Origin of the sequence: Polynucleobacter sp. AP-Reno-20A-A9, from assembly GCF_018882085.1 — a bacterium.
Lineage (GTDB): Bacteria > Pseudomonadota > Gammaproteobacteria > Burkholderiales > Burkholderiaceae > Polynucleobacter.
Genome location: NZ_JACVPB010000005.1, coordinates 1 through 57671 on the forward strand (window position 1 = coordinate 1; position 57671 = coordinate 57671).

Annotated in this window: 58 protein-coding genes (1 of these 58 running past the window's edge); 34 read left to right on the forward strand and 24 right to left on the reverse strand. The window is 46.9% G+C overall.

Translation table 11 applies throughout. The annotated features are described in order from the left end of the window. The coding region (locus tag ICN39_RS05745) for an IS3 family transposase (protein WP_216233278.1) at window positions 1-96 on the forward strand (96 nt) is incomplete at its 5' end. A gap of 107 nt (window positions 97-203) precedes the next feature. Here ICN39_RS05745 and ICN39_RS05750 read toward each other — a convergent pair. Genes ICN39_RS05750 through ICN39_RS05770 form a run of 5 tightly spaced genes read right to left on the reverse strand, consistent with a single transcriptional unit; the run spans window position 204 to window position 7210 of the window. Beyond that, the gene (locus tag ICN39_RS05750; protein ID WP_216233112.1) at window positions 204-995 is read right to left on the reverse strand and encodes a hypothetical protein; all 792 of its coding nucleotides are present in this window, start codon (window positions 993-995) and stop codon (window positions 204-206) included. A gap of 50 nt (window positions 996-1045) precedes the next feature. Then, window positions 1046-3172, reverse strand: coding sequence for a M3 family metallopeptidase (locus tag ICN39_RS05755; protein ID WP_216233113.1), 2127 nt, complete (start codon window positions 3170-3172; stop codon window positions 1046-1048). Window positions 3173-3224: 52 nt separating this feature from the next. Next, window positions 3225-4079 (reverse strand): bifunctional methylenetetrahydrofolate dehydrogenase/methenyltetrahydrofolate cyclohydrolase FolD, encoded by an 855-nt coding sequence (folD, locus tag ICN39_RS05760; protein ID WP_216233114.1) that lies wholly within the window; start codon window positions 4077-4079, stop codon window positions 3225-3227. A gap of 15 nt (window positions 4080-4094) precedes the next feature. Further along, window positions 4095-4742 carry a response regulator transcription factor gene (locus tag ICN39_RS05765; RefSeq protein ID WP_072582210.1) on the reverse strand — a complete coding sequence of 216 codons (648 nt, stop codon included), beginning with the start codon at window positions 4740-4742 and terminating at the stop codon, window positions 4095-4097. 35 nt (window positions 4743-4777) lie between these two features. Further along, on the reverse strand, window positions 4778-7210 hold the full coding sequence (locus ICN39_RS05770; protein ID WP_255532323.1) for a PAS domain-containing sensor histidine kinase: 2433 nt from the start codon (window positions 7208-7210) through the stop codon (window positions 4778-4780). 295 nt (window positions 7211-7505) lie between these two features. Between ICN39_RS05770 and aceE the strand changes: the two genes are divergently transcribed. From aceE to lpdA, 3 genes are read left to right on the forward strand one after another with little or no spacing between them, the layout of a single operon-like run. Beyond that, window positions 7506-10202 (forward strand): pyruvate dehydrogenase (acetyl-transferring), homodimeric type, encoded by a 2697-nt coding sequence (gene aceE / locus ICN39_RS05775; RefSeq protein WP_216233116.1) that lies wholly within the window; start codon window positions 7506-7508, stop codon window positions 10200-10202. Between the two features lie 15 nt (window positions 10203-10217). Then, window positions 10218-11516 carry a dihydrolipoyllysine-residue acetyltransferase gene (gene aceF / locus ICN39_RS05780; protein WP_216233117.1) on the forward strand — a complete coding sequence of 433 codons (1299 nt, stop codon included), beginning with the start codon at window positions 10218-10220 and terminating at the stop codon, window positions 11514-11516. Between the two features lie 9 nt (window positions 11517-11525). Further along, the gene (gene lpdA, locus ICN39_RS05785; RefSeq protein WP_216233118.1) at window positions 11526-13307 is read left to right on the forward strand and encodes a dihydrolipoyl dehydrogenase; all 1782 of its coding nucleotides are present in this window, start codon (window positions 11526-11528) and stop codon (window positions 13305-13307) included. Window positions 13308-13378: 71 nt separating this feature from the next. Here the strand turns inward: lpdA and ICN39_RS05790 are convergent, their stop codons facing one another. Together ICN39_RS05790 and ICN39_RS05795 are read right to left on the reverse strand one after the other, a co-directional pair. Further along, window positions 13379-13630, reverse strand: coding sequence for a hypothetical protein (locus tag ICN39_RS05790; RefSeq protein ID WP_216233119.1), 252 nt, complete (start codon window positions 13628-13630; stop codon window positions 13379-13381). 247 nt (window positions 13631-13877) lie between these two features. After that, window positions 13878-14432 carry a phasin family protein gene (locus ICN39_RS05795; RefSeq protein WP_216233120.1) on the reverse strand — a complete coding sequence of 185 codons (555 nt, stop codon included), beginning with the start codon at window positions 14430-14432 and terminating at the stop codon, window positions 13878-13880. Window positions 14433-14632: 200 nt separating this feature from the next. On the opposite strand from ICN39_RS05795, the gene ICN39_RS05800 reads away from it, so the two are divergent. Both ICN39_RS05800 and ICN39_RS05805 read left to right on the forward strand, forming a co-directional pair. Beyond that, window positions 14633-15520 (forward strand): DMT family transporter, encoded by an 888-nt coding sequence (locus ICN39_RS05800; RefSeq protein ID WP_216233121.1) that lies wholly within the window; start codon window positions 14633-14635, stop codon window positions 15518-15520. Between the two features lie 109 nt (window positions 15521-15629). Next, on the forward strand, window positions 15630-16634 hold the full coding sequence (locus ICN39_RS05805) for a serine hydrolase (RefSeq protein ID WP_216233122.1): 1005 nt from the start codon (window positions 15630-15632) through the stop codon (window positions 16632-16634). Window positions 16635-16642: 8 nt separating this feature from the next. Here ICN39_RS05805 and ICN39_RS05810 read toward each other — a convergent pair whose 3' ends face one another. The 13 genes from ICN39_RS05810 to ICN39_RS05870 all read right to left on the reverse strand — a co-directional run bounded on the left by ICN39_RS05810 (window position 16643) and on the right by ICN39_RS05870 (window position 28433). After that, complete coding sequence (locus ICN39_RS05810; RefSeq protein ID WP_216233123.1) at window positions 16643-17467, reverse strand: IclR family transcriptional regulator; 825 nt, start codon at window positions 17465-17467, stop codon at window positions 16643-16645. A gap of 101 nt (window positions 17468-17568) precedes the next feature. Then, window positions 17569-18603: a quinone-dependent dihydroorotate dehydrogenase gene (locus tag ICN39_RS05815; RefSeq protein WP_216233124.1), complete on the reverse strand. Its 1035-nt coding sequence runs from the start codon at window positions 18601-18603 to the stop codon at window positions 17569-17571. 9 nt (window positions 18604-18612) lie between these two features. Then, on the reverse strand, window positions 18613-19359 hold the full coding sequence (locus ICN39_RS05820; protein WP_216233125.1) for an arginyltransferase: 747 nt from the start codon (window positions 19357-19359) through the stop codon (window positions 18613-18615). Next, window positions 19356-20093 (reverse strand): leucyl/phenylalanyl-tRNA--protein transferase, encoded by a 738-nt coding sequence (gene aat, locus ICN39_RS05825; RefSeq protein ID WP_216233126.1) that lies wholly within the window; start codon window positions 20091-20093, stop codon window positions 19356-19358. Before aat ends, ICN39_RS05820 begins: the two co-directional genes overlap by 4 nt. Window positions 20094-20099: 6 nt before the next feature. After that, window positions 20100-20660 carry an NUDIX hydrolase gene (locus ICN39_RS05830; RefSeq protein WP_216233127.1) on the reverse strand — a complete coding sequence of 187 codons (561 nt, stop codon included), beginning with the start codon at window positions 20658-20660 and terminating at the stop codon, window positions 20100-20102. Window positions 20661-20669: 9 nt separating this feature from the next. Next, on the reverse strand, window positions 20670-22496 hold the full coding sequence (locus ICN39_RS05835) for a bifunctional anthranilate synthase component I family protein/class IV aminotransferase (RefSeq protein ID WP_216233128.1): 1827 nt from the start codon (window positions 22494-22496) through the stop codon (window positions 20670-20672). A 24-nt stretch (window positions 22497-22520) separates the two neighbouring features. Beyond that, window positions 22521-23096, reverse strand: a complete 576-nt coding sequence (locus ICN39_RS05840) for a peptidylprolyl isomerase (protein ID WP_216233129.1) — start codon at window positions 23094-23096, stop codon at window positions 22521-22523. A gap of 78 nt (window positions 23097-23174) precedes the next feature. After that, on the reverse strand, window positions 23175-23801 hold the full coding sequence (locus tag ICN39_RS05845; RefSeq protein ID WP_216233130.1) for a 2-hydroxychromene-2-carboxylate isomerase: 627 nt from the start codon (window positions 23799-23801) through the stop codon (window positions 23175-23177). Between the two features lie 6 nt (window positions 23802-23807). After that, window positions 23808-25121 (reverse strand): replication-associated recombination protein A, encoded by a 1314-nt coding sequence (locus ICN39_RS05850; RefSeq protein WP_216233131.1) that lies wholly within the window; start codon window positions 25119-25121, stop codon window positions 23808-23810. A 3-nt stretch (window positions 25122-25124) separates the two neighbouring features. Beyond that, a complete protein-coding gene (locus ICN39_RS05855) occupies window positions 25125-25604 on the reverse strand; it encodes a DUF3429 domain-containing protein (protein ID WP_216861005.1) in 480 nt (159 codons plus the stop codon). Between the two features lie 35 nt (window positions 25605-25639). Beyond that, entirely contained in the window at window positions 25640-26494 is an 855-nt protein-coding gene (locus ICN39_RS05860) for a 3-hydroxybutyryl-CoA dehydrogenase (RefSeq protein WP_216233132.1), read from the reverse strand. A 1-nt stretch (window position 26495) separates the two neighbouring features. Continuing rightward, a complete protein-coding gene (locus ICN39_RS05865; RefSeq protein WP_216233280.1) occupies window positions 26496-27203 on the reverse strand; it encodes a glutathione binding-like protein in 708 nt (235 codons plus the stop codon). 33 nt (window positions 27204-27236) lie between these two features. Next, entirely contained in the window at window positions 27237-28433 is a 1197-nt protein-coding gene (locus ICN39_RS05870; RefSeq protein WP_216233133.1) for a pyridoxal phosphate-dependent aminotransferase, read from the reverse strand. Window positions 28434-28517: 84 nt separating this feature from the next. On the opposite strand from ICN39_RS05870, the gene yaaA reads away from it, so the two are divergent. Next, window positions 28518-29294, forward strand: coding sequence for a peroxide stress protein YaaA (gene yaaA / locus ICN39_RS05875; RefSeq protein ID WP_216233134.1), 777 nt, complete (start codon window positions 28518-28520; stop codon window positions 29292-29294). Continuing rightward, complete coding sequence (locus ICN39_RS05880; RefSeq protein WP_216233135.1) at window positions 29294-30505, forward strand: DUF2863 family protein; 1212 nt, start codon at window positions 29294-29296, stop codon at window positions 30503-30505. Before yaaA ends, ICN39_RS05880 begins: the two co-directional genes overlap by 1 nt. A gap of 69 nt (window positions 30506-30574) precedes the next feature. Here the strand turns inward: ICN39_RS05880 and ICN39_RS05885 are convergent, their stop codons facing one another. Then, window positions 30575-30949, reverse strand: coding sequence for a hypothetical protein (locus tag ICN39_RS05885; protein WP_216233136.1), 375 nt, complete (start codon window positions 30947-30949; stop codon window positions 30575-30577). Between the two features lie 10 nt (window positions 30950-30959). Then, complete coding sequence (locus ICN39_RS05890) at window positions 30960-31949, reverse strand: malate dehydrogenase (protein ID WP_215321898.1); 990 nt, start codon at window positions 31947-31949, stop codon at window positions 30960-30962. Window positions 31950-32116: 167 nt separating this feature from the next. Between ICN39_RS05890 and ICN39_RS05895 the strand changes: the two genes are divergently transcribed. The 24 genes from ICN39_RS05895 (at window position 32117) to ICN39_RS06010 (ending at window position 54622) form a co-directional block, all read left to right on the forward strand. Beyond that, on the forward strand, window positions 32117-32845 hold the full coding sequence (locus ICN39_RS05895) for a GntR family transcriptional regulator (protein ID WP_370623697.1): 729 nt from the start codon (window positions 32117-32119) through the stop codon (window positions 32843-32845). Window positions 32846-32989: 144 nt separating this feature from the next. After that, window positions 32990-33409 carry a succinate dehydrogenase, cytochrome b556 subunit gene (gene sdhC, locus ICN39_RS05900; RefSeq protein ID WP_216233138.1) on the forward strand — a complete coding sequence of 140 codons (420 nt, stop codon included), beginning with the start codon at window positions 32990-32992 and terminating at the stop codon, window positions 33407-33409. Window positions 33410-33433: 24 nt separating this feature from the next. Continuing rightward, window positions 33434-33799, forward strand: coding sequence for a succinate dehydrogenase, hydrophobic membrane anchor protein (sdhD, locus tag ICN39_RS05905; protein ID WP_072582237.1), 366 nt, complete (start codon window positions 33434-33436; stop codon window positions 33797-33799). A 4-nt stretch (window positions 33800-33803) separates the two neighbouring features. Further along, the gene (sdhA, locus tag ICN39_RS05910) at window positions 33804-35582 is read left to right on the forward strand and encodes a succinate dehydrogenase flavoprotein subunit (protein WP_216233139.1); all 1779 of its coding nucleotides are present in this window, start codon (window positions 33804-33806) and stop codon (window positions 35580-35582) included. Between the two features lie 17 nt (window positions 35583-35599). Further along, complete coding sequence (locus ICN39_RS05915; RefSeq protein ID WP_215401263.1) at window positions 35600-36304, forward strand: succinate dehydrogenase iron-sulfur subunit; 705 nt, start codon at window positions 35600-35602, stop codon at window positions 36302-36304. Beyond that, a complete protein-coding gene (locus tag ICN39_RS05920) occupies window positions 36301-36570 on the forward strand; it encodes a succinate dehydrogenase assembly factor 2 (RefSeq protein ID WP_216233140.1) in 270 nt (89 codons plus the stop codon). The genes ICN39_RS05915 and ICN39_RS05920 overlap by 4 nt, the downstream gene beginning before the upstream one ends. Window positions 36571-36652: 82 nt before the next feature. Then, a complete protein-coding gene (gene gltA / locus ICN39_RS05925; RefSeq protein ID WP_216233141.1) occupies window positions 36653-37966 on the forward strand; it encodes a citrate synthase in 1314 nt (437 codons plus the stop codon). Between the two features lie 17 nt (window positions 37967-37983). Further along, window positions 37984-39393, forward strand: a complete 1410-nt coding sequence (leuC, locus tag ICN39_RS05930) for a 3-isopropylmalate dehydratase large subunit (RefSeq protein ID WP_216233142.1) — start codon at window positions 37984-37986, stop codon at window positions 39391-39393. Between the two features lie 12 nt (window positions 39394-39405). Beyond that, window positions 39406-39609: a hypothetical protein gene (locus tag ICN39_RS05935; protein WP_216233143.1), complete on the forward strand. Its 204-nt coding sequence runs from the start codon at window positions 39406-39408 to the stop codon at window positions 39607-39609. Window positions 39610-39641: 32 nt separating this feature from the next. Beyond that, window positions 39642-40289 carry a 3-isopropylmalate dehydratase small subunit gene (gene leuD, locus ICN39_RS05940; protein ID WP_216233144.1) on the forward strand — a complete coding sequence of 216 codons (648 nt, stop codon included), beginning with the start codon at window positions 39642-39644 and terminating at the stop codon, window positions 40287-40289. Between the two features lie 23 nt (window positions 40290-40312). Continuing rightward, the gene (gene leuB, locus ICN39_RS05945; RefSeq protein ID WP_216233145.1) at window positions 40313-41383 is read left to right on the forward strand and encodes a 3-isopropylmalate dehydrogenase; all 1071 of its coding nucleotides are present in this window, start codon (window positions 40313-40315) and stop codon (window positions 41381-41383) included. Window positions 41384-41429: 46 nt separating this feature from the next. Further along, entirely contained in the window at window positions 41430-42587 is a 1158-nt protein-coding gene (gene asd, locus ICN39_RS05950) for an aspartate-semialdehyde dehydrogenase (RefSeq protein ID WP_216233146.1), read from the forward strand. Window positions 42588-42597: 10 nt separating this feature from the next. Continuing rightward, a complete protein-coding gene (locus ICN39_RS05955; protein WP_216233147.1) occupies window positions 42598-43980 on the forward strand; it encodes a FimV/HubP family polar landmark protein in 1383 nt (460 codons plus the stop codon). Further along, complete coding sequence (truA, locus tag ICN39_RS05960) at window positions 43980-44822, forward strand: tRNA pseudouridine(38-40) synthase TruA (RefSeq protein ID WP_216233281.1); 843 nt, start codon at window positions 43980-43982, stop codon at window positions 44820-44822. Before ICN39_RS05955 ends, truA begins: the two co-directional genes overlap by 1 nt. Before the next feature lie 26 nt (window positions 44823-44848). Further along, a complete protein-coding gene (locus ICN39_RS05965) occupies window positions 44849-45526 on the forward strand; it encodes a phosphoribosylanthranilate isomerase (RefSeq protein WP_216233148.1) in 678 nt (225 codons plus the stop codon). Window positions 45527-45556: 30 nt separating this feature from the next. Next, entirely contained in the window at window positions 45557-46750 is a 1194-nt protein-coding gene (gene trpB / locus ICN39_RS05970; RefSeq protein WP_216233149.1) for a tryptophan synthase subunit beta, read from the forward strand. 9 nt (window positions 46751-46759) lie between these two features. Next, the gene (trpA, locus tag ICN39_RS05975) at window positions 46760-47557 is read left to right on the forward strand and encodes a tryptophan synthase subunit alpha (RefSeq protein ID WP_216233150.1); all 798 of its coding nucleotides are present in this window, start codon (window positions 46760-46762) and stop codon (window positions 47555-47557) included. A gap of 6 nt (window positions 47558-47563) precedes the next feature. Beyond that, window positions 47564-48451, forward strand: a complete 888-nt coding sequence (gene accD / locus ICN39_RS05980) for an acetyl-CoA carboxylase, carboxyltransferase subunit beta (protein ID WP_216233151.1) — start codon at window positions 47564-47566, stop codon at window positions 48449-48451. Window positions 48452-48455: 4 nt separating this feature from the next. Further along, window positions 48456-49781 carry a bifunctional tetrahydrofolate synthase/dihydrofolate synthase gene (gene folC / locus ICN39_RS05985; protein WP_216233152.1) on the forward strand — a complete coding sequence of 442 codons (1326 nt, stop codon included), beginning with the start codon at window positions 48456-48458 and terminating at the stop codon, window positions 49779-49781. A gap of 3 nt (window positions 49782-49784) precedes the next feature. Then, window positions 49785-50594, forward strand: coding sequence for an SPOR domain-containing protein (locus ICN39_RS05990; RefSeq protein ID WP_216233153.1), 810 nt, complete (start codon window positions 49785-49787; stop codon window positions 50592-50594). Beyond that, a complete protein-coding gene (locus ICN39_RS05995) occupies window positions 50594-51160 on the forward strand; it encodes a CvpA family protein (RefSeq protein WP_216233154.1) in 567 nt (188 codons plus the stop codon). The genes ICN39_RS05990 and ICN39_RS05995 overlap by 1 nt, the downstream gene beginning before the upstream one ends. Window positions 51161-51164: 4 nt before the next feature. Then, on the forward strand, window positions 51165-52703 hold the full coding sequence (purF, locus tag ICN39_RS06000; protein ID WP_216233155.1) for an amidophosphoribosyltransferase: 1539 nt from the start codon (window positions 51165-51167) through the stop codon (window positions 52701-52703). A 60-nt stretch (window positions 52704-52763) separates the two neighbouring features. After that, window positions 52764-53972 carry an O-succinylhomoserine sulfhydrylase gene (locus ICN39_RS06005; protein ID WP_216233156.1) on the forward strand — a complete coding sequence of 403 codons (1209 nt, stop codon included), beginning with the start codon at window positions 52764-52766 and terminating at the stop codon, window positions 53970-53972. 32 nt (window positions 53973-54004) lie between these two features. Next, window positions 54005-54622 carry a bifunctional 2-polyprenyl-6-hydroxyphenol methylase/3-demethylubiquinol 3-O-methyltransferase UbiG gene (locus ICN39_RS06010; RefSeq protein ID WP_216233157.1) on the forward strand — a complete coding sequence of 206 codons (618 nt, stop codon included), beginning with the start codon at window positions 54005-54007 and terminating at the stop codon, window positions 54620-54622. An 8-nt stretch (window positions 54623-54630) separates the two neighbouring features. Here ICN39_RS06010 and ICN39_RS06015 read toward each other — a convergent pair whose 3' ends face one another. Further along, window positions 54631-55737 carry an ABC transporter ATP-binding protein gene (locus tag ICN39_RS06015; RefSeq protein WP_216233158.1) on the reverse strand — a complete coding sequence of 369 codons (1107 nt, stop codon included), beginning with the start codon at window positions 55735-55737 and terminating at the stop codon, window positions 54631-54633. Continuing rightward, the gene (gene modB / locus ICN39_RS06020; protein ID WP_216233159.1) at window positions 55737-56390 is read right to left on the reverse strand and encodes a molybdate ABC transporter permease subunit; all 654 of its coding nucleotides are present in this window, start codon (window positions 56388-56390) and stop codon (window positions 55737-55739) included. Before modB ends, ICN39_RS06015 begins: the two co-directional genes overlap by 1 nt. A 107-nt stretch (window positions 56391-56497) precedes the next feature. Here modB and ICN39_RS06025 point away from each other — a divergent pair, with 107 nt between their 5' ends. After that, window positions 56498-56833, forward strand: a complete 336-nt coding sequence (locus tag ICN39_RS06025; protein ID WP_216233160.1) for a helix-turn-helix transcriptional regulator — start codon at window positions 56498-56500, stop codon at window positions 56831-56833. 33 nt (window positions 56834-56866) lie between these two features. Next, window positions 56867-57671 carry the 5' portion of a sulfite dehydrogenase gene (gene soxC, locus ICN39_RS06030; RefSeq protein ID WP_216233161.1) on the forward strand. It continues 596 nt past the right edge of the window, so only the first 805 of its 1401 coding nucleotides appear in the window; the start codon lies at window positions 56867-56869; its stop codon lies beyond the right edge, outside the window.

Genomic DNA, 57671 nt, shown 5'->3' on the forward strand with positions numbered 1-57671 from the left:
GAATATATCCACTACTACAACCATGATCGAATTAAGCAAAAACTAAAGGGACTGAGCCCGGTAAATTACCGAACTCAATCCCTCGTGCTAACCTAACTAAACTGTCCAACTTTTGGGGGTCAGTTCAATTGAGTGGCTTTTAACTTATCTCTCAAATCTAATTGATGCTACTGTTATAAAAGTGGAGCCTAGAGGTAGATTGCTTAATTCGTCTTCAGGTTGTCTAGCATCTGCAATGATTCTTGGAGTTTACGGGGCTCTACTGGGTTCCAGCCACGGTAGGGCGATACGGCGATAAATAAAAATATCACTGCAGTGACAATACACAATGAAGCTATAGATAAAGATACTTTCATTGCTTTAATGCTTTCCAGATGGACTATACCTACTGATAACAGTAGTAGGAATGAGAAAACTGGAATCGATGGCCATTTTTTAAGGCTATCGTTATCGTATGCCAGTGATTGTCTAACTTGCCGGTCATGGCGGATGGTTCCAATGGCTGACAGGAGCTGACTTTCTATACCGCTACTTTGATTGGGCTGATAGGCGATGTCACTGATGATTTTATTTAAAGCTAAAAATTCTGGCGTTGAAATTCCACGCTTACTGGCATCTCTACTTTCCATGGCAGGCCATTCTTTTTCGATGACTGCGGCCAGATAGTTTTTCATTCCTGAGATTATTTTTACCTGATCTTTCGCAGGAAGTACTGTCGCTGTGCTTACTATGGTTTCGACTGCATTTGATTCGGTTATGACATTTGAGATGGCTGATTGATGATGTTCAAATGAGTAGCTCGCTAGGGTGGAGATTGCAAGGCCGAAAATAAAGGAGGTAATGGAAAGAAAGGAAGGCACTACTGCATCTGAATCATGGAGCCATCGCGAAATAGGCGAATCATTCAGTGTCCAGTAAATTGCATAAGCAACGCCAGCTGTTATCAGCGTTGTTGCGACAATTAAAATTAGTAATTCAGTAGTGAAGAGGCTCATTGAATGCTTATAAATTGGTTATTTAAAGATTGACACTATGAAACTCGTTGTTAAGCGAGTCCACCGTGTCTTAGCAGGGCATCGATACTAGGCTCTCTACCTCTAAAGGCTTTAAAGGATTCAGCAGCAGGGCGACTACCGCCAACCTCTAAAATCTCTTCTCGGTAACGAGTGCCAGTCTTTTCATCAAGGACGCTGCCAGTGAGCTTTGCCGCTTCTTCAAAGGCAGAGTAGACATCAGCTGATAACACTTCTGCCCACTTGTAGCTGTAATAGCCTGCTGCATAGCCGCCAGCAAAGATGTGGCTAAAGGTGTTGATCCAACGAGAGATGGCTGGTTGTGGAATGACGTTAAATTGATCGGCAATCGCTCTGGATAGGTCTAATACTGCGTGACCTTGAGCATTCTTCGCATCAAAGCTCGCATGTAAGCGCCAGTCGGTGAGAGACATGACGATCTGACGCAGCGTCATATAACCATTCTGGAAATTCTTGGCGGCGAGGATCTTCTCGAATAATTCTCGTGGAAGAGACTTACCAGTCTCGGCATGCGCTGTCATTTTTTCCAATACCTCCCATTCCCAGCAGAAGTTTTCCATAAACTGGCTTGGTAACTCTACCGCATCCCACTCAACCCCATTGATGCCTGAAACGCCTAAAGCGCTAACTTGAGTTAGTAGGTGGTGCAAACCATGGCCGCTCTCATGGAAGAGGGTGATGACATCATCGTGAGTAATGGTAGGTTGACGTAAAACTCCCTCTACCTTGACTGGCGGTGCAAAGTTGCAAACTAAGTACGCAACGGGTACTTGAATTTCACCATTAGGCAAGACCCTTCGGCCGCGTGCGTCGTCCATCCAGGCGCCGCCTCGCTTGCCAGGGCGAGCATAGGGGTCTAGGTAAAAATAAGCCACGATATTGCTCTTGGCGTTCTTAACCGAGAAGGATTGCACGTCAGTATGCCAAGTGGGTAAATCTGCCGATTCAATCTTCACGCCAAACAAAGTCTGAATGACTTGGAAGAGCCCATCTAATACTTTAGGCAGAGGGAAGTATTGCTTGAGCTCATTCTCTGAAAAGGAATAGCGTTCTTGCTTCAATCTTTCGGAGGCAAAAGCAACATCCCACGGCTCCAATCCATCAACAATAGATAGCTCTGTCTTGGCAAAATCAGATAGCTCTTGCCAATCCTTTAATGCAAATGGTTTTGCTTTCTGTGCAAAGTTGGTCAGGAATGAGTCAACCTCATCAACACTGCTAGCCATCTTCGGAGCCAAACTTAGGGCGGCATAGTTTTTGAAACCCAGCATACGCGCTTCTTCGTCGCGCTGTCGTAATTGGTCAAGCATATTCTGAGCGTTGTCCCAATCCAATTTACCCTTGGCGTATTGAGGCGCAAGCTCTGAAGCTCGCGTGACATAGGCCTCGTACATCAAGCGACGCAGCGCCCGATTTTCTGAATACTGCATAACGGGGTAATAAGAGGGGAAGTGTAGAGTAAAGGCCCAACCCTGGAGGTTCTTCTGCTGGGCAGTATCTGCAGCAGCTTCAATAGCGTCCTCAGGCAAACCTACCAAATCAACTTTATCAGTGATGAGATGAATAAAACCATCAGTAGCATCTAGAACATGATCTGAAAAGGCTTTACCTAAGCTTGCTTGCTCATCTTGAATTTGAGCAAAGCGCGGCTTGTCTGCATCACTCAACTCAGCTCCACCCAGACGAAAGTCTCGTAAAGAGTTTTCAATCACTTTCTTCTGCGCAGTACTCAGTTTTGTAAAGTCAGGAGCTTTGCTGAGTTCTTTAAACTTTTTGTAGAGCTCTAAATTTTGCCCAAGACTCGAAAAGAAGGCAGTGACCTTAGGTAGCATCTCGCCATAGGCGGCGCGCAACTTCGGGGTATCAGCAACGCTATTAAGATGAGAGATCACCCCCCATGACCTACCAAAAAACTCAGTAGCATCTTCTAGGGGCTCAGCCAAGGCGTCCCAAGTCGATGGAGTGCTTGGATTGACTGCTATATCTACTGCATCTTGTGCATGCTTGAGCAAATACTCAATCGCAGGTGCAATATGCTCAGGCTTCACTTCTGAGTAAGCTGCAATGCCACGACCAAAAGTCACTAAAGGGTTATTTTGTAATTCTGCTGGGAGAGGGCTGGAGAGGGATGTAGTCATCCCTCTAGCTTAATGGACTGAGGGCAATTTTGCCAAAAGTCCCAGTAATTCCTTAGTGCTTGGCGGCTTTTTCAGCTGCTTCTAAGGTATTCATTAAGAGCATGGTGATGGTCATCGGGCCTACACCACCTGGAACCGGGGTAATCCAGCCGGCAACATACTTGGCAGTATCAAAATCCACGTCGCCGCAGAGCTTGCCATCAGGTAGGCGATTAATACCTACGTCGATGACAACGGCGCCATTTTTCACCATATCACCAGTAATCATTTTAGGTTTGCCAGTGGCAACCACCAAAATATCGGCATCTTTTGTGTGATGAGCAAGGTCACGCGTTTTGCTATTACAGATGGTGACGGTTGCACCGGCTTGTAATAAAAGCATAGCCATTGGCTTGCCCACAATATTAGAGGCGCCCACAATAACAGCGCGAGCACCGCGGATAGGGTACTCAATGCTTTCAAGAATCTTCATGCAGCCATAAGGCGTGCAAGGTTTGAATTCTGGTTGACCAACCATCAAGGCACCAGCATTTGCCACGTGAAAGCCATCGACATCCTTTTCTGGGGCAATCGCTTCTAACACTCTCTCAGAAGCGATATGTTCTGGCAATGGTAATTGCACCAAGATGCCATGAATCACCGGATCTGCATTCAGTGTGGCAATACGAGCGAGTAATTCTTCTTCGCCAAGTTCTACAGAATAGCGCTCTAAAACAGAATGAAAGCCAACATCTTCACAGGCTTTTACTTTATTGCGCACATATACCGCGCTGGCGGGGTTGTCACCAACCACAATAACCGCCAAACCTGGTCTAGTGCCTTTGGCAGTAACAATGGCGCCGCGTGCAGCAATTTCAGTGCGTAGTTTTTTGGAAAGGGCGTTTCCGTCTAATAATTGAGCTGGCATAGAAAATCCCAGTGATTAATTAGGTTGTGGGTCAGATAAGGCCAGGCGGAGCAGGTCTGCTACCGTATTGACGTTGAGCTTCTCCATGATGTTGGCGCGGTGTGCTTCAACAGTCTTAATTGAGATGCCGAGGTCATCAGCAATTTGTTTATTCAAGCGGCCTGCAACAATGCGCTCAAGAACTTGACGCTCACGACCAGTTAACTTGCTGAGTAAGCTCTGGGTAATTTTGCGTTGACTGGCTTGTGAATAATCGATGCGCGCTTTAGCAAGCATGCGATCCACTAAACCACACAGATCATTTTCTTTAAAAGGCTTTTCAATGAAATCCACTGCACCACGCTTCATGGTGGAGACAGCCATCGATACATCGCCGTGACCAGTAATAAAAGCAACTGGCATGGGCAGGTTTTCGCTAGTTAAGCGCTCCTGCAATTCAAGGCCTGACATGCCAGGCATGCGCACATCTAGAATGGCGCAAGAAATGGTGGATTTATCGGTGCTTTGCAATGACTGTAAGAAACGTTCTGCGCTTGCATGGCAACGTACAACATAGCCATTACTTTCTAATAGCCAAGTAAGCGAATCTCTTACTGCTTCGTCATCATCAACTACATAGACAACTTCAGCTTGGTTTGGTTTTGCAGTAGCGCTTAAGTTCATATCAGTTCTCGCGAGGTAAATCTTTAAATTCGAAGTTAAACAGCACCCTTGGTTCCAGGGGATTCCAACGGTAGAAGTATTGTAAAGGTGCAGCCAGCCAGCTTGGTTTGTTCTGAGTCTTGAACATTGGTAGCCCAAAGTCTGCCATGGTGAGATTCAATAATGGAGCGGCAAATATTGAGCCCCATACCCATTCCATCAGACTTTGTGCTGAAAAACGGCTCAAATATGCGTTCCAGAACGTTTTCCGAGATACCGCCCCCAGCATCGGTGACCTGGATTCTGAGCATGGCGGGGAAGATGCTGGTGTCTAAATCAGCGCTAATCCGAACCGGCGGCGCTGACCAACGGGAGGAAAGGGGGTAAGCCTCACGGACGCTATCCAGTGCATTTTTCAATAGATTGACAACAACCTGCAGGATCAGCACTGGATCCAGGTCTACTACAGGCAGATTTTCGGCAATTTCCGACGCAATGACTAAGCGATGGCGGTGGGCTTCAATTTCAACCAAACCAACAGCATCATTAATAATTTCGACAATGTTCGCAGCTTTACGTTGAGGCTCACTGCGTTTTACAAAACCCCGAATGCGCTGAATGATAGTGCCGGCACGATGGGCTTGGTCAGAGGCTTTTTCTAGAGCCGGCAAAATTTCTTTGGTCAGGGCAGGGTCTAGATGCCCATCTAAACGCTTAGCAACACCCATGCAGTAGTTGGATATGGCTGAAAGAGGTTGATTTAGTTCGTGAGCTAAAGAGGATGCCATTTCACCCATTGTGGTGAGACGACTGGTGAACTGCATACGTTCTTGTTGCTGTAGAGCTAAATCATCCGCTTCTTTACGAGCGGTAATGTCGGTGGCAATCAATAGCTGCGCAAGATGCCCATCTACCCAAGGGATGTAACGACGTCTAACTTCAAACCATTGATTATTGACATCGCCTAGCTGAACTTCTTCTGACTCGGACTCTTGATACAAAAATGGCGTTGGAATTCCTGGGGGGGAATCCTCAAGATCCTCTGCGATAGCTCGCATTGTCATGTTGGTTGTATCGCTGCCCGCTAATTGGAAGTGACCTTTAGAGTTGTCTCCAAAGCGCTCCCTATAAAAACGATTAGCAAATAGCAGGGCGTTAGTCTCCAGCGAGACCACTGACACAGCGGCGTCTAGACTTTCTAGAACGGTGGTAAAGCGATCTTGAGAGGCAGCTAATTCTTCACGAATCTTCTTAGGTTCAGAAATATCAATTAAGGAGGTAACCCAACCAGTCTGCTTCCCTTTTTCATTTATAAGAGGAGCAATAAAGGTACGCGTCTGTATTAAGGTGCCATCTTTTTTTAAGACCACCCCTTCGATGCCGACCCTCATCACATCGCTGATCTCGGATTTCATTGCCCGATTCATTTTCTCAATAAGCTCATCCCTTCGGCCATCAGGCCAAAATGGAAAGGGTGGAGTGAGACCTATTAACTCTTCGGATGTCCAGCCCGTCATTTCGCAAAAAGCTCTATTTACATAAGTAATGCGCTTTTGCATATCGTGCGCACGAATACCCACGGGGGCAGAGTCTTCCATGGCATTGCGAAAGCTCGTTTCTTTGCGCAGACTTGCTTCAGCCTCTTGGCGAACTTGCATTTGCTTTAGTACGGACCACAGACTCCAAACTACGAATGCGCTTAATCCCAGCACGACACCAATCAACATCCTAAACGTGAGATTGGTTGGTGGAGGATAGGTATCAATGCGTAAATTAATGTTTGGACTTAAGACCCCAATGTCTAAGCTCGTCTGATTGCTAAACGCCCTCTTAGGGGTATCTCTATCTGAAGAGATGCCTAACACTCTTTCATTGTCGGTGAGCAAGGTAAAGCGGTAGTGGGATTTCAGTTCGCTGGGTAGGATATCCAATATCCCTTGAGTGGTATAGAGGGCTGCCAAGAAGCCAACCACTTCTCCGCCAACAATATTGGGCACCACTTGCCATAAAACGATTTTTCTATCCGTCGCGATTGGTGCGTCACCCGGTAGATTTAAGGAAACAAACTGACTGAAGGCTGCTCGACTGGTTACTCGACTCAACTCAATAGTTGATGCAAGACTGGAATTAACCAATTGATCATTTTGAGTTTTGCTAATCCAATCTGATTTGTTGCTTTCAGCCGGTGCGGACCATTGCCGCTGATTTTCATTGTTAAGCCAAATGATTTTGACGATCTCATGATTATTTAAAACAAGATCCTCTGATTGCTCGCGCGCAATTTGCCTTAGCTTAGCTTGATCTTCACTTGCAGCCACTTCTCGATTAATGGTTGTTAGTGCATCGAGGTTGCTGGCAAAACGCGATTGAATGCGCTGTTTGGCAAAAGAAAGCTCTCTAAATAAAGCCGCTTCCTGTTGGTTTTTCTCTTGTAAATGCAGCGTTCCCAAAATAATGCCCATGACTGCTGTAAACAGAACAATGGCCAAAAGAGGGGTGTAAACAATCCTGAATCCGCGTATTTTGCGGAGCCACCTGAAGGGGCTGAGGATTAGGCTGGAAAATGCTGTTTTTCTCATGAATACAGAGCATTTTGCCTTACTTGCCTGTTTATATAGCCAATTCTGCCCACTATTTGGCTTCTTATTTGCACCGCAATAAAATACCGCATTATGAGAAATACTATCATTATGTGGAAAATTGCTTGTTTACACCCATATACCTTCCTAGAATATTGCCTATAGAGTTAATGACAAATTAAGCACTATTCAATGGAGACAGAAAATGGCAGCAGTTCCAGACCAAGTATTAGGTAAACAGAGCACCCAGGATGCGGATCCAGGTGAGACTCAAGAATGGTTACAAGCGCTCGATGGCGTTATTCGTAACGAGGGCCCTGAGAGAGCTGCCTATCTCATCGATCAACAAATTTCTCATGCTCGCGTAAACGGAGTGGTGCAGCCATTTCATGCTGAGACTCCTTACATCAATACTATTCCCGTTGAAAATCAAGCGCGATTGCCTGGCGATCAAAATGTGGAACATCGCATTCGTTCATACACTCGCTGGAATGCAATGGCGATGGTTTTGCGTGCGAATAAAGACACAAATGTTGGCGGACACATTTCTTCATTCCAGTCAGCGGCTACTTTATATGACGTTGGCTTTAACCATTTCTGGCATGCACCATCTCCTGAGCATGGCGGAGATTTAATATTTGTGCAAGGTCACTCCGCGCCAGGTGTTTATGCGCGTGCTTATATGTTGGGTCGTCTCGAAGAGGGTCAACTGAATAACTTCCGCCAAGAAGTTGGCGGCAAAGGTATCTCTAGCTATCCACATCCTTGGTTGATGCCGGATTTCTGGCAGTTCCCAACGGTATCGATGGGCTTAGGCCCAATCATGGCCATTTACCAAGCACGTTTTATGAAGTACCTCACAGACCGCGGCTTCATTCAGGAGCAAGGTCGTAAGGTTTGGGCATTCTTGGGTGATGGCGAAACCGACGAACCAGAATCATTGGGTGCGATTGGTATGGCTGGTCGTGAAAAACTCGACAACCTCATATTCGTTATCAACTGTAATTTGCAGCGCCTAGACGGACCAGTGCGCGGCAACGGCAGCATCATTCAAGAGCTCGAGGGTGAGTTCCGCGGCGCAAGCTGGAATGTGATTAAGGTTGTGTGGGGCGGTCAGTGGGATGCTCTCTTTGCGCGCGACAAAAAAGGGATTTTGATGCAACGCCTTGGCGAGATCGTCGATGGCCAGTACCAGACCATGAAGTCCAAGAATGGCGCCTACGTTCGTGAGATCGTTTTCAATACTCCAGAATTAAAAGCGTTAGTAAGCGACTGGAGTGATGATGAAATTTGGCAACTGAATCGTGGTGGCCATGATCCACATAAAGTTTATGCAGCATTTCATGCAGCGGTAAACCATAAGAATCAACCTACCGTGATCCTAGCTCACACTATTAAAGGTTATGGCATGGGTGGTTCAGGTGAGGCGATGAACATTGCTCACCAAGCGAAGAAGATGAACGATGACGACGTGCGTCGTTTCCGTGATCGTTTTGAGATTCCCGTCAAAGATGAAGAGTTAGACGAAATGCCTTTGGTGAAATTTGCCGAAGGTAGCCCTGAGTTGGATTACATGAAGGCGCGTCGTCAAGAGTTAGGTGGTTACTTGCCGCAACGTCGCACTAAAGCGGAGAGCTTGCCAGTTCCTGCATTAGAAGTATTTGCGCCATTACTTGAGGCCACTACTGAAGGTCGTGAGATCTCTACAACCATGGCATTCGTGCGCATACTTAATACAGTAGTGCGCGATAAGGTTTTAGGTAAGCGGGTGGTACCGATTGTTCCGGACGAGTCCCGTACCTTTGGTATGGAAGGCATGTTCCGCCAATTAGGAATTTGGAATCAATTAGGCCAGCTCTACACGCCAGAAGATCACGATCAATTGATGTTCTACAAAGAGGACAAGACAGGCCAAATTCTGCAAGAGGGTATTAATGAGGCGGGTGGTATGTGCGATTGGATCGCTGCCGCAACTTCTTACTCTACACATGGTGTACCCATGTTGCCTTTCTACATCTTCTATTCGATGTTTGGTTTCCAGCGTATCGGTGATTTAGCTTGGGCTGCAGGGGATATGCGTAGCCGTGGTTTCTTGCTCGGTGGTACAGCCGGAAGAACCACCTTGAATGGCGAGGGCTTACAGCACGAAGACGGCCATAGTCATCTTTGGAGTGGTGCGGTACCAAACTGCATCAGCTATGACCCAACCTTCTCATTTGAATTGGCTGTAGTGATTCAGGATGGTATGCGTCGTATGTTGGAAGTTCAGGAAGATGTGTATTACTACGTTACTTTGATGAATGAAAACTATTCACACCCAGGAATGCCCAAGGGTGCGGAGAAAGACATCATCAAGGGTATGTATAAGCTTAAGTCCGTTGGTGATGACAAGGCAAAACTACGCGTACAACTCTTAGGCTCAGGAACGATCTTCCGTGAGGTGATTGAAGCGGCAGAGATCCTTCATAAGGACTGGGGTATTGCTTCAGATTTGTGGGGTTGCCCAAGCTTTACTGAACTAGGTCGTGATTGGACTGCGGTTCACCGTAGCAATCTATTGAACCCAAGTGCCACACCAGCGCTCTCTCATGTAGAGAAGTGCTTAAAAGACACTTCCGGCCCAATCGTTGCGGCTACTGACTATGTTCGTTTATTTGCCGAGCAAATTCGTCCAGCAATCCAGCACATGGGCCGCCGTTATGAAGTGTTGGGTACTGATGGCTTCGGTCGCTCTGATACTCGTGAAAAACTCCGTGACTTCTTTGAAGTAGATCGTCGCTGGGTCGTTCTGACTGCCTTGAGATCTTTGGTTGATTCCGGTCAGCTTGATCGCTCTAAGTTGGCTGAGGCAATTAAGAAGTACAACATCGACGCCACTAAACCAAACCCAATGACGGTTTGATAAGAGATAAATACTATGAGTCAAATAATTGAAATCAAAGTCCCAGATATCGGTGACTATAAAGATGTACCAGTCATTGAAGTCTTGGTTAAGCCTGGTGACAAAGTTGAGAAAGAACAATCCATCGTGGTCCTGGAGTCTGACAAGGCCACCATGGACGTTCCTTCATCACACTCTGGCATCGTCAAAGAAGTCAAAGTGAAGGTGGGCGATAACCTTTCTGAAGGTTCGGTCGTGGTGATCTTAGAAGGTGGAGCTTCTGGCTCTGTAATTGCTCCCGCACCCACTCTTGCACCTGCACCTGCCGCACCAGCAACTAAAACTGTAGAGCCGCCGATTGCACGTGCACCAGCGCCTCCCCCAATTAGCAATACTCCTCCGCCAGTTGATGCCGCAGTAAGTCATGCAAGTCCATCGGTGCGTAAGTTTGCACGTGAGCTTGGCGTTACTATTGCGCAAGTTAAAGGATCAGGCCCTAAAGGCCGTATTACCCAAGAAGACGTCCAAGCATTTGTGAAGGCGGCTATGAGTGGTGGTGCGGGTAGTCCTGCCGCTGCTTCTAGTGGCGGCAGCTTAGGTGGTTTGAATCTGATTCCTTGGCCGAAGGTTGATTTCACAAAGTTTGGTGAGATCGAGCGCCAACCACTCAATCGTATTAAAAAACTCACTGCAGCCAATTTAGGTCGCAACTGGGTAATGATTCCAGCCGTGACTTATCACGAAGATGCTGACATTACTGATTTAGAAGCATTCCGCGTTCTTACTAACAAAGAGAATGAGAAGAAGGGCGTCAAGATTACGATGCTCGCTTTCTTAATGAAGGCTGCGGTCGCTGCCCTGAAAAAATATCCAGAGTTCAATAGCTCTTTGGATGGCGATGATCTGATTTTGAAGAAATATTTCAATATTGGATTTGCAGCCGATACTCCAACTGGATTAGTTGTGCCAGTCATTAAAGATGTCGATAAGAAGGGCATCTTTGAGTTAGCTAAAGAAACCTCAGACTTGGCGGCTCTTGCTCGTGATGGCAAATTAAAGCCAGACCAAATGCAAGGCGCTAGCTTCACGATCTCATCATTGGGTGGTATCGGTGGAACGTATTTTTCACCAATCGTCAATGCTCCTGAAGTTGCCATTATGGGTGTGAGCAAAGCGGCTATGAAGCCAGTGTGGGATGGTAAGCAATTTGTGCCACGCCTCATTTGCCCATTGTCTCTCTCAGCAGATCACCGTGTAATTGATGGTGCTTTAGCTACCCGTTTCAATGTGTATATTGCTCAGCTCTTGGCCGACTTCCGTCGCGCTAGTCTGTAAGGGGGATCTATGACTAAGCAAACGATCCTCGTTCCAGATATTGGCGATTACTCAGATGTGCCTGTGATTGAAGTGCTGGTTAAAGTTGGTGACGTGATTGAAAAAGAACAACCGCTATTAGTTCTTGAATCCGATAAAGCAACCATGGAAATCCCAGCCGATACTGCAGGTACTGTTACCAGTATTGCAGTCAAGCCTGGAGATAAAGTAAGTAAGGGCGCTGTGATTGTGGAGATTGAGGCTAGTGGTGTTGCTCCTGCGTCTCAACTCGCTCCAGCAGCAAAACCTGCCGCACCAGCTGCACCTGCTGCTATTGCCCCTGCTCCAGTAGCAGGTCAGTACAGCGGTAAGGTTGATCATGAGTGTGAAGTGTTGGTGCTTGGTGCTGGCCCTGGTGGTTATAGCGCAGCGTTTCGTAGTGCCGACTTGGGTATGAATACCGTTTTGGTAGAGCGCTATCCAACTTTGGGTGGTGTTTGCTTGAACGTTGGATGTATTCCATCTAAAGCATTGCTGCACACCACCTCAGTCATGGACGAAGTCAAAACCATGGCTAAGCACGGCATTACTTTTGGCGCGCCGAAGATTGAGATTGATCAATTACGGGGTTATAAAGAATCCGTCATCGCGAAGTTGACTGGCGGCCTTGCTGGTATGGCAAAGGCTCGTAAAGTAAAAGTAGTGCGTGGCCTAGGCAAATTCTTGGATGCAAACCATGTCGAAGTTGAGTTAACTGATGGCACTGGCCAGGATCTCACTGGTAAAAAAGAAGTAGTGCGTTTTCAGAAGGCGATTATTGCTGCTGGTAGCCAGCCAGTGAAATTGCCTTTCTTACCAGAAGATCCACGCATTGTGGATAGTACTGGCGCATTGCTGCTGAAGAGCATTCCAAGGCGCATGCTCGTTATAGGTGGCGGTATTATCGGTTTAGAGATGGCGACTGTTTACAGCACGCTAGGCTCGCGCATTGATATCGCCGAGATGATGGATGGCTTGATGGCCGGCGCCGATCGTGATTTAGAAAAAGTCTGGGAGAAGTTCAATGCCGGACGCTTTGAAAAAATCATGCTAAAGACCAGAGCTGCTAAAGCAGAAGTAAAGCCTGACGGAATTCAAGTTTCTTTCGAGAGTGAGAACACACCGGCTGAACCACAAACTTATGACTTGGTATTGGTTGCGGTAGGACGTACTCCGAATGGCAAAAAGATTGATGCCGGTAAAGCAGGTGTGCAGGTGGATGAACGCGGCTTTATTCCTGTTGACAAACAAATGCGTACCAACGTCTCCAATATTTTTGCAATTGGTGACCTGGTTGGACAACCCATGCTGGCACATAAGGCAGTGCATGAAGGTCACGTTGCTGCTGAAGCTGCTGCTGGTGAAAAATCCTACTTCGATGCGAAGCAAATTCCATCAGTTGCCTATACCGATCCAGAAGTAGCTTGGGCTGGTTTGACGGAAGAGCAGTGTAAGGCTCAAGGAATTGCTTATGAGAAGGGCTTATTTCCATGGGCAGCGAGTGGACGTGCGATCGCCAATGGTCGGGATGAAGGTTTCACAAAACTCATTTTTGATGCCACCACTCATCGCATTATTGGTGGCGGCATTGTCGGTACACATGCTGGTGATCTCATTGGTGAAGTGTGCTTGGCTATTGAGATGGGTGCTGATGCAGTGGATATTGGTAAAACAATTCATCCGCACCCAACGCTTGGAGAGTCAGTAGGTCTTGCGGCTGAGGCAGCCCACGGACATTGCACTGATTTGCCGCCAGTGAAAAAGAAATCTTAAGTAGCGCTTGACGAACAAAAAAGCCCCGAGCAATCGGGGCTTTTGCATTTCACCATCCATAAAAACAGATTCTATAAAATCAGTTTCGGATTGAGCTCACGAATACGCTCATCCACATAGTAGCCTCCGCATTCCGTATATCGAAGATATTTAGCCCCACAATGCTTGCATTCATATACGTCAGATTTATTGTATGGATGGAAGGGGGTTGAAATAGGGGCATTCTTAGACCAGATAGTCATTCCCTTGGGGAGATCTTCTTCCCAGCATTCCGGAGCATCTTCGACCCTCAGGGTTCCAACGCACTCCAGAGAATTTGTCATGAAACCACCCGGGATGCTTTCCCAGCCCTCACAGCTCAGTGACTGACAGTCAGGGCATTTGTCTTTTGAGTCAAAAGACTTGGCGAGGGACAGTAACTCGTCTCTATTGAGACTTTTGGTCATGTGAAGCATATAAAAGTGCGCTGAGCGAAGTATATTTTTGTTAGAGGATAAATGAAGTCATCGAACGGATACAAAAAAGCCCCGTATAACCAGGGCTTTTGCATTCGAGAGAACTCACTGCGAATTATTTCTTCTTTGTCGCTTTGCTAGCTTTATCTGCAGTTTTCAATACTGTTTCTGTTGCACCGCTTAGGTTAGTTTGCGCAACTTCAACTGCATGCTTGACTGCCTTCTGGCTAGTCTCAAATACATTGTTTGCAGAAGCAATCGCTTGCTTCATTACTTGTACGGCTGCATCTGATCCTGCCGGCGCATTTTGTGTCCACTCTTCTACTAAAGAATTGATTTTCTTTTGGCCTGCTTGAAATTCTTTTTCAGCGGATTGTGTGAAGCTATTTTGTGTCTCGTGTGCCAACTCGTATAAATGACGGCTGTAGGCCATAATTTTTTCTGCCATTGGTTGCACTGCTTCAGCTTGATGGGCTAGCAACTGTTGAATGTCTTTCACTTCCAGTGCTTTCTTGGCGCTATTCATGCTATCGCTCAAGCTTTGTTTGGCAATGTGCATATTGAGTTCAACTAACTTTTCAATGCTTTGCAATGCTTGATTAGTTAATCCACTCAAGGTCTCTAAGTTTGCTTTTTGTGCTGCTGCAATTTGTTCTGGCGTTAAGTTCATCTGCATCTCTTTCTGTTTAGCTAATTACTTTATTTTGATCTTGGACTTTTGCCTAATGTACTCTCTTTGCACCATTGTGTGGCATATATATATTGCGTTGCAGCATAAGACCAATATCGGGGACATAGGTAGTCTAAATAAGAAAAGAGCCTAAAATTGGGGATTCAGTAAAAAATCTCAATATTTTCAGTAAGTTACCCATGAAGCTTTCGCTTGATAACGCCATTGCACCGATATTTGTCCTTATTTGGAGTACCGGCTTTGTAATTGCGCGTTTGGCAATGCCATATGTGGAGCCAGCCACCTTTTTGTTTTGGCGTTTTGCAGGGGTTCTAGCGGCCATGGCAGCGCTCAGTCTGGTTTGGAGAATCGCCTGGCCCAGTTGGTCGCAAATCAAGCATATTGCCATTGCTGGCATCTTGCTGCAGTTTGGTTATTTGCTGGGAGTATGGTTTGCCGTGCGCCTAGGAATGACGGCAGGTTTAGTGGCCATTATTGTTGGTCTACAACCCATCATTACCGCCTGGTTTGCTGCTTGGATTTCTGAGAAGGTGAGCTCGCGTCAATGGATAGGGCTGGGATTCGGGTTTGCTGGAGTTGCGTTGGTGGTTGCCGAGAAGATTGGTTTTAACCACATTCCATTTGCTAGTTATGTTTTGGCATTTATTGCACTTCTCTCCATAACCTTTGGCACGCTGTATCAGAAGAAATTCTGTCCTGTATTTGACCTGCGTGCCGGATCCTCTATTCAGTTTGGAGTATCAGCAGTACTGTGCTTTTTTTGTATGTATTTCTTTGAATCTGGTGTGATGGTTTGGAACCCATCTGTCATTGGTGCCTTGCTTTGGGCCATCTTTCCCTTGTCAATTGGATCGATTAGCTTGCTCTTTATGATGATTCGTAAGGGGGCCGCCACTAAAGTCACTAGCTTTCTCTATTTAGTACCGCCGACAACTGCTGCAATGGCCTGGCTCTTATTTGATGAGCCTTTTACATTGTTGATGGCAATAGGTTTGTGTTTGACGATGACTGGCGTTGTATTGGTCAATGCCCGTCAGACCAATACAGTAGCGACGATTGCCGAGTAGGGCAATCATTTGGTGGAATAAATTACCTTGATTAGGGCGAATAAAACCGCTTTGTCTTAGGAAATTAATTATCATTCCGTATGTTGAAAGTTTTGGAAGGTATTTTGGGATGTGTTTGAACCGATTTTGGCCCCTAGTCATTGCATTGCTCTTTTCGCTTGGAGTGTTGGGTAATGCACCAGTGCAGGCTTCAACAAAAGATAAGCAGAAGCAAGCAAAGTCAACAAAAGTGGTGACTAAGTCGCCTAAAAGAGCCAAGACTGTTCGCGTTACCGTTACTAGATCATCCGCACCCGTAGTTGCGGGACCTCCATCATTAGCAACTGCATTGGGTTTACGTGGTCAACGTGATGAGCTCAATCTTAAATCTACCGTAGTGATGGTGGTCAATCAAGATACGAAGGAAGTCTATTACGAGAAGAATCCTTCCGTTAGTTTGCCCATTGCTTCCATCACTAAACTCATGACGGCTATGGTGACGCTCGATGCAAAATTGCCAATGGATGATGTCATCGTTATTAATGCTGAAGATGCGCATATTTATCGGCATTCTCGTTTGGCTGAGGGCACTTCACTTACTCGTGAAGATGCGCTGCATTTGGCCTTGATGTCCTCTGAGAACCGTGCTGCATATACCCTAGCCAGAAACTATCCAGGCGGACTGCCAGCATTTGTTGCTGCTATGAACCGTAAGGCAAAAGATCTCGGTATGGAACATTCTCATTTTGAGGATCCCACTGGACTGACTAGTGAGAACGTTGCCTCAGCTGAAGATCTCACGCGGATGCTAAGTGCCGCCTATCAATACAAAACCATTCGTGAGTTCTCAACTTGGCCGGATTTAACCATGGTGATCGCAAATCGTCCGCAAAAGTTTTTGAACACAAACCGTTTGGTGCGCTCTGGGGATATGGATATTGGACTGCAGAAGACTGGCTTCATTAACGCTGCGGGTCGATGTTTAGTCATGCAGGCGAGAGTCAACAACACGCCATTGCTGTTGGTCTTCTTGGATTCTGTAGGAACGCAATCGCGTTTTGCGGATGCAGTACGGGTACGCGATTGGTATGAGCGCATGCCATCTGGCGCGCAACCTATTCGTCGCTTGATGTAACTGTTTAATTAAGCTGCTGAGCCTGGCTCGGCAGACTTGGGTTTAAAGCCCATGCCTTTGGATATCTGTAGGGCAGTTTCTTGTAACGCGCGAAGCCAATCAGCTTGTATGCGATCCGTTGGGGCGCTCAAAGAGAGGCCGGCAACCAATTTTCCAGTGTCATCCAGAATGGCTGCAGCTAAACAGCTCACGCCCAGCTCTAGTTCTTCGTCATCGCGAGCGCTACCCACTTTACGAACGTGATTGAGTTCCGTTTCGAGTTTGCTTAACTCAGTAATGCTGTTACGAGTGTGGCCCGATAAACCTGTGCGCGTGACATAAGCACGTACCTGTCCAGGATCGTCGCTCGCGAGGAAAAGTTTTCCAACTGAGGTTAGATGCAAGGGCGCGCGACCTCCAATCGCACGCACTACCTGCATGCCTGAGCGTTCGCTATATGCACGATCAACATAGACGATTTCATCGCCTTGACGTACTGATAGGTTGACTGTTTCACCAGTGAGCTTATGGAGGGTGCGCATTGGTAGTTGAGCGGCCTCACGTACGGATAAGCGTGCCTTCACTAAATTACCCAGCTCTAATAGTTTTAAGCCAAGGCGATAGGTGCCTCCATCGCCACGCTCAACCAATCGGCAGGCAACGAGGTCATTCAAAATTCGGTGTGCTGTGGAGGGGTGAAGGCTTGTGCTTTCTGCAAGGTTCTTCAAGCTACTAGATTCTTCTTGCTCTGCTAGAGCGTCTAGCAAATTCATCATCCGTTCCACTACCTGGATGGCTGTCTTGCCAACCTCGCCGGTAGCTTTTGGGGTTTTGATGATTTTGCTGGAGTTCATAGGCTTATTGTAGCGATTTCGGACGAAATTGCATATTATGAAATCTCATTTTATAAAGTCAGCACTCAAAAATCACCCTGTTTTGTAGGAAAGAAAGGGGATTAAGGTTGTCTTAAGGCGGCAACGCACTCATTGACTAAGTCTGGACCTCGATAAATCAGGCCGCTATAGAGTTGGACTAAGCTGGCGCCTGCCATGATCTTTTCACGGGCATCCGCACCGCTCATGATGCCGCCCACACCAATGATGGGTAATTGATTGCCCAATCTCACTTTTAAAGCTTTGATGACGATATTGGACGCATTACGCACAGGAGCACCAGATAAGCCGCCAGTTTCTTCGCCAAACTCCATTCCCATGACCGCGTCTCGAGAGATGGTTGTGTTGGTGGCAATCACTGCATCAATACCAAACTCCAGCAGAAGATCGGCAATGAGATTGATATCACCATGATCAAGATCTGGTGCAATTTTCAAGAAGAGTGGTTTACGAACGCCATAGCGATCGCTTAAGCGTTTTCTGGCTTCATCTAGATTTCCCAATAATTCGCGGAGCATCTCCTCGCCCTGTAAGGCACGCAGATTTTTGGTATTTGGGGAGGAGATGTTGACGGTGATGTAGGAAGAGATTTCATAAACGGCTTCCATCGCAAGGATGTAATCGCGAGAAGCCTCTTCAATCGGTGTGCTGGCGTTCTTGCCAATATTTAAACCTAGTACGCCACCACTTTGCCAAAACTGTGAGCGACGCACTCTAGCTACACAGGCATCAACGCCATCATTATTAAAGCCCATGCGATTGATAATGGCCTGAGCTTCAGGCAAGCGAAACATGCGCGGCTTAGGATTGCCAGGCTGTGGACGCGGGGTGACAGTACCAATCTCTAAAAATCCAAACCCCAGCGCGGCCAGTGCATCGATATGCTTTCCATCTTTATCCAAGCCTGCAGCTAATCCAACCGGATTAGGAAAATCAATGCCGCAGAGTGTTTGTGGATCGTTCATCGGCTTGCTAACCAAGCGCTCCAATAAACCCCAGCGCTGGGCGCGATCCAGATTGCTTAAGGTGAGGTTGTGTGCCTTTTCTGGGTCTATGCAAAATAGCCAGGGGCGGAGAAGAGAGTAACGATCGATCATGGGTAGATATTATGACTCAGAGAGTTGCTGCCAATGATCGTCAATCAAGCCTTCCATTGGTTGATATTTCACCTTATACGACATCTTGCCACTTTCCTTGATGTAGTAGCCAAGGTAAAGGTATGGCAAGCTCAATATGCGCGCTTGTTCAATCTGCCACAGAATGCTATAGCTGCCATAACTTGCTGTAGGGCTTGTAGTGTCGTAAAAGGTATAAACAGAGGAGATGCCCTGTTCCAAAATATCGATCATGCTAACCATGCGCAGTCGACCGGGATGTGGATCATGTGGCCCATCCCGAAACTCCACAATACGAGAGTTCACCCGGCTTTGTAATAAGAACTGCATGTATTGATCTTGATCATCGCTATCCATATCACCACCCGCGTGCCGCTCAGCTTGATAACGTTGATAGAGTTGGTAGTGTTCCTCTTGGTAACCTAGATTGAGAACAGAGGCCTGTAGATCGGAATGTTTTTTCTGGGCGCGGCGCTGGCTACGAGAGGGTACAAATTGATTTACTAAAATACGGGAAGAAATGCAGGCTTTGCATTCGTCGCAATATGGACGATAGGTGTACAAACCACTGCGTCGAAATCCAGCATTGAGTAAATCGTTATACACATCCGCATGAATCAGATGAGATGGCGTTGCCACTTGTGAGCGAGCTGTCTTATTGGGCAGGTAGCTACAAGCATATGGAGCAGTTGCATAGAACTGCAGCGTAGTTAGGGGAAGTTCTTTAAGCTGTGTCATAACCAGTGATGCAAAATTGCTTTATCAAAAATCCAGGATTTCTCAATCTTAGTTTGATTTAAGGATGTTTGCAGTTGCTCTAAAAAGACCTTCCTAGGTATTGGGGTAGCGCCCAAAGACAGTAGGTGGGCTGTTTCTTGCTGGCAGTCGATCATTTGGACTTCATTCACCAAGCACCATGCGCTCAGGGCAGCTAAGGCAATTTTGGATGCATTCGTCTTGCGACTAAACATAGACTCACCAAACACCATACTCCCAAAGGCAACGCAATAGAGTCCGCCAGTAAGTTGGCCATCCTCTATTACGGCAATGCTGTGAGCATTACCTTCTTCGTGAAGTGCAGTGTAGGCATCAATAATTTCATGGGTAATCCAAGTGCCGTCCTGATCTTTACGAGTGCTCGTGGCGCATGAGCGTATGACCGCACCAAAATCATCATCTACCAATATCTGTGATTGCGTGTTTTGGCAAAAGAGGCGAATATTCTTTTGCAAAGATTCACTGCATTTAAACGCGTTAGGCTTTAATACCATTCGGGGATCCGGCGACCACCAGAGAATGGGTTGGTTGTCCGAGTACCAGGGAAAAATACCTTGTTGATAAGCGCGAGCTAGTTGCCCTGGGTATATCTGCTCACTAACTGCAATGAGTCCAGGAACGCTGGGGTCAGGATCTGCCTCAAGTAGTGGATTTGGGAAAGGGTCGTTGGGCCCTAGCCAAGCTATCTGCCCCATGTTGACTCAAATTCGTTCGGATGGCAAGACGTCACGACTACGCACATGAAATTCCCTGCCAGCGTCTAAGTTGCCGGCAGTACGGTCCGCAAAGAACCATTCGAGTGTTTGCTTGACGGTAGGGAAGGCTAATTCACCCCAGGGAATCTCATGCTCATGAAAGAGCGCCACCTCCAGACTCTCTTCGCCGGCAGAAAATGCTGGTGTTGTCATCGTAGCCAAATAAAATAGGTGCACCTGTTCTGCGTGGGGCACATTCAGCAGGGAATAGAGTGGCCCAACCTCTACTGCAGCACCAGCTTCCTCAAGAGTCTCGCGTGCAGCACCATGGCTAGTACTTTCACCCAACTCCATAAAGCCCGCAGGTAAAGTCCAAAAGCCATGACGAGGTTCGATGGCACGACGACATAAGAGAACTTGCTTGCCGTATACCGGAATGCTTCCAACTACGTTACGCGGATTTTGATAATGAATGCTGCCACATGCTTCACAGACATGACGTTCACGAGAGTCATCCGCTGGAATCTTGATGGTTAATACAGAGGCGCAGTTAGAGCAATACTTCATGCTGACTTTCTAAAAATGGGCTTTGATGGCACCGCGTAGTGCATTACTAAGCATAATCTCATCTGCTATTGAAACATCATTAATAGTCAGGTTGGCTTCGCGGGCATTCATGGATGGGTCGGCAAGCAGGGCGGCACGCATTACCCCGGGTAAGAGTCCTGCCGTCACTGGTGGCGTGAGCCATTCAGAGCTGCCGTGAGGTTTGACAAAAAGGCTAGTCCTTCCGCCCTCGGTAACAAAACCTTGTTCATTTACAAACAGAGCGTCAAATCCACCTAGCTTCACAGCCTCTTGCCACGCTTGGTCATAAAGAGATCGATTACTAATTTTGTGACGCAGTAAAGCGTCCCCAGAAAACATCGTTGTATCACCCGGCAGAATATCTTTAGCCCAGAATATTTTGACTGGGTCATTGATCAAATCCACTGCAGCAGATGTAACCAATAACTCACCAGCAGTTGAGAGATCAAGCCTTAATCGATATGACAAATTTTTATCAAGTGATGCGCAAGTGCTTAAGAGCACGCTCTTTGCAGTCTCAAGTTGAAAAGGGATTCTTAAAGCTGCGGCAGACTCAGATAGACGATGTAAGTGAGCATGCAATTTCTGGGGCTCGCCATTAACAACCGCAATGGTTTCAAATAAACCGGTAGCGCTGGGTAAATCCATAAGGAATGCGGATTTAATTCGACACTCTTGCCATTCTTGGTCTGCAACTGAGTCATTCGTGATTCCAGCGCCAACACCCAGAGTGAAGCTTGATGCATGAGAGTCGCGATCTTGTCTGATTTCTACGGTGCGGATGGGAACACTAAAGGCAAAATTACCGTTGGGGTCAAGCCAACCTAAAGCGCCACAATAATAGCCACGATCTTCGGGCTCTAGTTCTTGAATAATCTCCATGCTGCGTTTTTTTGGAGCCCCTGTAACGGAGCCGCATGGAAATACGGCTTTGAAAATATCAAATAGAGAAATTTCAGGTTTGATCTGACCTTGCACAGTTGAAGTCATTTGCAAAACATCACCATGTCTTGCCACCTCAAATAGATTCGGCACTATTACTGTACCCGGAAGAGAGATGCGACTGAGATCATTGCGAAGCAAGTCAACGATCATGACATTCTCAGCTTGATTCTTGGGGTCATCCGATAAGGCACTCGCAACAGTGGATAGGGCGCTTGCAGTACCTTTCATTGGCATGGCTTTTACAGTATTGCCTTCTCGCGCAATAAACAGTTCAGGTGATTGCGACAGTAAAAAGTTGCCGTCATGCTCGATAAAGGCGCCAAAACGTCCAGGTTGGCGATCTCTTAAACGGTTATATAAGGCAAGCGGAGCACCATAAGTCTTGCCTGTGATTCGATAGGTGTGATTAACCTGGTAGGTATCGCCGCTACGTATATATTCCTGTATCGCCTCAATGTCGGCAGTAAATTGTTCCTCATTTAAGGATTCCTGCACATCCATTGCTCCAGCGCTTACTTGGGGGCGATCCAATGAGGCTTGTTTTTGAGCAATGCAGTGATCGACATCCTGCTTGGACAGTTTTTTGAATTCGGCAAAAGACCAAGCCTCGATAAGTGGGTGATGACTACCCGAGCTTTTGACTCGCTCAGGTAGATTATGAATTTGTCTACCCAATTCATAAGCAAAGGCAGCAACAACAAATTCGTCCTTAGCAAGAGAGGCGGAAATTTCAGTAAGACACTGCTGTGTAGCGGTTAAATCTACTACATGATCGCCGCTTGGGACAACACACCAGTAGTGCAATGCATTTTCATATTGGCGGCTAGTAGGTAAGGCCGCGGTGCTTTGCGCATCATCGAGCAAAATCATCGCAGCTTACCTTGCAACTTCTACTTATTTCAGAATCGTTGCAGATTCAATGATGACAGTCTTGGTAGGAACGTCGGACATTCTGCCCATGCGTGGGGCTGGAGCAACCATCGTTGGTACCTTGCGAATGGCATCTATGGTTTGTGTGCCAGAGATCACTTTGCCAAACACGGTATAGCCATTGCCCATCGCATTAGGGTAGTCTAGTGCCGCATTGTCTTTCACATTAATAAAAAACTGTGATGTTGCAGAATCGGGATCGGAGGTACGAGCCATCGCAATCGTATACACATTATTCTTCAAGCCATTTTGTGCTTCGGAGACTACTGGGGCGTCAGTGGGCTTTTGAATCAAATCCGGTGTAAAGCCGCCACCCTGAATCATGAAGCCATCAATCACGCGATGAAAAATAGTACCGTTATAGAAACCACTCTTGACGTAGTTTAAAAAGTTGGCAGTACTCTTGGGTGCCTTCACATCATCCAATTCAACGACGAAGTTACCCATCGTAGTTTTAAATTCAACCTTAGGGCCCGCAACTGCTGCTTGAGTAGCAAAACAAGAAACAGCAACAACAAGGGCGGCAAATAGCTTACGCATAAGAACTCCTTAAATAAGATAAAAATAGCTTCTATTTGATTGTATTGCCCAAGACCCCCTGGAGGGTTAAATGAATCTTCAGCCTAGCCCGTTAGGAACGTTTCCGGCATAAGCATAGGATGCCTCTGCAAACATGCCAGGCCTTGCAAGGTAATCTAGCGTCCAGTCGATGGTGTCAAGGCCCCAAAAACAATGTTGATTCACTATCAAGGCGGGGACCCCAAAGGCGCCATCAGCTTTTGCTTGATTGGTATCGGCAATCAGCTTTGCCTTTACTTCTGGATTTTCAGGTTTAGGCTTGTCTGCGGGAAGTCCTAGGTAGCTACAAAAGTCTGGCCAAGATAGATTGGGGTCTTTGCCTTCCACCCAAACATATTCAAAGGCACGTTCAACCATGGCCCAGTTGGCATTCTGTTCAACCAGAAGGCGTTGCGCAGCAACCGTCATAAATGGGTGATGTTCTGGAAAGCGAAAAGGAATACCTAACTTCTCTGCCTGCCACACGCAAAACTGATAGGTATGTGGGCGTTTTGCTGCAACCTCTCCCGGCCCCTTATTTTCAGAAGCTCTGAGTAGGCCACCCAACAAAATCGGAACAGGCTTGATATCTAACTTGCCTTCAAGACGCTGCCGTTGTTTGATATAAAGATAAGCAAACGGCGAAACAATGTCGTAATAAAAAGTGGCTGCAATCTTTGTGCTCATATCACCTTATTTCTTCTTGTGTTCTTCATCGAGCTTTTTCAAGAACGCCAGCTTTTCTTTGATCTGTGACTCTAGGCCACGCTCAACTGGCTCATACCAATGCGGCTCTTTCATGCCATCTGGTAGATAACTTTCACCAGCGGCATAGCCATGAGGCTCGTCATGGGCATAGCGATATTCTTTACCATGACCAAGCTCCTTCATCAACTTGGTAGGTGCATTGCGTAGATGATTGGGGACAGCTTTGGATTGGTCATTTGCTACATAAGCACGAGCGGCATTAAAAGCGTTGTAGCTTGCATTGCTCTTTGAGGCTACAGCTAGATAAACCACCGCTTGCCCAAGAGCCAACTCACCCTCAGGGGATCCCAGTCTTTCGTAGGTCTGCGCTGCATCATTAGCCAATTGCATTGCTCTTGGATCGGCCAGGCCAATATCTTCCCAGGCCATCCGAATGATGCGTCTGGCTAAGTAACGGGGATCGGCACCGCCATCGAGCATGCGGCAAAACCAGTACAAGGCCGCATCGGGATTGGATCCACGAACGGATTTATGTAGTGCCGATATTTGATCGTAGAAGTGATCGCCACCTTTGTCAAAACGTCGTGCTTGTGCGCTCAGCGCATTTTCAATAAATTGCTGATTAACGATATTGACTTCTACATTTGGCGTTAGCACCGCATTGCGTACTTGCTCTACTAAGTTGAGAAGACGTCGTGCATCACCATCGGCATTCGAGATGAGGGTATCGATTGCTGCTGATTCAAATCGCACCTCTGGCATCGCATGCTGATGGGCTCGATCAAAGAGTAATTTCAACTCTTCAGGGGTGAGTGACTTTAAGACATAAACCTGAGCGCGCGACAGGAGCGCAGAGTTCACTTCAAATGATGGGTTCTCGGTAGTGGCGCCAATAAAGGTGAATAATCCTGACTCTACATGGGGTAGCAGGGCGTCTTGCTGGCTTTTATTAAAGCGATGGATCTCATCGACAAACAAAATCGTTTGCTTGCCGTATTGAGCCATGTTTTGCTGGGCTTGCTCAATCGATTCCCGAATTTCTTTAACGCCAGCTAAGACTGCTGAGATTGCTATAAATTCGCGATCAAATGCTTTAGCGGAGAGACGTGCCAGCGTCGTTTTACCAACACCTGGAGGCCCCCACAAAATCATTGAGTGAGGCTTACCGGAGGCAAATGCCAGATTGAGTGGTTTACCGCTAGCCAATAGATGCGCTTGCCCAATGACTTCTTCAATCGTTTTTGGGCGCAGTGCTTCTGCTAAAGGTGGAGGCGGGGCGCTATCAAAAAGACTACTCATTGATCATGCTTGAATAAAGAGAATGACTAAGGATGCCCAGGTGAGGCAGGCTGCTGCAACATAGGTCAAGCGATTGCGCATCGTCATAAAGGCAGAGCGGGTAGCTTCATCGGCAAAATAATATTGATAGGTATTCTGATCAATATTGCGCTGAATGATCAGAGTGGAGGCTAGGATAAGCAGGCCCACTGGAATATAAATATGAAGCGCTAACCAAGCAACCAAAGCAGGGATGACGCCCCAGATCCATGCATTACGGTCTTCCCAGCGGTCACCAGCAGGTGCTTTACCTAAAAGATGTAAGTTGGCACCCCAATGCAATGCCCCCATAAAGGAGGTAATCACAGCGCCATAGCCGGCTAGAGATTCGGCGCTTAAATAATTCAGTGGTGTTGGCGCCAATTGCACCATGAGGGCTAGCCCAATAAATGGAATAAGACCAGCATAGCCAAGTTTACGTACTAAGGGTGGGATGGGGTTCAAGATGGGAGATATTTCGTTAGTGGGGAATGAAGAAGTTATTTTTCGTAGGTGTAAACGCCGCGACCTGTTTTACGACCTAGGTATCCAGCGGCAACCATTTCACGAAGTAGTGGGCAAGGGCGGTATTTAGAGTCGCTGAAGTTTTCAAAATACACTTCCATCACTGCTAAGCAAGTATCTAATCCAATGAGGTCTGCTAAAGCTAACGGTCCAATCGGTTGATTGCAACCTAACTTCATGCCAGCATCAATATCTTCTGGGCTAGCAAGACCTTCAGATAAAACAAAGAAAGCCTCATTAATCATCGGGAGCAAAATGCGATTCACTACAAAGCCCGGTGAGTTTTTAACAGTAATCGGCTCTTTGCCAATACGCTTAGCCATTTCAATAATGGCAGCATGAGTTGCATCACTGGTTTGCAGGCCGCGGATCACTTCCACCAGGGCCATCAGGGGAGGTGGATTAAAGAAATGCATGCCAATAAAGCGCGCAGGGTTGGAATCTAGCGCTGCAAGTTTGGTGATCGACAATGAAGATGTATTAGTTGCAATGATTGTGTCTTTACCAACTATCTCATCAACTTGCTTGAGAATCTTTTCTTTAGTTGCCTGGTTCTCAGTCGCCGCTTCAATAACCAGTCCCAGGCCTTTGAAGTCCGCATAAGAGGTGCTGCCTTTAATACGTTTGAGCGCAGAATCTTTTGCTTCAGCCGTAAGTATTTCCTTTTTGACGAGGCGATCTAAGCTTTTACTAATTTGCTCAAGGCCACGTTGCACAGCTGCCTCATTAATATCAACCATCACCACATCAAGTCCAGCAACTGCACATACCTGTGCAATGCCGTTACCCATGGTACCGGCACCAATGATGCCTACTGATTGAATGCTCATCTTATTTCCTCTTTTGATACTGGGTGGAACCAAATAACTGCTCTCTAGCCTTGTCATCGTGCAAGGGTTTACGTAATGCTGTTAATACTTCACAGCCACGCTGTACTGCTGGACGCGCACCTATCTTCTCAAACCACTTTTTGAAATGCGGGTAATCATTGATTTCAATCCCTTGATTTTTCCAATTGCGAGTCCATGGATAAATCGCAATATCAGCAATGGAATAGGTTTTACCTGCGATATAAGGATTATCTTTCAGTTGACCATCCAGTACTCCATAGATACGTTTTGCTTCATTGGTGTAACGATTAATAGCGTATTCAATTTTCTCAGGTGCGTAGAGTCGGAAGTGGTGGTTTTGCCCAAGCATGGGGCCAAGACCGCCCATTTGGAACATCAACCACTGCAGCACTTCGTACTTGCCGCGGGTGCTTTGGGGCAAGAACTTACCAGTCTTGCCGGCTAAATAGAGAAGAATGGCGCCAGACTCAAAGACATTGATCGGTTTTCCGTCTGGACCATAAGGGTCAACTATTGCTGGAATCTTATTGTTAGGGCTAATCTTGAGGAACTCAGGCGTAAATTGATCGCCGGCGCCAATATCAATCGGATGGGCAATCCAATCGCGACCTAGGCGGTAGCCGCATTCTTCAAGCATGATATGAACCTTGTGGCCATTTGGGGTTGGCCAACTGTAAACATCAATCACCTCATTTGATTTTGGGGTTGCCATTTTTTTCCTCTATAAATTTTGTAAGCGCTGTAACGCAGTTGCGAGTGTTTGTTCTTGCTTTGCAAAACAAAAACGAATGACACCAGACTCTGTGGGTTGTTCATAAAAAGCAGAAACTGGAATAGCGGCTACTCCAACTTCACTAGTAAGCCATTTGCAAAAATCAGCCTCATTCAATTTGGCCTGAGGGATTCCAAGCGCGGAGTAATCAGCGCATTGAAAATAACTACCCGGGCTGGGAAGCATTTTAAATTTGGTTTTACTTAAGCCAGCCCTAAAAAAATCTCGCTTAGCTTGATAAAAGGCGGGAAGATTTAAATAATGGCTTTCATCTACAAGATAAGTGGCTAAGCCATATTGCATAGGGGTATTGACGGCAAATACATTGAACTGATGTACCTTACGGAACTCTTTAGTAAGTGCAGATGGCGCAGCTACATAACCCACTTTCCAGCCGGTGACGTGATAGGTCTTACCAAAGCTAGAAACTAGAAAGCTTCTAGCTGCTAACTCTGGATGAGAGGCGATGCTATGGTGCTGGGCGCCGTCATAGACCATATGTTCATAGACTTCATCGCTCAGAATTAAGGCGGAAGTATTGCGAACTAATGCGGCCAGGCGATCAAGGTCTGATTTATCCCACACCATGCCAGTTGGATTATGGGGGGTGTTAATCAAAATGAGTCGCGTCTTGGGATTGATAGCATTTGCCAATAAATCCCACGGAATTTGATATGAAGCGGCTTGCCCTGATTCATCGCGTACAACCTGTAATGAAATTGCAATCGTTTTACCCCCAGCTAAATCTATTGCAGGGCGGTAGCAGTCGAAAGCAGGTTCGATGATGATGACTTCATCGCCAGGACCAACACAAGAAAGTATGGCTGTAAAAATAGCTTGCGTGCCACCTGCAGTAATCGTGATTTCAGTATCGGGGTCGTAGTGGTGGCTATATAAAATATTAATCTTTTTGCTAATGCCATTGCGAAGCTCCGCAACTCCAGCCATAGGAGGGTATTGATTGTGATCTGCCAACATAGCGGCATTCACGTCGGCAATCAGTTTTCTGTCGCACGGAAAGTCCGGAAAACCCTGTCCAAGATTAATTGCTTGATGCTCCGCAGCTAGAGCAGACATGACAGTAAAGATCGTGGTCCCAACCTTGGGTAGGCGGCTTGGAAAAGAGGGGGTCTCTAGCGGGCTCATGAGTGTAGGGGCGGTGATCGGTCTTTTAAAGCGGATATATCCGGTAGTCGCTAGAATGGTAAAAATACATAAACAAATTGTGCCATGCTGATCGTTCTTTCACCTGCTAAATCCTTGGATTACAAGACCCCCGTCAAGGTCAAGGCACCTACCTTGCCCGAGTTTGTCTCAGAATCAGCCAAACTCATTGCTGATCTTAAGAAGTTAGCGCCGCAAGACATCGCCAAATTGATGGGTTTATCTGATCAGTTGGCCACATTGAATGTCGGTCGCTATCGGGATTGGTCTAAGAAATTCACTGAAGAAAATAGTAAACCGGCAATCTACGCCTTTGATGGGGACGTCTACGATGGTTTTGACGTCAAAACGCTGAATGTTAAAGCGGTAGACTTTGCGCAGGATCACATACGGATTTTGTCCGGTCTATATGGTGCATTAAAGCCTTTGGACCTCATGCAGTCTTATCGCTTGGAAATGGGTACCGCATTCAAAAACGCTAGGGGTAAGGATCTCTATGCATTTTGGGGGAGTCGCGTAACCGATTCCATTAAGAAGGTTCTTGAGAAGCAAAAGAAGCCAGTACTACTTAACCTGGCTTCAGAAGAGTATTTCAAGGTACTCCAACCTAAAGAATTGGATTGCCAGGTCATTTCCCCGGTGTTTCAGGATGCCAAGGACGGCAAGTACAAGATTATTTCTTTTTATGCCAAGCGTGCTCGTGGCTTAATGGCTAGATATGTTGTGGAGAATCGTATTACCGATCCGGTGGATTTAAAAGGTTTCAATTTGGATGGTTATAAATACTATGCAGCAGAGTCCAAACCAGACAAACCCATTTTTAGACGGGCAGAAAGAAAATAATGGCCGTGCATCGCACCAAAGCATCGCAACGTAATTCTCCAGAAGTGGAGAAGATGGTGGCTGACGCCATTTCTTTGGCGGCATCCGGTAGTCAAATCGAGGATCGCTTTTGGGAAGAGCGTCTGAACGTGCGCTTACTGCGCTTGCTCAAAAGTCAAAATCAAAATGTAATTGATGCCGCCCTTGATCAAACCTTTCGCATCAATACAGTAGCCTTTGAAGTACTTGCCGATATTGCTGAAACATTGGCTGAGTCATTGAGGGTTGAGCATGAGGGGCAAGAGTGGGATGTGTTGTTGCTAGCAATGCCTATCGTCGCTCATACTCGTTACCAAATTCCTTCGGGGCCATTGCCGGTCAATATCATTGAGTCAACAGCTCAGGCTTTACATAGCGCTATCGCTTCAACGGATACGCGCATAGCCATCGTTCCATGGCTTTACAGTATTGATCAAATGCCGCATTCGCATTGTCAGACGCGCATACTGACTGAAGCATTGGCGACTGCTGCGATCTCTGGAAAAGACGCCAAGCTAGAGCTGCGCGATATGTCGGAAACGATTGCCGTCTTAGCGGATCCACGTTTTATTATTGCCGCCTTAAGTGCGCCGAGCGGATCACCTATTTTCCGTTGGCAGGCTGAGCCACCAGCTCGCCAGGAGCGGGGTGTGAGCTTGATTGGTTGGCAAACTGCCATGCAAAAGCCAATTGCATCTTTATTGCCTGGTTGCGAGTTTGAACTTCTCTTGCCAGAGGCGTATTTCACAAACTGCCGTTTAGCTGACAAGCATGTGAGGCCTTTAAGTATTCGCGCAGCAGTCAATTTCCTGGAAAGCACCTTGGGCATTCTGCCGGCTGGCTTATCTTGTGTGGTCGGCGCCTTTGGTGAAGAGCAGGCAGATGAGTACCGAATTTCTTTCAGTGCAAAAGGGTCGTCCGAGGTGATGTATGGAGTGATCTGGCCACTGTATGACCGAGAAAGTGTGGCAAGTGACGCTTTGAATGACCTCTCAGATGATGAGAGTCCAATTAAGAAGATATGTGACGCCTTGCATGATGCGGGGGTGGAGGATGTATTCCGTCATGCGATGCTATTTGAGCCCGAGCTCTGCGATGACTGTGGCGCGCCTTTATTTCCAGATCGCTCAGGTGAGGCAGTCCACGCTGAGATGCCAGATGACGCGCCATCACAGCAGCCTTTATTTCACTAGATAAGCAAAGAAATTAGCAATAAAAAAGCCGAGAAATCTCGGCTTTTTTATTTGATGCAGTGTGAGAAATTAATTCTGCACAAATGGTTCCGCGCCAGCAAACAAGTGTGGCAACTTGCCGGACTTCATATCTGCTGTTTGGCAGAAATCGGCAAGACGTACACCTGCTTTAATGTTGAACAACATTGCTTTGTTACCCAATACCACTAGGTCGTAACCAGAGTTGGTGTTTTTGTAACGAAGGCTGCCCGGCAATGAAGTTTGGCGATCCAAATCATACGTTTTGGATTCCCAAGTTAAGCGGATCTTTTCAGTAGTGCCAGCAGTTTTAAACTGCTTGCTTTCTTGGCAGGTCCATGTAAATACTTCTTCATTGGCGTAAGCGTTTGCAGTACCAAAAAGGCTGGTAACAGCAAAGCTAATGGCGAGAAGGTTTTTCTTCATCTAGTTTTCCTTATGAGAGCAAGTGCTTAACGCCAGCCTGCTCTTCGAGTAATTCATTTAAGGTGTGGGTCATGCGCTCACGGGAGAATGCATCGATCTCTAAGCCTTCGATCATTTTGTATTCGCCGTTTTCGCAAACTACTGGGAAGCCATAAATCACTTCAGCAGGAATGTCGTATTCGCCTTTAGAAGGAATACCCATTGTTACCCACTTACCGTTAGTGCCGAGCACCCAATCATGAATGTGATCAATCGCCGCATTTGCTGCAGAAGCTGCAGAAGAGAGGCCACGCGCTTCAATGATGGCTGCGCCACGCTTACCAACGGTCGGAATAAATACATCTTTGTTCCAGGCTGCATCATTGATGGAGTCTTTAACTGACTTGCCATCGATTGTTGCGAAGCGATAGTCTGGGTACATTGTTGGGCTGTGGTTACCCCATACAACCAATTTCTCAATATCAGCAACCGGCTTGTTCAACTTGCTAGCCAATTGTGAGAGGGCGCGGTTGTGATCAAGGCGCAACATAGCTGTGAAATTCTTCGCAGGAATATCTGGGGCAGATTTCATGGCGATGTAAGCATTGGTGTTTGCTGGGTTACCAACAACCAATACTTTGACAGTCTTCTTGGCAACTGCATTTAATGCTTTGCCTTGAGCTGTGAAAATTTGTGCGTTAGCAGAGAGTAAATCTTTGCGCTCCATGCCAGGACCACGTGGGCGTGCGCCAACCAAGAGAGCAACGTCGATGTCTTTAAATGCAGTCATTGGATCGGAGTGCGCTGTCATGCCCGCCAATAGTGGGAATGCGCAGTCTTCCAATTCCATCATGACGCCAGTTAAGGCTTTTTGAGCTTTTTCATCAGGAATCTCAAGCAATTGCAAAATGACGGGCTGATCTTTGCCTAACAGGTCGCCATTGGCGATACGGAATAAAAGGGAATATCCGATTTGACCGGCTGCACCGGTTACAGCGACACGCATTGGGGCTTTTGCCATTACTGAAAACTCCAGAAGAAGGTTGAGGGGGTTAATTAATGAAAACTTTTCTATTATCCATTCAAGTGTAGGGACTTTAGCTTTACACTGTCAATGATGTCTTATATAAGACTAGAATTACCTAGAATTTTATCCAATTGACGTGGCCTGGAGTTAATTTGTCTGATGTGAATTTGCCTATTGCCTCATTTAGCCCTCTGTATGAACAGATAAAGGCAATGATTTTGGCTAGTTTGCAAGCTTCGGAATGGCTTCCGGGGATGGCTATCCCCAGTGAAATGGAGCTCGCAGCCCGTTATGCCGTGAGTCAAGGCACCGTACGCAAGGCCATTGATGAACTGGCCGCCCAAAATTTACTGGTTCGCCGCCAAGGTAAGGGCACTTTTGTTGCCACTCACCAAGAGGACGACTGGCAATATCGTTTTTTACGCTTAGCCCCGGATTCTGGTGAAAAATTTCACTTGACCAACCAATTTTTGACCTGTGAAAAGACCAAAGCCAGCGCTTACGTGGCCGAATTGCTTAAATTAAAGGCAGGCGACCCGATTATTCATATCGACAGGATTCAGAGTTTTGCGGGCAAACCCATTGTTTTTGAAGAGATATTTCTGCCTGGTACTCGTTTTAAGGGTTTAGACCTTGAGGTTCTCAATGCTTGGCACGGTCCCATGTATGCCTTTTATGAGGGGCAATATGCCACTCACATGGTGCGTGCTGAAGAAAAAATTAAGGCTGTGGCTGCCGATGAAATACTGGCAAAACATCTACACCTGGAAGTTGGCGCGCCGCTCCTTTCTGTGGAGCGGGTGGCCTTCACCTACGGGAATAAACCAGTAGAAATTCGTCACGCTAGATACGACACTTCAGAGCAGCATTATGAAAACAAATTGAACTAAGTGCATTGTCGAACATATCCGTTAAAACCCCTAATAAACCCCTATAAACCCGTAAAAATCCCCACCAGACTTAAGGTTTCCAATAGAATATGTTGCGATACAACAAAACCACAATGAACCTCCACCTAAAGATAGAGATTACCCATGGTTGATTCACAGCAAAACGTAAAAAAAGATAGACCGGTTTACCGAAATATTGGTCTTGCCCAGTTGATTAAATACCGCCTTCCTTGGGCCGGTAAAGTGTCAATTCTTCACCGCATTAGCGGGGCGGCGATGTTCCTCTTGTTGCCATTTATTTTGTATCTCTTCGATCAAAGTCTTGCATCCGAGTTGAGCCACCAAAAATTCCAAGCTTTCACTGGCAATGTTTTAGTCAAGATTATTTGCCTTGGTTTGATTTGGAGCTTCTTGCACCACTTCTGTGCTGGTATCCGTTACCTCTTGCTCGATTTAGAAATTGGCGTAGAGAAGTCTGAGGCAAATCGTTCAGCCATTGTTGTTTTGTTCCTTGGCTTGGCTTTGACTGCTGTAGTGGGTCTCAAATTATTCGGCGTGTACTAAACGCACATCATTTAAGGAAATTTCATGCCTATTTATCAAATTGGACCAAAGCGCTTAGTTGTAGGCGCTCATTACGGCCTTAAAGAATGGATCATTCAGCGCGTTACTGCGATTGTGATGGTGGTATTTACGATTGTTTTGTTGGTGGACTATTGCATTACTGGCAGCGCTACTTACGAAGGTTGGTCTGCTTTGTTCAGTAACCAATTCATGAAGTTATTAACGCTGTTGGCGTTCATCAGCTTGTTCTATCACGCCTGGATTGGCATTCGTGATATCTGGATGGACTACATCAAGCCGGTCAGTATTCGTTTAACACTCCAAGTGTTAACTGTTTTGTATCTCGTAGCCTGTGCGGCCTACGCCGTTCAAATTTTGTGGAAAGTGTAATTCGATGACTGCAATTAAAAAATCATTGCCACGCCGCCGTTTTGATGCGGTCATTATTGGGGCAGGTGGTTCCGGTATGCGCGCATCATTACAGTTGGCTGAAGCCGGCTTGAATGTTGCTGTACTAACTAAGGTATTCCCAACACGTTCACATACGGTTGCGGCGCAGGGTGGTATCGGCGCTTCATTGGGCAATATGAGTGAAGACAATTGGCACTATCACTTTTATGACACCATCAAGGGATCTGACTGGTTAGGTGACCAGGACGTGATCGAGTTCATGTGTCGTGAAGCTCCAAAAGTCGTTTATGAGTTAGAGCACTTTGGTATGCCGTTTGACCGTAACCCAGATGGCACGATTTATCAGCGTCCATTTGGTGGCCACACAGCAAACTATGGTGAGAAGCCAGTACAGCGCGCTTGTGCTGCAGCTGACCGTACTGGTCACGCAATGTTGCATACCTTGTATCAACGCAATGTGCGCGCTAAAACAAATTTCTTTGTTGAATGGTTGGCGCTCGATTTGATTCGTGATGATGCGGGCGATGTTGTTGGCGTTACTGCTCTCGAAATGGAAACAGGCCAGGTATATATTTTGGAAGCCAAAATTGTGATGTTGGCAACCGGTGGTGCGGGCCGTATTTGGGATGCATCTACAAACGCGTTTATTAACACTGGTGACGGTATGGGCCTAGCAGCCCGCGCAGGAATTCCATTGGAAGATATGGAGTTCTGGCAATTCCACCCAACTGGCGTAGCCGGTGCAGGTGTGTTGTTGACAGAAGGTTGCCGCGGTGAAGGTGGCATCTTGCGTAACAAAGATGGCGAGCGTTTCATGGAACGTTATGCGCCAACATATAAAGATTTGGCGCCACGCGATTTCGTATCCCGCTGTATGGACCAAGAAATTAAAGAAGGGCGCGGTTGCGGTCCTAACGGTGACTATGTTGTGCTCGATCTGACACACATTGGTGCCGAGACCATCATGAAGCGTTTGCCTTCTGTTTATGAAATCGGTATTAACTTTGCAAACGTGGACGTTACTAAGGAGCCAATTCCAGTAGTGCCTACGATTCACTATCAGATGGGCGGTATTCCAACGAACATCAATGGTCAAGTGGTTGTTCCAGCTAATGGCATCCACAATGAAATCGTCAATGGTTTGTATGCGATTGGTGAGTGTTCATGTGTATCCGTACACGGTGCGAACCGCTTAGGTACCAACTCATTACTCGACCTTTTGGTATTCGGTCGCGCGGCTGGTAACCATATTGTTGGTTTGAATCTTAAGGATCGCGAATTTAAACCGTTACCTGCAAATGCTGGTGAGCAAACCTTGGCACGTATTGCTGCCTTGGACAATTCGACTTCTGGTGAATATGCTCAAGACGTTGCAAACGATATTCGTAAGTGCATGCAGAAATATGCTGGTGTATTCCGCAATCAAGAGCTGATGGACGAGGGTGTTCGTCAAATGGCTAAATTGACAGAGCGCGCTAAGCACTTATGGGTTAAGGACAAGTCCGAGATTTTCAATACAGCACGTATTGAAGCTTTGGAAGTGGCTAACTTAGTCGAAACTGCAAATGCAACGATGATTTCTGCGGCAGCCCGTAAAGAAAGCCGTGGTGCACATTCTCATGATGACCACCAAGAGCGCGATGATGAGAATTGGATGAAGCATACCCTTTGGTATAGCGAAGGTAATCGTTTGACTTACAAGCCGGTTGTATTAAAGCCTCTGACTGTAGAGTCCTTCCCTCCTAAAGAACGTACTTTCTAAGCGAAGAGAAATAGAAAATGAGTGATATCCGTATATTCGAAATTTACCGCTACGATCCAGATGTCGATGCTGCTCCACGCATGCAACGTTATGAGTTAGAACTCACTGGTGAGCGTATGTTGTTGGACGCTTTGATTTCTTTGAAGAAGCAAGACGAAACGATTTCTTATCGTCGCTCATGCCGTGAAGGTGTGTGCGGTTCAGATGCGATGAACATCAACGGTAAAAATGGCTTAGCTTGTTTGACCAATATGTTGACCTTGCCTAAGGTCATCACATTGCGCCCATTGCCTGGCTTGCCAGTAGTGCGTGATTTGATCGTCGATATGACTTTGTTCTTCAAGCAGTATTTGTCTATCAAGCCTTACTTAGTTAATGACAATCCAGCTCCAGAAAAAGAGCGCCTCCAGAGTCCAGAAGAGCGTGAAGAGTTGAACGGTTTATATGAGTGCATCCTATGCGCATCATGCTCAACTTCATGCCCATCTTTCTGGTGGAATCCTGATAAGTTTGTGGGCCCAGCTGGTTTGTTACAGGCCTATCGCTTTATTGCGGATAGCCGTGATGAAGATACTAATCAGCGTTTGGATAACTTGGAAGATCCGTACCGTTTATTCCGTTGCCACACCATTATGAATTGCGTAGACGTCTGTCCTAAGCACTTGAACCCAACGAAGGCAATTGGCAAGATCAAGGAGTTGATGGTTCGTAGGGCAGTATGATCCTCGGAAATGCGGAGTTATATCGTCTAAAGAGTGATGCTCGTAGGGGCTTGCTAGAGAACGATTTAATTCTGCAACGTTTCTTTGAGCGATATGGCTCTCAATTAAACGTAGAAGATGGAACAGTTTTAAGCCGGTTATTAGCTTTAGATGACAACGATTTAATGGATTTATTGATAGGTCGTAAAGATTCTGTAGCCAGCCTGGAGAAAGAGATGCAAACAGACTCTTTCAAGATAGTTTTACAAAGGCTGAGAGAGAAGTAATTCAGCATTTTGGTGCAGTAGCAGTAAGGACGCATGATTGAATAGTGTATTAATCATATTTTTGAATGACTAAGGATTAGAAATGATTGAATCGGACATCAAGGCAAAACTCTCGTTTTCGGATGGAACACCAGATATTGATCTGCCAATTTATAAAGGGACAGTGGGTCCTGATGTAATCGACATTCGTAAGCTTTATGGTCAGACTGGAAAGTTCACTTACGATTCAGGCTTCTTATCTACTGCGTCATGCAATAGCAAAATTACCTATATCGATGGCGATAAGGGTGAGTTGCTCTATCGCGGTTACCCAATTGAAGATTTGGCAAATAACTGTGACTTCTTGGAAGTTTGTTACCTCCTGATCAATGGCGAATTGCCAAATGCCACTGAGAAGAAAGCTTTTGATGAAATGGTCATGCACCACACAATGGTTCATGAGCAAATGCAATTCTTCTTGCGCGGTTTCCGCCGCGATGCGCATCCAATGTCGGTATTAACAGGCTTGGTTGGTGCAATGGCTGCGTTCTACCATGATGCGATTGATTACAGTCAGCCTAAAGCACGCGAAGTAGCACAGATTCGTTTGATTGCGAAGATGCCAACTTTGGTCGCGATGGCTTATAAATATTCTGTAGGTCAGCCATTTATCTATCCAGATAACTCGTTGTCATACACCGCTAACTTTATGCGCATGATGTTTGCAACACCATGTGAAGAGTACAAAGTAAACCCAGTGTTGGTTCGTGCTTTGGATCGCATCTTCACATTGCATGCAGATCATGAGCAAAACGCTTCTACTTCTACAGTGCGTTTGTGCGGTTCGTCTGGTACAAATCCATTTGCCGCTATCTCTGCGGGTATTGCTTGCCTCTGGGGTCCAGCACACGGTGGTGCAAACGAAGCCTGCTTGCAAATGTTGAATGAAATTCAAGCTAATGGCGGCGTAGATAAGATTCATGATTTCATCGCTCAAGTAAAAGATAAGAACTCAAGCGTTCGCTTGATGGGCTTTGGTCACCGTGTATACAAAAACTTTGACCCACGTGCAAAGTTGATGCGTGAAACTTGCTACGAGGTATTGAATGAGCTCGGCCTGCAAGATGATCCATTGTTCAAGTTGGCAATGACTCTCGAGAAGATTGCCTTGGAAGATGACTATTTTGTGAGCCGTAAGCTCTATCCAAACGTAGACTTCTATTCAGGCATCGTGCAACGTGCTTTAGGTATCCCAACAGAAATGTTCACCTGTATTTTTGCCTTGGCAAGAACAGTAGGTTGGATTGCTCAGTGGGAAGAAATGATTACTGATCCTGAGTACAAAATTGGTCGTCCACGTCAGTTATACGTTGGCGAAACAACTCGCAAGGTTCCGAACATCTCAGTTCGTAAATAAGGTATTTAAGGTCTCTCATGTCTCGTACGCTTTATGACAAATTGTGGGATGACCACGTTGTTTACTCTGAAGAAGATGGCACAGCCACCATTTATATCGATCGTCAGTTGCTTCATGAGGTAACTAGTCCTCAGGCATTTGAAGGTTTGAATTTGGCTGGCCGTCCAGTTTGGCGCATCTCCGCTAATTTGGCAGTTTCTGATCACAACGTACCAACGACTGATCGCTCTGAAGGTATCACTGACCCGATATCCAAGTTGCAAGTCGATACCCTGGATCAAAACTGCGATGCCTTTGGCATTACTCAATACAAAATGAACGATACCCGCCAAGGGATTGTGCATGTCATTGGGCCTGAGCAGGGCGCTACTTTGCCTGGCATGACTGTAGTATGCGGTGACTCTCATACCAGTACGCATGGCGCCTTTGGTGCTTTGGCATTTGGTATCGGCACTTCTGAGGTCGAGCACGTATTGGCAACCCAAACCTTGCTCATGAAGAAGAGTAAGAATATGCTAGTGCGTGTTGATGGTCGATTGCAGCCAGGATCTACTGCTAAAGACATCGTATTAGCAGTGATCGGCAAGATTGGTACTGCTGGTGGCACGGGCTACACCATTGAGTTTGCTGGCGAAGCGATTCGCAACCTTTCTATGGAAGGTCGCATGACTATTTGTAATATGGCGATTGAAGCTGGTGCCCGCGCTGGTTTAGTTGCTGTAGATGAAACAACGATTGAATATATTCAAGGTCGCCCATACGCACCTAAGGGCCCGGCGATGTTGCAAGCCTTGCAGTATTGGAGAACCTTGCATTCAGATCCAGATGCGAAGTTTGATGCTGTAGTGGAGCTGCGTGCGGAAGAGATTGCGCCGCAAGTGACCTGGGGTACTTCACCAGAAATGGTGCTGGCTATCAGTGATCGTGTTCCCGATCCAGAAAAAGAACGTGATCCAAACAAGCGCTCAGCAATGGAGCGTGCTTTGGAGTACATGAACCTCACCCCGAACACTCCACTGAGCAGTATTTCTGTGGATAAAGTGTTTATCGGCTCATGCACCAATAGCCGTATTGAAGATATGCGCGCTGCCGCTAAGGTGGTTGATCGTTTGGGTAAGAAAGTTGCCGCTAATGTGAAGTTGGCTTTAGTTGTTCCTGGTTCTGGTTTGGTAAAGGCGCAAGCCGAGCGTGAAGGTCTGGACCGTATTTTCAAGGCCGCCGGTTTTGAATGGCGTGAACCTGGTTGCTCTATGTGCTTGGCGATGAATGCTGATCGCTTGGAGCCTGGAGAGCGTTGCGCATCAACATCGAATCGTAACTTCGAAGGTCGTCAAGGTAATGGCGGGCGCACACATTTAGTCAGTCCTGCAATGGCAGCTGCTGCAGCAATTGAAGGTCACTTTGTTGACGTTCGTAAGATTTCATAGAGGTAATCAAGCATGAAGTTTTCATCTATCTCTCTTATTGCCAGGTTAGCTATCGTTGGTCTAGCGGGCCTCATCATTTCTGCTTGTAGCAGCACCATGGAAGGTGTTGGTAAAGACTTGCAGAACATGGGAACCTCCATGGGCGGATCAAGCAACACACAAAACAATCAATCTCAGACTAAGGGTAAGGACGTTGTCGTTACTCCTGTGAAGTAAATCATTAGAGCAAATAGAGTAAAAGTCGAATCATGGAAAAATTTACGGTATACAAAGGTTTAGTTGCTCCGCTTAATCGCGAGAACGTGGATACCGATGCCATTATTCCGAAGCAGTTTCTGAAATCCATTAAGAAGACTGGCTTTGGTCAAAACCTGTTTGATGAATGGCGTTACCTAGATCATGGTGAGCCTGGTCAAGATTGCAGTACACGCCCCATCAATCCAGACTTTGTACTCAATCAAGTGCGCTACAAAGGGGCCGGTATCTTGCTGGCTCGTAAAAACTTTGGTTGTGGCAGCTCTCGTGAGCATGCTCCTTGGGCCTTGGATCAATTTGGCTTTAGAGCCGTGATTGCCCCTAGCTTTGCAGATATCTTCTACAACAACTGCTTCAAAAACGGTGTTTTGCCGATTGTTTTGACTGAAATGCAGGTGGATCATCTTTTTAATGAAACCCAAGCATTTAATGGCTATCAATTAACAATTGATCTAGCAGCGCAGCAGGTTATTGCACCTGATGGCACTGCTTATAGCTTCGAAGTGGCCCCCTTTAGGAAGTATTGCCTTCTTAACGGCTTAGACGATATTGGCCTAACCCTGCAACATGCAGATAAAATCAAGGCTTATGAAGCCGAGCGCATCCTAAAAATGCCTTGGCTTGCGACACAATTGCCGTAATTTCGTTGATTTAAAGGTCTTTCATGAAAATTGCAGTTCTACCGGGCGATGGTATCGGCCCGGAAATCGTTGCTCAAGCTGTTCGAGTGCTTCAAGCGCTTGGTCCTAAGTTTGATTTAGAAGAAGCTCCTGTAGGTGGAGCAGCTTATGATGTCGCTGGGCATCCTTTGCCGCCAGCCACCTTAGAGCTTGCTAAAAAAGCAGATGCCATTTTGTTTGGCGCGGTAGGTGATTGGAAGTACGACACCCTTGCTCGCGAACTGCGACCTGAACAAGCCATCTTGGGTTTACGTAAACACCTCGAGTTGTTTGCTAACTTCAGGCCTGCCATTTGCTACCCAGAACTTACAGCTGCATCAAGTCTCAAGCCAGAAATCATTGGCGGCTTGGATATTTTGATTGTGCGTGAGCTCAATGGCGATATATATTTCGGTCAGCCACGCGGCATTCGTACTTCAGAGTTACCTTTATTTAAAGGTGCGCGCGAAGGCTTTGACACCATGCATTACAGCGAGCCTGAGGTAGAGCGCATTGGTCGCGTTGCATTTGAAGCGGCACGCAAGCGTGGCAAGAAAGTTTGCAGCGTAGATAAGGCAAACGTTTTGGAGACTTCACAGCTTTGGCGTGAAGTGATGATTCGAGTGTCCAAGGACTACCCAGATGTTGAGTTATCCCATATGTATGTGGATAACGCAGCGATGCAATTGGTCAAGGCGCCTAAGGCCTTTGATGTGGTGGTGACCGGCAATCTGTTTGGTGACATCTTGTCTGATGAGGCAGCTATGTTGACTGGTTCTATTGGCATGTTGCCATCTGCTTCTTTGGACAAGAACAATAAGGGCTTATATGAGCCAAGCCATGGTTCTGCGCCAGATATTGCTGGTAAGGGTATCGCCAACCCATTGGCAACGATTTTGTCTGCTGCAATGATGTTGCGTTATTCATTAGGCATGCCTGCTGAGGCTGATCGTATTGAAAAGGCAGTGCAAAAGGTATTGGCTCAAGGTTTACGTACAGCGGACATCTATACAGAAGGCACGACAAAAGTGTCTACCGTTGAAATGGGCGATGCTGTTGTTGCAGCGCTTGCGTAAGAATTTAAATAAAAGCAAAACAATCACATTTACTAGATAGTTGATCATGGCAAATTCAAAAACACCTTTGGTTGGTTTAGTTGGCTGGCGCGGTATGGTTGGCAGCGTTCTCATGGAGCGCATGCTCGCTGAAAAAGACTTCGATCTGATCGAGCCCGTATTTTTTAGTACCAGCCAAGCGGGCGGAGAGGTGCCTTTGCTCAATGGTCAAAAAGTATCCAAGAGTGAAAGCACTTTGCAAGATGCTAATGATATTAAGGCGCTCTCACGCTGCGACATCATCTTGACTTGCCAAGGCGGTGACTACACCAATGATATTTTCCCTAAGCTTCGTGCTACAGGCTGGAATGGCCATTGGATTGACGCAGCTAGTGCATTACGCATGAAAGATGACGCCGTATTAATTTTGGATCCAGTCAATCGCTCAGTGATTGATAAGGCCTTGGCTGCTGGCGGCAAAAATTGGATTGGCGCCAACTGTACTGTGAGCTTGATGATGATCGCCATGGGTGGCTTGGTAAAGGCCGATATGGTTGAGTGGATTAGCGCCATGACATACCAGGCGGCTTCTGGTGCTGGCGCGCAGAACATGCGTGAGTTGCTCCTACAAATGGGCGCATTGCGTGACAGCGTTGCTAGTGAATTAGCAGATCCCTCGTCATGGATTTTAGATATTGATCGTAAGGTTACCGAGACATTGCGTTCCTCCGATTTCCCTAAGAAAAATTTCCGTAACACTGCTTTAGCCGGTAGCTTGATTCCTTGGATCGACGTACCTGTTGAGAATGGTCAAACTAAAGAAGAGTGGAAGGGCGGAGCTGAGTTCAATAAGATCTTGGGCCGTCCAGCATTCCGCACGCCTGGCAGCATTCCGGTAGATGGTCTGTGTGTACGCGTTGGCGCAATGCGTTGCCATTCACAGGGTTTGACTGTGAAGCTCAAAAAAGATATCCCGCTGAAAGAGATCGAGGCGATTTTGGCTGCAGATAATCAGTGGGTAAAAGTAATTCCCAATGATCGTGAAACTACTGAGCGTGATTTGTCTCCCGCAGCAGTCAGCGGTACATTGACTGTGCCTATCGGCCGTCTGCATAAGATGGCAATGGGCCCAGACTTTTTAGGCGCATTCACTGTTGGCGACCAACTTTTGTGGGGTGCTGCTGAGCCATTGCGCCGCATGCTTCGCATTCTGCTTGAGAAGTAATCTACCGGTTATGTGTCGTATTGGCCAACAAGGCTTAAAGCTACTTTGTGTTGTGCTGCTTGGTTGGTCGTCTTTAGCTGGAGCGATTAGCTTAGGTGCTCCGCAGCTGCAGTCCCGCCCTGGCGAGCCACTGCGTGTGGAGATTCCAGTTCGAGTTGGAGCAGATGAGCAGGGCACTTTATCCAGCCTCAATGTGGCAATGCCTAATAAGGCAGCTTATGAGCGTTTAGGTATTTCCCAAAAGATTCTTGATCTCAATCCGCAGGCGATGGTGTATCGCAACCGTCAAGAGCAACTTATGGTGTTGGTGGAGACAGTTAATTCTGTGCCGATGACTGATGATCCCTTCTTGGATGTATTGGTTAATCTCAATTGGTCTAGCGGCAGCCTTACTAAGACATTCACATTATTGCTTGGTGATGTACAAAAGCTCACCGTGAAGCCGGGGCAGTCTTTATCTGAAATTGCCGCCATCATGGTGCCTCAGTTGGATGGTGCAACCCTAGATCAAACCATGATGGCTTTGTACAAAGCCAATCCGGATGCATTTGCTAGTGGTAGCATCAATCGCTTGGCAGCCGGAGCAGAATTAACCAAACCAAGTCAGGCGCTGCTGCGTTCTATTAGCCCGGCAGAGGCAAATCAGTTTGTTGCAGATGCTAACGAACAATGGCGTCAAGAACGTGGTGAAAAAGATGGCGCCCCAGGCGCTATCAAATCTACGAATATCAAAACGACCGAAGCATCAGCTAAAGATCGCTTGAAGATTGGCTCAAGTGCTGATGGCAGCGATCAAGAACGTCGCTACACAGAAGAGTTGGTAGCCCAAGAGAAGATGTTGGAGCAGACTAAAGCTCGGGTTGCTGAGCTAGAAAAGAATATTGCTGACTTGCAAAGACTCTTGGATAAATCTAAGGAGAAGAAAGCGGTCGATAACAACTTTGGCTTAGGTGGCTTCGGGCCAGCGATCTTGGCGGTTGCCTTAATTGGATTGACTGGTTTATTGCTCTGGGGTTTAGCTCGAAACGCGCGCCGTTCAGAAGCGCCGAGTTTTCATGCGGATACACATCATGTTGCTAAAAATGAGAAACCTCCTACCAGCTCTCATTTTGAAATGCCAGCTCGTGCAAAGGCATTGTTTGATGGTATTGATCTTGATCTTTCAAAGCCTGCAAAAGAGGTGCCATCAATCATTGCTATTCCGGTAGCGAATCCTCTGACGGATACCCTGCGCGTCAAATTGAATCTAGCGCGCGCTTACATTACGATTGAAGATTTCACTGCTGCTAAAAAGTCGATTGAAGAAGTGCTTCGTATCAGTAATTCTGTTGATCCAGCGGTCACCATTGAAGCGCAAGGCTTGTTGGCAGAGATCTCGCACCGCAATACCTGATCATGCGTATAGCCCTTGGCCTTCAATATGATGGCAGCCCATATTCAGGCTGGCAAACGCAGGTCAAGCACAACACGGTACAGGACGAATTAGAAAAAGCCATATCCGCTTTTGTTGGTGAGGAGGCTTGCAAAGAGCAGCCTATCCATACCATTACTGCGGGTAGAACCGACACTGGTGTTCATGCCTTAGGGCAGGTTGTGCACTTTGATACCAATGTTGTGCGTGAAGACTTTTCATGGGTAAGGGGAGTGAACTCATTCCTGCCCCCATCCATTGTGGTGAATTGGGCTAAGCCAGTTTCCGATGAATTCAGTGCGCGCTTCTCTGCTTATGAGCGTGAATATATTTATGCTTTGCAAGCGGGACCTTGTCGTTCACCGATGTCTCACTCGCGCGCAGGTTACTTGCTGGTGCCTCCAAACCATTGGCTTGATGTAGAGGCTATGAAAAAATCAGCTGAGTGCTTGATTGGCGAACACGACTTCAGCTCTTTCCGTTCTTCCGAGTGTCAGAGTAAAACGCCAGTGAAAACGATTTACTCCATTGAGATTATTGCCGAGCAACCATGGCTATATTTCCGAATTCAGGGCAATGCCTTTTTGCACCACATGATCCGAAATGTCGTCGGTTGTTTTCTGCAGATTGGCCAGGGCAGGCAAGGCCCGGAATGGATGTCAGAAGTATTGGCCGCTAAGAATCGGCAAATTGCGGCTCCCACCTTTATGGCGGATGGCTTGTATTTGGCCAAAATCACTTACCCAGACGAATTTGCTATCCCGCAGCCTTGGTTGGAAAACTCCTGGTTGCCTAATGAGCTTATCGGGAAACACAAGAAATAAGGAGCCCTTGGCTTTATCATTCATTTATGGGTTTACTGACATACTCTCCGGGCCGAACTAGGGTCAAAATCTGCGGCTTAAAGAGCTCGGCTGATGTGGATTTTGCGGTTTCTGCAGGGGTGGATGCGATTGGCTTTGTCTTTTATCCGCCCAGCGTCCGTGCTGTAAGCCCTAATATCGCTGCCCAGCTCATTTCTAGACTTCCAGCAGGGGTTGATGCCGTTGGACTGGTTGTCAACCCTACGGATGAGGAATTTGCTGCTATTCGGGCTGCTGCCTCGATTACCTTATGGCAGTTTCATGGGGATGAGTCCCCAGAACGCTGTGCCCAGCTTGCCGCAGGCGAACCCTGGATGAAGGCTGCTCGTGTAGGAGCTGGCTTCGCTTTTGATGATTTTTCCCTACAATATGGGGATGCAAACGCTTTTCTGCTGGATGCCCTCGTTGAGGGATATGGTGGCGGAGGCGTTCCTTTTGATTGGCAAGGAATTCCACAGACATGGGTAAGCGAAAACGCGCCTCGGGTCGTTTTGAGTGGTGGATTGAACACGCACAACGTGGGCGAGGCGATTGCACGCCTGCATCCTTGCGCGGTTGACGTCAGCAGTGGCGTAGAAAGCAGCAGGGGTGTTAAAGACCCTGCGCTCATGGCTCAATTTGTTCAAGCAGTGCGCGCAGCAGATGCGAAATCATCATTCCAATAATTTGCTGTAGATAAATCAAAAGAGGTAGCTATGTACGACAAGCCAGATGCAAGAGGACACTTTGGTCCTTACGGCGGCGTGTTTGTTTCTGAGACGTTGATGTTTGCCTTGGATGAGCTTAAAGAAGCTTATGCAAAGTATCAATACGATCCAGAATTCATTGAAGAGTTCCATTACGAGCTCAAGCACTTTGTTGGCAGGCCCTCACCGGTGTATCACGCTAAGCGCTGGAGTGAAATGCTCGGTGGTGCACAAATCTATTTGAAGCGTGAAGATTTAAATCACACAGGCGCACACAAGATTAATAACGTGATTGGTCAGGCGATGCTGGCTAAGCGTATGGGCAAGCCCCGCATTATTGCTGAGACAGGGGCTGGGCAGCACGGTGTTGCTACCGCAACGATCTGCGCTCGTTTTGGCCTTGATTGCACAGTCTATCAAGGCTCCGTGGACGTGGCTCGTCAGGCGCAGAACGTATTCCGTATGAAGTTGCTTGGCGCTAAAGTGGTTCCGGTGGAATCTGGTACTAAGACTTTGAAAGATGCCCTCAATGAGGCGATGCGCGATTGGGTTACCAATGTGGATAACACCTTCTACATCATTGGCACCGTTGCTGGCCCTCATCCTTATCCAATGATGGTCAGAGATTTTCAAAGTGTGATTGGTGAAGAGTGCAAAGTACAGATGCCGGAGATGACTGGTCATCAACCTGACTATGTTTTGGCTTGTGTTGGTGGTGGCTCAAATGCGATGGGCATTTTCTATCCATATATCGATTTCCCGGAAGTAAAGCTTGTTGGTGTTGAGGCTGCGGGACATGGCTTGGGAAGTGGTTTGCATTCAGCAGCGCTTTGCGTTGGGACGCCTGGTGTGTTGCACGGCAACCGTACTTATTTATTGCAAGATAAGAATGGCCAGATCTCTGAAACGCATTCTGTTTCTGCTGGTATGGACTACCCAGGTGTTGGCCCTGAGCATGCATGGTTAAAAGATTCTGGTCGCGCAGACTATGTGGCGATTACAGATGAAGAGGCGCTTCAAGCATTCCATGATTGCTGCCAGATTGAAGGCATCATTCCTGCACTTGAGTCTTCACATGCTATTGCCTATGCTTGCAAGCTAGCCAAAACTTTGCCAAAAGATAAAACCATCTTGGTCAATCTCTCTGGCCGAGGTGACAAGGATATGCATACCGTTGCTCAGGCAACTGGTTCAGAAGGTTAAGAAAGAGTTATGTCAAAAATTACTGCGCTCTTCAAGGAGCTAAAAGCAACAGGTAAAAAAGGATTGATTCCTTTTATTACTGCTGGCGATCCAGATCCTACGCAAACGGTTGAACTCATGCATGCGTTGGTTCGCGGTGGTTCAAGTGTGATTGAACTAGGTGTACCGTTTTCAGACCCAATGGCCGATGGTCCTGTGATTCAGAGATCATCGGAGCGTGCATTGACGCAAGGGGTGACTTTGCACAGCTGCCTGGAGATGGTGAAAGAGTTCCGCAAGAAGGATGCTAATACACCTGTTGTTTTGATGGGCTATGCAAACCCAGTCGAGCAAATGGGGGCAGAGCGTTTTGCAATCGAAGCGAAGGCTGCTGGAGTCGATGGTGTTTTAGTGGTTGATTACCCGCCAGAAGAATGCGTGGACTTTGCGGCCCACATGCGCGTTGCTGGCATTGATCCGATTTTCTTATTGGCACCCACCTCATCACATGAGCGCATTAAAGAAGCGGCCAAAATAGCTTCTGGTTATATCTATTACGTCTCTATGAGAGGGGTTACTGGCGGTTCTAACCTCAATACTCAAGATGTGGCCAGCATCATCCCAAAAATTCGTGAAGAGACGGATATTCCGATTGCTGTTGGCTTTGGAATTAGCGATGCAGCTAGTGCCAAGGCAGTATCGGTGAGTGCTGATGCGGTTGTGATTGGCAGCCGAATTATTCGTCTTTTAGAGGATACGCCCCCTGGGCAGGCGGTACAATCACTGGAAACCTTCATTCGTGAGATTCGCGACGCATTGGATAGTTAAAAACTAATGAGCTGGATAGATAAATTACTCCCACCCCAAATTCAACATACTGATCCTGCAAATCGCAAGTCAGTACCTGAGGGATTGTGGGTTAAGTGTCCCGGTTGTGAAACTGTTCTGTACAGCACAGACATTGAAGCCAATTTATCAGTTTGCCCAAAATGCAGTCATCACATGCGCATCGGAGCACGTCTTCGCTTAGATAGTTTATTGGATGAAAAAGGCCGTTATGAAATCGGTGCTGATATCTATCCAATTGATCCGCTGAAATTTAAAGACTCTAAAAAATACTCAGATCGTATTAAAGAAGCAAATGATGCTTCTGGTGAGTCTGAAGCCTTGATCGTGATGGGCGGCAAGATTGAAGCCATTCCGGTTGTCGCTGCTTGTTTTGAATTCCAGTACATGGGCGGCTCAATGGGTTCTGTAGTTGGTGAGCGATTTGCTCGCGGCGTACAAGAAGCAATCAATAAGAAGTGTGCCTTCATTTGCGTCACCGCTACTGGCGGAGCACGTATGCAAGAAAGTTTGTTATCGCTTTTTCAAATGGCCAAGACCAACTCGATGTTGACCTTGCTATCAAAAAAAGGCCTGCCTTATATCAGCGTTCTCACCGACCCAACCATGGGTGGTATTTCTGCGAGCTTCGCCTTTATGGGTGACGTGGTGATGGCTGAACCAAAAGCGTTAATTGGCTTTGCTGGCCCACGTGTGATTGAACAAACTGTTCGTGAAAAGTTACCAGAAGGATTTCAGAGGTCTGAGTTCCTAATGCAAAAGGGTGGCATTGACATGATTGTTGATCGTCGTCAGATGCGCGGTGAAATTGCGCGCCTACTCGCTTTGTTGCAAAAGCTTCCTGAGCCTGCGATAGCGGGTAGCGCAGTCGTTTAAGCGCTTGAGCTCAGCACACCAAACCCCCATAGTATTTTCTAGCCTAGAGGCTTGGCTTAGCCACCTTGAAACTGCTCACCCCGTTGGTATAGATATGGGGCTTGAGCGCATCAATCGTGTGAAGGCTGCATTAGATCTGCATTTTGATTGCCCGGTGATTACAGTTGCCGGTACAAATGGCAAAGGATCTACCTGCGCCTTTCTGGAGAGCATTCTCTTGTCTTCCGGCTATCGCGTCGGTTGCCATACCTCACCCCATTTACTTCAATTTAATGAGCGTGCTCGCATCAACGGTGAAGATGTCAAAGACAATCTCTTGTTGGAGCATTTTGCTGCCGTTGAAAACGCTCGGGTTAGTCTGGTTGATGCGCCGACCTTAACGTATTTTGAGTTCACCACTTTAGCCATAATGCATCTGTTTGCTAAATCCAATTTGGATGCGGTTGTATTGGAAGTAGGAATGGGTGGTCGTTTAGATGCTGTCAATATCGTTGACGCTGATTGCGCCATTGTGACGAGTATCGATATTGATCATGCGGATTTTTTGGGTGGCACACGAGAAGCCATTGGTCTAGAAAAGGCTGGCATTTTCCGTCCAGGACATATTGCGGTGTGTGGCGATCCTGTGCCGCCGCAGTCACTCATTGATTATGCTGAAAAGCTGGGTTGTGACCTCTGGTTACAGGGGCGTGATTACAACTTCCAAGGTGATAAACAGCAATGGGGTTGGGCTGGGCGCAAGAAGCGCTTTAGTGGGCTTGGGTACCCAGCGCTGCGGGGCGCCAATCAGATTCTGAATGCATCGGCAGTAATAGCCGCCTTAATGGCCTTACATCAGCGTTTGCCAGTGAGTGCCCAGGATATTCGTAATGGCTTTGCTTTGGTTGAGCTGCCAGGCCGATTCCAGGTATTGCCGGGTCAGCCCACCGTGGTGTTGGATGTTGCTCACAACCCCCATGCTGCGGCTACCTTAGCTCAGGGGCTCGATAAGATGGGGTATCACCCTTACACCTATGCCATTTTTGGGGCTATGGCTGATAAGGATATTGAGGGGGTGATTAAACCCCTTTTGAATATCGTGGATTTCTGGTTTTGTACCGATTTACCGACCCCCCGAGCTGCCAGTGCTAAGGCTCTAGCTGAGAAGCTTGAATCTATGGGTGTAAAGCCAAAAAATGGGGCAGATGGGGGGATTGAATGCTTCCCAGAACCTGCTTTGGCGTATCAAAAAGCGCTATCTTTGGCGGGTGAGGGTGATAGAATTGTCACCTTCGGATCCTTCTATACCGTTGCAGGCGTAATGACTTACCGAAACAACCAGGCCCACTGATCCATGATTCGTTTACCAAGCTTTTTTAAGCGAAAAACCCAGTCTGATGACCTTGAAATCGGCTCAAGGGGTAGTCGCACCGCTAAACGAGCATCCCCTCGCAGTTTTCAGCGCGCAGCAGAAGCCGAAGAACTTGCCCTTACAGAAGATCCTGAACAACAAAGAGCGCGCCATCGTTTGATTGGCGCTGCTGTCCTCGTATTAATTGCTGTTATTGGCTTGCCGCGTATTTTGGATAACAAGCCAAAGTCTGCACCCAATGACATTGCTGTAAGCATCGTTACTAGCCTACCGATTCCTGGTACGGAACCTAAGACCGAAGAAAAGCCGAAGGCACAAGCGCCTGCTGACTCTGCTAAAGAGGCTTCTAAAGTTGCCGCTGCACCCGCGCCAGAAGTTAAGCCAGAAGTAAAAGTAGAAACTAAGGCAGACACTAAACCAGCAGCGCCGGCAGTTAATAAGTCTGGCGCCTTAGGTTTGGCTGCAGGTGAAGAGGTGGTTGCTGCAGCAAGTCCTAAAGCTGAGACAAAACCCAAGACAGAAGATGCTCCCAAGCCTAGCGCTGCGGGTTCGGGTAAGTACGTTATTCAGATTGGCGCCTTTGCTTCAGAAGAGCGTGCTAAAGGTTGGATTGCAAAACTCAAAGATCAAAAGATTCCTAACTACGTCTTAAATAAGACGGGTAGTGATGGCACAAAGCTGTATGTATTGCGCGCAGGGCCTTATACCGATAAAGATGCAGCAGAAGCGGCTGAAAAGAAAATTAAGGCGATGGGTCTCGCACCAAGACTCGTCGAATCCGGTAAGCAGTAATGGAATACCTATCCACCCTCAAACTAACATCGGTGGATTACTTCACCCTAGTAGTGCTCTTGGTTTCTGCCTTGGTGGGTATCTCACGTGGTTTATTTAAAGAGGTTCTTGCCTTAGCCTCTTGGTTCGCAGCTGCTTGGGTTGCTTATCACTACAGCAATTACCTCTCAACCGAGTGGCTCTCGACATTTCATCTAGATGAACTACTGAGCCTTGGTATGAGCTTCATCATTTTGTTTGTATTAACCCTCATCATCTGTGGTTTGTTTGGTGGAGTGGTACAGAAAATTATTTTGTCAGTAGGCCTTAGTTTGACTGACCGTTTCTTGGGTTTGATATTCGGTGTGATTCGTGGCGGCTTAGTCATAGTGGTGCTGGCTACTTTAGCTGCGCTCACACCCATTCCTCAAAGTATGGCCTGGAAGAATGCTATTACTAGGCCAGCAATTGATATGGCAACCGGTTTAATTAAAGGTTGGCTTCCTGCCGACTGGGCAAAACAATTAGGTGATGCAATGCCTAAAGTTACCCCTACCATTACTCCTAAATTAACAATAGGAATCTAGAGATATGTGCGGCGTCGTCGGAACTGTTTCCCACTCACCAGTAAATCAACTCCTCTATGATGCGATGCTGCTTTTGCAGCATCGCGGACAGGATGCGGCAGGCATTGCAACGATGAATGGTAATTCGTTCACGATGCATAAAGCCAATGGTTTGGTACGAGATGTTTTTAGAACTCGCAATATGCGTAGCTTGGTTGGTAACGCTGGCATTGGCCAAGTGCGCTACCCAACAGCAGGCTCTGCAAGTAGCGAAGAAGAAGCGCAACCTTTTTATGTGAGCGCACCTTACGGCATTATCTTGGCGCATAACGGTAATCTAACGAATGCACCTAGCTTGCGCGTTGAGATGGCCTATCGTGACCGTCGCCACATTAATACCAGCTCTGATACTGAAGTATTGCTTAACGTTTTGGCTGATGAACTTCAAAAGGAAACCAATAGCGCGGCGCTAGATGAGAGCGCGATGTTTAACGCCGTTACTGGTGTAACCAATCGCGTTAAAGGCTCGTATGCAGTAGTTTCTTTGATAGCGGGTTATGGTTTACTGGCCTTCCGCGATCAGTATGGTATCCGTCCACTGTGTATTGGCCGTATCGATACACCTCAGGGTCCTGAGTGGATGATTGCATCTGAGTCTGTGGCGCTTGAAGGTTTAGGCTTTACGTTTGTCCGCGACGTTCATCCAGGCGAAGCAATTTATATCGACTTGGATGGCAATTTCTATTCACGTCAATGTGTGCCTAATGCAGTGTTAACCCCTTGTATTTTTGAATATGTCTACATGGCCCGTCCAGACTCCATTATTGACGGCTTGATTGTCTACAACGTACGTATGCGTATGGGTGATTACTTGGCTGAGAAGATTCGCAGGGAAACGAATGTCGATGAAATCGATGTTGTGATGCCGATTCCGGATTCCAGTCGTCCAGCAGCGATGCAGGTAGCAAAGAACTTGGGCGTGGATTACCGTGAAGGCTTCTTTAAGAATCGTTACATTGGCCGCACCTTCATCATGCCAGGGCAAGCTGTTCGCAAGAAGTCTGTTCGTCAAAAACTCAATGCTATGCGGATTGAATTTAAAGATAAGACGGTTTTAATTGTGGATGACTCCATTGTGCGTGGAACTACCTCATTTGAGATTGTGCAGATGGCGCGTGAATCTGGTGCCAAGAAAGTGATCTTTGCATCTGCTGCACCACCAGTGCGCTTCCCAAATGTCTATGGCATTGACATGCCAACCCGTAGCGAATTAGTCGCCTATGGCCGCACTGATGAAGAGATCAATAAGATGATTGGTGCTGATCAGTTGATCTATCAAAGCATTGAAGATATGAAGCAGGCGGTAAGGGATGTTAATCCCGACATCAAAAACTTTGAGGCTTCTTGTTTTGACGGTTTCTATGTCACAGGTGACATCACCGAGTCTTATTTAGATGCTTTAGAGGCTGCCAGAAATACCTCTGCTGCTAAGGCGGATCGCCAAAAGGATTCGAGCGATTTTGCTCGTTCACAGCTCCACCTGCATTTGGCTACCGAAGACTAAAAAGCGACAGGATTTTGCCTTGAAAGAGGCAAATCCTCAATTCGGTGTCAAAATAGCGGCATGAAGAGTAAAACCACACGCAAAAAACCCGATTTTTCTAAGTTGGCGCTTGAGACCTTAGCGGTTCGCGCTGGTACACGTCGTACTGCTGAGTATCAAGAGCACTCAGAGGCGATGTTCCTGACCTCTAGCTTTTGCTTTGATAGTGCAGAGTTGGCGGCTGATGGTTTTGCGCATGCCGATCAAGGCTTTATTTATTCTCGCTTTACTAATCCAACGGTAAGCATGTTCCAGGATCGCTTGGCCGCCTTAGAGGGCGGTGAAGCATGTATCGCGACCGCTTCCGGAATGTCTGCCATTCTGACGATGGCAATGGCGCATCTGCAAGCAGGAGATCACGTTGTTTGTTCACGCTCAGTATTCGGTGCAACGATTCAACTATTCACCAATATCTTGGGTCGTTTTGGGATCACAACAACTTACGCTGATTTGGCCGATACCAAGTCATGGCAGGCTGCTGTGCAGCCAAATACTAAGCTGTTCTATCTTGAGACGCCTTCCAATCCTTTGACTGAGATCGCAGACATTAAGGCGATCTCAAAAATAGCGAAGAAGGCCGGCGCTTTATTTGCGGTGGATAACTGCTTCTGCACGCCAGCCCTGCAAAAACCATTAACACTCGGCGCTGATGTTGTGATTCATTCGGCCACCAAGTACTTGGATGGGCAGGGTCGAGTGGTGGGTGGAGCAATTGTGGGCAGCAAAGATTTCATCATGGGGAAAGTCTTCCCATATGTTCGTACCGCAGGACCAACGCTATCTGCATTCAATGCCTGGGTATTCCTTAAGGGCCTGGAGACTCTAGAGCTTCGTATGAAGCAGCAGAGTCAGAATGCGCTCGCCTTGGCGCAATGGCTGGAGAAACAATCTGGAGTAGAGCGGGTTTACCATCCCGGTCTTAAATCCCATCCTCAGCACGCTTTGGCAATGCGCCAGCAAAAAGAGGGTGGTGCGATTGTGTCTTTCACCTTAAAGGGTGGCAAGAAGGCAGCGTTCAAACTCATCAATCAAACGAAGCTTTGTTCGATTACGGCAAACTTAGGCGACACTCGCACAACGATTACTCATCCGACTACAACAACACATTGCCGTGTGACTCCTGAGGCCCGTAAAGCCGCCGGTATCTCGGATGGCTTGGTACGCATTGCAGTTGGCCTTGAAAATATCAACGATCTCAAAAATGATTTGGTTGGCGGCCTAAAGAAGTAAGTCAAAAAACTAAATAAAGCGAATAAACGCGAATGAGTTTTTCTGACGCTACCCAATTTTGGAATGAACGCTTCGATAAAGAAGAGTTCATTTTTGGCAAAGAGCCCAATGAGTATCTTGTAGATAAGGCCAAGCAATATCTCAAGCCAATGGATAAAGTCTTGTGTATCGCCGATGGCGAGGGGCGTAACGGAGTCTGGCTTGCCAAACAAGGCATGCAGGTTGTGGGATTTGATGCATCCGATATTGCGCTAGCTAAAGCAAAGCAGTTCGCCCAAGAAAATCATGTGAAAGTGGATTACTCCTTTTCAGATACAGACAGTTTTTCTTGGCAAGAAAATACTTATGATGCAGTCATTGGCATCTTTATTCAGTTTGCTGATCCAGCAATGCGTGCCAGAATCTTTCAGCAAGCTTACAGGGCGACGAAACCTGGTGGCTTATTCGTTCTACAGGGTTATACCCCTAAGCAGCTGGATTACAAAACAGGAGGACCATCTCTTATAGAGCATCTCTACACAGAAGAGTTGATTGGAGATCTTGCCAAAGAGTTTGAAATACTCGAACTTGTGAGTTACGAGAAAGAACTTTCTGAGGGTCCAAGACACACTGGTATGTCTGCTCTTCTAGGGCTTGTTGCTAGAAAGTAATTGCCTTCTTAGTTAGCAAAGCGACGGGGGTCATTAATCGGGCGCAAAGGCATGATGTGAATCTTGCTACTATCAATTTCAAGATGCGCCTCTTTGCCAGCATCTAAGACAAGTCGCTTAACCTCTGCAGCAGAGGCTTCCCAAGTAATGGCATGATTGCCTTCAGATGTACGAAGTTGGATAACGGCAATTTGTCCTATTGCGCTAATCTGCTCAACCTGAGCCTCAATCGATGTTGGGCTAGAAGTCACATGAAGGCTAATGCCGTCAGCGGGAATGACCCAAGCAACAGGTGTATTTGGCGGGATCTTGCCCTTATCGACCACGTTGAAGATGCGTTGGCACCCATTCCAACTGAGTTTTCCAGCTGAAAAGACGCCTTCAAACTTATTGCTAATACCCACTAGTTCTGCAACCCGCGAGTTTCTGGGTCTTTCAAACAGAACTTGCGGCGGTGCTGTTTGTAGTCCCACGCCTTGGTCGATCACGGTGATGCGATCTGCCAATAGATCAGCCTCCCTTAGATCGTGAGTGACCAGCAGAATAGGGATATTCAAATCTTTGCGAAGTTCAGCTAGCGTCTTGTAAAGACCTTGACGAGTAGGGGCATCAATTGCAGAGAAGGGTTCATCCAGCAATAGTATTTTTGGGGATCGCGCTAATGCTCTAGCAAGTGCAACTCGTTGTTGCTGACCGCCCGAAAGCTGACTAGGCATGCGCTTGGCCAACTCGCCGATTCCCATGCGGTCTAACCATTGTTGGGCTAATGCATTCCGGTTGGCAAGACCATTGACGCTGTTATGCAAAGGAATGCAAACGTTCTCAAGCGCTGTAAGGTGGGGAAATAGTGCGTACTGTTGAAATAAGAACCCACATGAGCGATTAGCAGGGCTGAGTGAAGTGGTAATCCCATTCACTTCGTTTGCTTCAAACCAGAGCTTGCCATCGCATTCAATTTTTCCAGTATCGGCATTATTTAAACCGGCGATTGTTCGCAAGGCGGTTGTTTTACCGCTACCAGAGGGGCCCACTAAGGCATGCAATTCTCCAGGAATGCATTCAATATTGAGTTGCAAAGGATTTGGGTTGATTTGGGAGAGTTTTACTTTAAGCATTAGCGACTCCACCGATTAGCATGCGATGGGCTGCGACCAAAGAGGCCATAGGAAAGTGCTATCGCCACAAGGGAGGTGCAAAGTAATATCAACGAAAGCATGCCGGCACCAGAGGTATCAAAGCTTTGCACTTTGTCATAAATCGCGATCGATACTGTTTTAGTTTCCCCTGGGATTGCGCCACCAACCATGAGAATCACACCAAACTCTCCAAGGGTATGCGCAAAGGTAAGAACGGCTGCGCTAGTAATGCCTCGCCAAGCAAGAGGCAACTCAATCAAACGAAAGATCTGCCATTTCGATAGACCGCTAACTTGAGCTGCCTCCCGAATTTCAGGATTAATCGCCTCGAAAGCACGCTGTATTGGCTGGATGGCGAATGGCAAATTGACAATCAAAGAGGCAATTAAGATTCCCGTAAAGGAAAACACCAATGGGATTCCCAAAATTGTTTTTCCTCCGAGACCTACGAGTAGGTAATAACCCAATACCGTAGGAGGGAGAACTAAAGGTAGGGCAAGCGAAGCTTCGATCCATGACCTGCTTTTGCCCATATTTTGGAGCGAATGAGCTACCCAGACTCCAAAAGGGAGGATTAGGACCAAGGTCCATATAGCTAGCTTTAAGGAGAGAAGGAGGGCCTCGATATCCATCAATTGATTGTATCTTTAGATCCGGTCAGGGTAACCCACTATATGAACTTGCTTGACATGAGCGTTAAATATGCATTCATACGCATATATTCATACAAATGGGCTCCATGAAGGCAAAGGTTCAAAAAGCGACCAAAAACTTATCTCCAAAACAGATGGAGAAGGTCTTTTCTCAGGTAGCAGCTTATTTCAATGTTCTTTCTGAGCCAGCACGTTTACGCATCATGTATGCAGTTTGCAGTGGTGAAAAATCTGTTACCGAGGTTGTGGAGATGTGCGGAACAAGCCAAGCCAATGTATCAAGGCATTTGCTGGCTCTTCATAAAGCTGGAATTCTCATGAGGCGAAAAGAAGGTGTAACGGTTTATTACTCGATTGCAGATAACGCAACGGTAGAGATGTGTCAGACAGTCTGCGCAAAGATTGCTGAGAGTATTCATTAATTTTAATTGGTTAACTTGTGAAGCAGAGGTCAAATGACTAAGAAGCAAATTGAACTGAGCGCTGAGGAAGTCTCTGCCGTTGAGAGGCCAGTAAATAGAGCTCGCTTGGTGAAAGCGCCGGAGCACTTTATCTCTCAAGAGTTGATTGCTGATATCAATTCAAATGGCCTGGATGAAACGCGCCGTGGCTTCTTGCGTAAAGGTTTTTTATCGGCTATCGGCAGTGCGGCTGCTGGCTTGGCTGCCCCAATGGCTTTTGCTGCTGGAGAAGGTGATCCGGCAATTCTAGAGAAGCAGGAGTGGCAAACTACTTTAGGCAAGAACGTTGCAACTATGCCTTATGGTGTGCCATCGATCTATGAATCTAATCTCATCCGCCGTGAATCCCCTGGCTTAACACGCGTCTCTGCAGCTTCTGTTGCATTTACTCCGCTGCAAGGATTATTCGGCACTATTACTCCAAATGGTTTGCATTTTGAACGTCATCACCAAGGTTGGTACAACCTAAACCCTGAAACCCACCGACTGATGGTGAACGGCATGGTGAAGAACGCTCGCGTCTTTACGATGAATGATTTAATGAGATTGCCTTCGGTTTCTCGCACACACTTTATTGAGTGTGGTGCCAATACTGGATTGGAGTGGGGTAACGTTGCTGTGCCAACCGTGCAGTACACCCATGGCATGTTGTCTTGCTGTGAATTTACAGGCGTTCCACTCAAGGTATTGCTTGAAGAGTGTGGCGCTGATCTGAAAAAAGGTAAGTTCTTGCTTGCCGAGGGTGGCGACGGTTCTGGGATGACGCGCACCATCAATCTGGAAAGCTGCCTGGATGACA

Excerpts from the sequence above, each read along its gene's own strand:
- ICN39_RS05750 (WP_216233112.1), bottom strand. The coding sequence starts at position 995 with ATGAGCCTCTTCACTACTGAATTACTAATTTTAATTGTCGCAACAACG.
- ICN39_RS05755 (WP_216233113.1), bottom strand. The coding sequence starts at position 3,172 with ATGACTACATCCCTCTCCAGCCCTCTCCCAGCAGAATTACAAAATAAC.
- folD (WP_216233114.1), bottom strand. The coding sequence starts at position 4,079 with ATGCCAGCTCAATTATTAGACGGAAACGCCCTTTCCAAAAAACTACGC.
- ICN39_RS05765 (WP_072582210.1), bottom strand. The coding sequence starts at position 4,742 with ATGAACTTAAGCGCTACTGCAAAACCAAACCAAGCTGAAGTTGTCTAT.
- aceE (WP_216233116.1), top strand. The coding sequence starts at position 7,506 with ATGGCAGCAGTTCCAGACCAAGTATTAGGTAAACAGAGCACCCAGGAT.
- aceF (WP_216233117.1), top strand. The coding sequence starts at position 10,218 with ATGAGTCAAATAATTGAAATCAAAGTCCCAGATATCGGTGACTATAAA.
- lpdA (WP_216233118.1), top strand. The coding sequence starts at position 11,526 with ATGACTAAGCAAACGATCCTCGTTCCAGATATTGGCGATTACTCAGAT.
- ICN39_RS05790 (WP_216233119.1), bottom strand. The coding sequence starts at position 13,630 with ATGACAAATTCTCTGGAGTGCGTTGGAACCCTGAGGGTCGAAGATGCT.
- ICN39_RS05795 (WP_216233120.1), bottom strand. The coding sequence starts at position 14,432 with ATGAACTTAACGCCAGAACAAATTGCAGCAGCACAAAAAGCAAACTTA.
- ICN39_RS05800 (WP_216233121.1), top strand. The coding sequence starts at position 14,633 with ATGAAGCTTTCGCTTGATAACGCCATTGCACCGATATTTGTCCTTATT.
- ICN39_RS05805 (WP_216233122.1), top strand. The coding sequence starts at position 15,630 with ATGTGTTTGAACCGATTTTGGCCCCTAGTCATTGCATTGCTCTTTTCG.
- ICN39_RS05810 (WP_216233123.1), bottom strand. The coding sequence starts at position 17,467 with ATGAACTCCAGCAAAATCATCAAAACCCCAAAAGCTACCGGCGAGGTT.
- ICN39_RS05815 (WP_216233124.1), bottom strand. The coding sequence starts at position 18,603 with ATGATCGATCGTTACTCTCTTCTCCGCCCCTGGCTATTTTGCATAGAC.
- ICN39_RS05820 (WP_216233125.1), bottom strand. The coding sequence starts at position 19,359 with ATGACACAGCTTAAAGAACTTCCCCTAACTACGCTGCAGTTCTATGCA.
- aat (WP_216233126.1), bottom strand. The coding sequence starts at position 20,093 with ATGGGGCAGATAGCTTGGCTAGGGCCCAACGACCCTTTCCCAAATCCA.
- ICN39_RS05830 (WP_216233127.1), bottom strand. The coding sequence starts at position 20,660 with ATGAAGTATTGCTCTAACTGCGCCTCTGTATTAACCATCAAGATTCCA.
- ICN39_RS05835 (WP_216233128.1), bottom strand. The coding sequence starts at position 22,496 with ATGATTTTGCTCGATGATGCGCAAAGCACCGCGGCCTTACCTACTAGC.
- ICN39_RS05840 (WP_216233129.1), bottom strand. The coding sequence starts at position 23,096 with ATGCGTAAGCTATTTGCCGCCCTTGTTGTTGCTGTTTCTTGTTTTGCT.
- ICN39_RS05845 (WP_216233130.1), bottom strand. The coding sequence starts at position 23,801 with ATGAGCACAAAGATTGCAGCCACTTTTTATTACGACATTGTTTCGCCG.
- ICN39_RS05850 (WP_216233131.1), bottom strand. The coding sequence starts at position 25,121 with ATGAGTAGTCTTTTTGATAGCGCCCCGCCTCCACCTTTAGCAGAAGCA.
- ICN39_RS05860 (WP_216233132.1), bottom strand. The coding sequence starts at position 26,494 with ATGAGCATTCAATCAGTAGGCATCATTGGTGCCGGTACCATGGGTAAC.
- ICN39_RS05870 (WP_216233133.1), bottom strand. The coding sequence starts at position 28,433 with ATGAGCCCGCTAGAGACCCCCTCTTTTCCAAGCCGCCTACCCAAGGTT.
- yaaA (WP_216233134.1), top strand. The coding sequence starts at position 28,518 with ATGCTGATCGTTCTTTCACCTGCTAAATCCTTGGATTACAAGACCCCC.
- ICN39_RS05880 (WP_216233135.1), top strand. The coding sequence starts at position 29,294 with ATGGCCGTGCATCGCACCAAAGCATCGCAACGTAATTCTCCAGAAGTG.
- ICN39_RS05885 (WP_216233136.1), bottom strand. The coding sequence starts at position 30,949 with ATGAAGAAAAACCTTCTCGCCATTAGCTTTGCTGTTACCAGCCTTTTT.
- ICN39_RS05890 (WP_215321898.1), bottom strand. The coding sequence starts at position 31,949 with ATGGCAAAAGCCCCAATGCGTGTCGCTGTAACCGGTGCAGCCGGTCAA.
- sdhC (WP_216233138.1), top strand. The coding sequence starts at position 32,990 with ATGGTTGATTCACAGCAAAACGTAAAAAAAGATAGACCGGTTTACCGA.
- sdhD (WP_072582237.1), top strand. The coding sequence starts at position 33,434 with ATGCCTATTTATCAAATTGGACCAAAGCGCTTAGTTGTAGGCGCTCAT.
- sdhA (WP_216233139.1), top strand. The coding sequence starts at position 33,804 with ATGACTGCAATTAAAAAATCATTGCCACGCCGCCGTTTTGATGCGGTC.
- ICN39_RS05915 (WP_215401263.1), top strand. The coding sequence starts at position 35,600 with ATGAGTGATATCCGTATATTCGAAATTTACCGCTACGATCCAGATGTC.
- ICN39_RS05920 (WP_216233140.1), top strand. The coding sequence starts at position 36,301 with ATGATCCTCGGAAATGCGGAGTTATATCGTCTAAAGAGTGATGCTCGT.
- gltA (WP_216233141.1), top strand. The coding sequence starts at position 36,653 with ATGATTGAATCGGACATCAAGGCAAAACTCTCGTTTTCGGATGGAACA.
- leuC (WP_216233142.1), top strand. The coding sequence starts at position 37,984 with ATGTCTCGTACGCTTTATGACAAATTGTGGGATGACCACGTTGTTTAC.
- ICN39_RS05935 (WP_216233143.1), top strand. The coding sequence starts at position 39,406 with ATGAAGTTTTCATCTATCTCTCTTATTGCCAGGTTAGCTATCGTTGGT.
- leuD (WP_216233144.1), top strand. The coding sequence starts at position 39,642 with ATGGAAAAATTTACGGTATACAAAGGTTTAGTTGCTCCGCTTAATCGC.
- leuB (WP_216233145.1), top strand. The coding sequence starts at position 40,313 with ATGAAAATTGCAGTTCTACCGGGCGATGGTATCGGCCCGGAAATCGTT.
- asd (WP_216233146.1), top strand. The coding sequence starts at position 41,430 with ATGGCAAATTCAAAAACACCTTTGGTTGGTTTAGTTGGCTGGCGCGGT.
- ICN39_RS05955 (WP_216233147.1), top strand. The coding sequence starts at position 42,598 with ATGTGTCGTATTGGCCAACAAGGCTTAAAGCTACTTTGTGTTGTGCTG.
- ICN39_RS05965 (WP_216233148.1), top strand. The coding sequence starts at position 44,849 with ATGGGTTTACTGACATACTCTCCGGGCCGAACTAGGGTCAAAATCTGC.
- trpB (WP_216233149.1), top strand. The coding sequence starts at position 45,557 with ATGTACGACAAGCCAGATGCAAGAGGACACTTTGGTCCTTACGGCGGC.
- trpA (WP_216233150.1), top strand. The coding sequence starts at position 46,760 with ATGTCAAAAATTACTGCGCTCTTCAAGGAGCTAAAAGCAACAGGTAAA.
- accD (WP_216233151.1), top strand. The coding sequence starts at position 47,564 with ATGAGCTGGATAGATAAATTACTCCCACCCCAAATTCAACATACTGAT.
- ICN39_RS05990 (WP_216233153.1), top strand. The coding sequence starts at position 49,785 with ATGATTCGTTTACCAAGCTTTTTTAAGCGAAAAACCCAGTCTGATGAC.
- ICN39_RS05995 (WP_216233154.1), top strand. The coding sequence starts at position 50,594 with ATGGAATACCTATCCACCCTCAAACTAACATCGGTGGATTACTTCACC.
- purF (WP_216233155.1), top strand. The coding sequence starts at position 51,165 with ATGTGCGGCGTCGTCGGAACTGTTTCCCACTCACCAGTAAATCAACTC.
- ICN39_RS06005 (WP_216233156.1), top strand. The coding sequence starts at position 52,764 with ATGAAGAGTAAAACCACACGCAAAAAACCCGATTTTTCTAAGTTGGCG.
- ICN39_RS06010 (WP_216233157.1), top strand. The coding sequence starts at position 54,005 with ATGAGTTTTTCTGACGCTACCCAATTTTGGAATGAACGCTTCGATAAA.
- ICN39_RS06015 (WP_216233158.1), bottom strand. The coding sequence starts at position 55,737 with ATGCTTAAAGTAAAACTCTCCCAAATCAACCCAAATCCTTTGCAACTC.
- modB (WP_216233159.1), bottom strand. The coding sequence starts at position 56,390 with ATGGATATCGAGGCCCTCCTTCTCTCCTTAAAGCTAGCTATATGGACC.
- ICN39_RS06025 (WP_216233160.1), top strand. The coding sequence starts at position 56,498 with ATGAAGGCAAAGGTTCAAAAAGCGACCAAAAACTTATCTCCAAAACAG.